This is a genomic window from Cetobacterium somerae ATCC BAA-474 (assembly GCF_000479045.1).
Classification (GTDB): Bacteria; Fusobacteriota; Fusobacteriia; order Fusobacteriales; family Fusobacteriaceae; genus Cetobacterium_A; species Cetobacterium_A somerae.
Genome location: NZ_KI518116.1, coordinates 1 through 57,671, shown reverse-complemented (window position 1 = coordinate 57,671; position 57,671 = coordinate 1). Strand labels below are relative to the sequence as shown.

The 57,671-nt window shown below is 30.0% G+C and carries 53 protein-coding genes (1 of these 53 running past the window's edge); 33 read left to right on the top strand and 20 right to left on the bottom strand.

The genetic code is table 11. The features are described 5' to 3' along the window. The 11 genes in view from secA to pcp are tightly spaced (at most 56 nt apart) and all read left to right on the top strand, a layout consistent with a single transcriptional unit that may run on beyond the window. A protein-coding gene (gene secA / locus HMPREF0202_RS04635; RefSeq protein WP_023052133.1) for a preprotein translocase subunit SecA crosses the window boundary here: on the top strand, positions 1 to 2,168 show its 3' portion. 454 nt of this gene lie to the left of the window's left edge; only the last 2,168 of its 2,622 coding nucleotides appear in the window; its start codon lies off the left edge, out of view; its stop codon occupies positions 2,166 to 2,168. 9 nt (positions 2,169 to 2,177) lie between these two features. Next, complete coding sequence (locus HMPREF0202_RS04630) at positions 2,178 to 2,915, top strand: hypothetical protein (RefSeq protein WP_023052132.1); 738 nt, start codon at positions 2,178 to 2,180, stop codon at positions 2,913 to 2,915. A gap of 56 nt (positions 2,916 to 2,971) precedes the next feature. Next, positions 2,972 to 3,829: a PHP domain-containing protein gene (locus tag HMPREF0202_RS04625; protein ID WP_023052131.1), complete on the top strand. Its 858-nt coding sequence runs from the start codon at positions 2,972 to 2,974 to the stop codon at positions 3,827 to 3,829. Next, positions 3,826 to 4,821, top strand: a complete 996-nt coding sequence (gene rfaD, locus HMPREF0202_RS04620) for an ADP-glyceromanno-heptose 6-epimerase (protein ID WP_023052130.1) — start codon at positions 3,826 to 3,828, stop codon at positions 4,819 to 4,821. The genes HMPREF0202_RS04625 and rfaD overlap by 4 nt, the downstream gene beginning before the upstream one ends. A gap of 11 nt (positions 4,822 to 4,832) precedes the next feature. Beyond that, positions 4,833 to 5,636 (top strand): undecaprenyl-diphosphate phosphatase, encoded by an 804-nt coding sequence (locus HMPREF0202_RS04615; RefSeq protein ID WP_023052129.1) that lies wholly within the window; start codon positions 4,833 to 4,835, stop codon positions 5,634 to 5,636. Positions 5,637 to 5,652: 16 nt separating this feature from the next. Next, a complete protein-coding gene (locus HMPREF0202_RS04610) occupies positions 5,653 to 7,053 on the top strand; it encodes a coproporphyrinogen III oxidase (protein ID WP_023052128.1) in 1,401 nt (466 codons plus the stop codon). Position 7,054: 1 nt separating this feature from the next. Next, complete coding sequence (locus HMPREF0202_RS04605) at positions 7,055 to 7,552, top strand: ComEA family DNA-binding protein (protein WP_023052127.1); 498 nt, start codon at positions 7,055 to 7,057, stop codon at positions 7,550 to 7,552. A gap of 11 nt (positions 7,553 to 7,563) precedes the next feature. Beyond that, positions 7,564 to 8,445 carry an Hsp33 family molecular chaperone HslO gene (gene hslO / locus HMPREF0202_RS04600; protein ID WP_040406370.1) on the top strand — a complete coding sequence of 294 codons (882 nt, stop codon included), beginning with the start codon at positions 7,564 to 7,566 and terminating at the stop codon, positions 8,443 to 8,445. Beyond that, entirely contained in the window at positions 8,442 to 9,104 is a 663-nt protein-coding gene (locus HMPREF0202_RS04595) for a DUF969 domain-containing protein (RefSeq protein WP_023052125.1), read from the top strand. Before hslO ends, HMPREF0202_RS04595 begins: the two co-directional genes overlap by 4 nt. A 12-nt stretch (positions 9,105 to 9,116) precedes the next feature. Continuing rightward, the gene (locus HMPREF0202_RS04590; protein WP_023052124.1) at positions 9,117 to 10,034 is read left to right on the top strand and encodes a DUF979 domain-containing protein; all 918 of its coding nucleotides are present in this window, start codon (positions 9,117 to 9,119) and stop codon (positions 10,032 to 10,034) included. A gap of 18 nt (positions 10,035 to 10,052) precedes the next feature. Further along, positions 10,053 to 10,694, top strand: a complete 642-nt coding sequence (gene pcp / locus HMPREF0202_RS04585) for a pyroglutamyl-peptidase I (protein WP_023052123.1) — start codon at positions 10,053 to 10,055, stop codon at positions 10,692 to 10,694. A gap of 34 nt (positions 10,695 to 10,728) precedes the next feature. On the opposite strand, the gene HMPREF0202_RS04580 is transcribed toward pcp, so the two are convergent. After that, a complete protein-coding gene (locus HMPREF0202_RS04580) occupies positions 10,729 to 11,004 on the bottom strand; it encodes a chaperonin GroS (protein ID WP_023052122.1) in 276 nt (91 codons plus the stop codon). A 313-nt stretch (positions 11,005 to 11,317) separates the two neighbouring features. Between HMPREF0202_RS04580 and HMPREF0202_RS04575 the strand changes: the two genes are divergently transcribed. Together HMPREF0202_RS04575 and HMPREF0202_RS04570 are read left to right on the top strand one after the other, a co-directional pair. After that, positions 11,318 to 12,499 carry an ROK family transcriptional regulator gene (locus HMPREF0202_RS04575; protein WP_023052121.1) on the top strand — a complete coding sequence of 394 codons (1,182 nt, stop codon included), beginning with the start codon at positions 11,318 to 11,320 and terminating at the stop codon, positions 12,497 to 12,499. Between the two features lie 261 nt (positions 12,500 to 12,760). Next, complete coding sequence (locus HMPREF0202_RS04570) at positions 12,761 to 13,864, top strand: FomA family porin-like outer membrane protein (RefSeq protein ID WP_040406368.1); 1,104 nt, start codon at positions 12,761 to 12,763, stop codon at positions 13,862 to 13,864. Between the two features lie 62 nt (positions 13,865 to 13,926). Here HMPREF0202_RS04570 and HMPREF0202_RS04565 read toward each other — a convergent pair whose 3' ends face one another. Continuing rightward, a complete protein-coding gene (locus HMPREF0202_RS04565; RefSeq protein WP_023052119.1) occupies positions 13,927 to 15,003 on the bottom strand; it encodes a glycerol dehydrogenase in 1,077 nt (358 codons plus the stop codon). A 114-nt stretch (positions 15,004 to 15,117) separates the two neighbouring features. On the opposite strand from HMPREF0202_RS04565, the gene ligA reads away from it, so the two are divergent. Next, positions 15,118 to 17,166 carry an NAD-dependent DNA ligase LigA gene (gene ligA, locus HMPREF0202_RS04560; protein ID WP_023052118.1) on the top strand — a complete coding sequence of 683 codons (2,049 nt, stop codon included), beginning with the start codon at positions 15,118 to 15,120 and terminating at the stop codon, positions 17,164 to 17,166. 70 nt (positions 17,167 to 17,236) lie between these two features. On the opposite strand, the gene celB is transcribed toward ligA, so the two are convergent. From celB to HMPREF0202_RS04545, 3 genes are all read right to left on the bottom strand, one after another. Continuing rightward, positions 17,237 to 18,571: a PTS cellobiose transporter subunit IIC gene (celB, locus tag HMPREF0202_RS04555; protein WP_040406366.1), complete on the bottom strand. Its 1,335-nt coding sequence runs from the start codon at positions 18,569 to 18,571 to the stop codon at positions 17,237 to 17,239. Positions 18,572 to 18,679: 108 nt separating this feature from the next. Beyond that, positions 18,680 to 19,798: a hypothetical protein gene (locus HMPREF0202_RS04550; protein ID WP_023052116.1), complete on the bottom strand. Its 1,119-nt coding sequence runs from the start codon at positions 19,796 to 19,798 to the stop codon at positions 18,680 to 18,682. Between the two features lie 52 nt (positions 19,799 to 19,850). Further along, the gene (locus HMPREF0202_RS04545; protein WP_023052115.1) at positions 19,851 to 20,156 is read right to left on the bottom strand and encodes a PTS sugar transporter subunit IIB; all 306 of its coding nucleotides are present in this window, start codon (positions 20,154 to 20,156) and stop codon (positions 19,851 to 19,853) included. 318 nt (positions 20,157 to 20,474) lie between these two features. Between HMPREF0202_RS04545 and HMPREF0202_RS04540 the strand changes: the two genes are divergently transcribed. The 3 genes from HMPREF0202_RS04540 to HMPREF0202_RS04530 all read left to right on the top strand — a co-directional run bounded on the left by HMPREF0202_RS04540 (position 20,475) and on the right by HMPREF0202_RS04530 (position 23,234). Then, the gene (locus HMPREF0202_RS04540) at positions 20,475 to 21,620 is read left to right on the top strand and encodes a replication initiation protein (RefSeq protein WP_023052114.1); all 1,146 of its coding nucleotides are present in this window, start codon (positions 20,475 to 20,477) and stop codon (positions 21,618 to 21,620) included. Positions 21,621 to 21,783: 163 nt separating this feature from the next. After that, positions 21,784 to 22,869, top strand: coding sequence for a DUF871 domain-containing protein (locus tag HMPREF0202_RS04535; protein WP_023052113.1), 1,086 nt, complete (start codon positions 21,784 to 21,786; stop codon positions 22,867 to 22,869). Positions 22,870 to 22,895: 26 nt separating this feature from the next. Continuing rightward, complete coding sequence (locus tag HMPREF0202_RS04530; protein ID WP_023052112.1) at positions 22,896 to 23,234, top strand: PTS lactose/cellobiose transporter subunit IIA; 339 nt, start codon at positions 22,896 to 22,898, stop codon at positions 23,232 to 23,234. 53 nt (positions 23,235 to 23,287) lie between these two features. Here the strand turns inward: HMPREF0202_RS04530 and HMPREF0202_RS04525 are convergent, their stop codons facing one another. From HMPREF0202_RS04525 to HMPREF0202_RS04515, 3 genes are all read right to left on the bottom strand, one after another. Beyond that, positions 23,288 to 23,731 (bottom strand): Dps family protein, encoded by a 444-nt coding sequence (locus HMPREF0202_RS04525; RefSeq protein WP_023052111.1) that lies wholly within the window; start codon positions 23,729 to 23,731, stop codon positions 23,288 to 23,290. A gap of 104 nt (positions 23,732 to 23,835) precedes the next feature. After that, on the bottom strand, positions 23,836 to 24,588 hold the full coding sequence (locus tag HMPREF0202_RS04520; protein ID WP_023052110.1) for an IclR family transcriptional regulator: 753 nt from the start codon (positions 24,586 to 24,588) through the stop codon (positions 23,836 to 23,838). Positions 24,589 to 24,591: 3 nt separating this feature from the next. Continuing rightward, the gene (locus HMPREF0202_RS04515) at positions 24,592 to 25,101 is read right to left on the bottom strand and encodes a hypothetical protein (protein WP_023052109.1); all 510 of its coding nucleotides are present in this window, start codon (positions 25,099 to 25,101) and stop codon (positions 24,592 to 24,594) included. A 166-nt stretch (positions 25,102 to 25,267) separates the two neighbouring features. Between HMPREF0202_RS04515 and hcp the strand changes: the two genes are divergently transcribed. Then, positions 25,268 to 26,935 (top strand): hydroxylamine reductase, encoded by a 1,668-nt coding sequence (hcp, locus tag HMPREF0202_RS04510; protein ID WP_023052108.1) that lies wholly within the window; start codon positions 25,268 to 25,270, stop codon positions 26,933 to 26,935. A gap of 52 nt (positions 26,936 to 26,987) precedes the next feature. On the opposite strand, the gene HMPREF0202_RS04505 is transcribed toward hcp, so the two are convergent. Together HMPREF0202_RS04505 and HMPREF0202_RS04500 are read right to left on the bottom strand one after the other, a co-directional pair. Then, positions 26,988 to 27,977 (bottom strand): sugar kinase, encoded by a 990-nt coding sequence (locus HMPREF0202_RS04505; RefSeq protein WP_023052107.1) that lies wholly within the window; start codon positions 27,975 to 27,977, stop codon positions 26,988 to 26,990. A gap of 2 nt (positions 27,978 to 27,979) precedes the next feature. Continuing rightward, positions 27,980 to 28,618: a bifunctional 2-keto-4-hydroxyglutarate aldolase/2-keto-3-deoxy-6-phosphogluconate aldolase gene (locus HMPREF0202_RS04500; protein WP_040406364.1), complete on the bottom strand. Its 639-nt coding sequence runs from the start codon at positions 28,616 to 28,618 to the stop codon at positions 27,980 to 27,982. 190 nt (positions 28,619 to 28,808) lie between these two features. Here HMPREF0202_RS04500 and HMPREF0202_RS04495 point away from each other — a divergent pair, with 190 nt between their 5' ends. Both HMPREF0202_RS04495 and HMPREF0202_RS04490 read left to right on the top strand, forming a co-directional pair. Beyond that, on the top strand, positions 28,809 to 29,447 hold the full coding sequence (locus tag HMPREF0202_RS04495) for a carbonic anhydrase (RefSeq protein WP_023052105.1): 639 nt from the start codon (positions 28,809 to 28,811) through the stop codon (positions 29,445 to 29,447). A 133-nt stretch (positions 29,448 to 29,580) separates the two neighbouring features. Further along, entirely contained in the window at positions 29,581 to 30,444 is an 864-nt protein-coding gene (locus HMPREF0202_RS04490) for a mechanosensitive ion channel family protein (RefSeq protein WP_023052104.1), read from the top strand. Positions 30,445 to 30,470: 26 nt separating this feature from the next. On the opposite strand, the gene HMPREF0202_RS04485 is transcribed toward HMPREF0202_RS04490, so the two are convergent. Next, the gene (locus tag HMPREF0202_RS04485; RefSeq protein ID WP_051364127.1) at positions 30,471 to 31,355 is read right to left on the bottom strand and encodes a hypothetical protein; all 885 of its coding nucleotides are present in this window, start codon (positions 31,353 to 31,355) and stop codon (positions 30,471 to 30,473) included. 164 nt (positions 31,356 to 31,519) lie between these two features. On the opposite strand from HMPREF0202_RS04485, the gene HMPREF0202_RS04480 reads away from it, so the two are divergent. Together HMPREF0202_RS04480 and HMPREF0202_RS04475 are read left to right on the top strand one after the other, a co-directional pair. Then, complete coding sequence (locus tag HMPREF0202_RS04480) at positions 31,520 to 31,960, top strand: DUF2147 domain-containing protein (protein WP_023052102.1); 441 nt, start codon at positions 31,520 to 31,522, stop codon at positions 31,958 to 31,960. Beyond that, complete coding sequence (locus tag HMPREF0202_RS04475) at positions 31,957 to 34,803, top strand: non-ribosomal peptide synthetase (protein WP_023052101.1); 2,847 nt, start codon at positions 31,957 to 31,959, stop codon at positions 34,801 to 34,803. Before HMPREF0202_RS04480 ends, HMPREF0202_RS04475 begins: the two co-directional genes overlap by 4 nt. A gap of 33 nt (positions 34,804 to 34,836) precedes the next feature. Here the strand turns inward: HMPREF0202_RS04475 and HMPREF0202_RS04470 are convergent, their stop codons facing one another. The 9 genes from HMPREF0202_RS04470 to glgB all read right to left on the bottom strand — a co-directional run bounded on the left by HMPREF0202_RS04470 (position 34,837) and on the right by glgB (position 47,296). Next, positions 34,837 to 35,556 (bottom strand): basic amino acid ABC transporter substrate-binding protein, encoded by a 720-nt coding sequence (locus HMPREF0202_RS04470; RefSeq protein ID WP_023052100.1) that lies wholly within the window; start codon positions 35,554 to 35,556, stop codon positions 34,837 to 34,839. A 34-nt stretch (positions 35,557 to 35,590) separates the two neighbouring features. Continuing rightward, positions 35,591 to 36,319, bottom strand: a complete 729-nt coding sequence (locus HMPREF0202_RS04465) for an amino acid ABC transporter ATP-binding protein (protein WP_023052099.1) — start codon at positions 36,317 to 36,319, stop codon at positions 35,591 to 35,593. Continuing rightward, a complete protein-coding gene (locus HMPREF0202_RS04460) occupies positions 36,316 to 36,981 on the bottom strand; it encodes an amino acid ABC transporter permease (RefSeq protein ID WP_023052098.1) in 666 nt (221 codons plus the stop codon). The genes HMPREF0202_RS04465 and HMPREF0202_RS04460 overlap by 4 nt, the downstream gene beginning before the upstream one ends. Before the next feature lie 399 nt (positions 36,982 to 37,380). Further along, entirely contained in the window at positions 37,381 to 39,318 is a 1,938-nt protein-coding gene (locus HMPREF0202_RS04455) for a glycoside hydrolase family 13 protein (RefSeq protein ID WP_023052097.1), read from the bottom strand. Continuing rightward, complete coding sequence (locus HMPREF0202_RS04450; RefSeq protein ID WP_023052096.1) at positions 39,311 to 41,743, bottom strand: glycogen/starch/alpha-glucan phosphorylase; 2,433 nt, start codon at positions 41,741 to 41,743, stop codon at positions 39,311 to 39,313. Before HMPREF0202_RS04450 ends, HMPREF0202_RS04455 begins: the two co-directional genes overlap by 8 nt. Then, positions 41,740 to 43,182 carry a glycogen synthase GlgA gene (gene glgA, locus HMPREF0202_RS04445; RefSeq protein ID WP_023052095.1) on the bottom strand — a complete coding sequence of 481 codons (1,443 nt, stop codon included), beginning with the start codon at positions 43,180 to 43,182 and terminating at the stop codon, positions 41,740 to 41,742. The genes HMPREF0202_RS04450 and glgA overlap by 4 nt, the downstream gene beginning before the upstream one ends. A gap of 21 nt (positions 43,183 to 43,203) precedes the next feature. Continuing rightward, positions 43,204 to 44,295, bottom strand: a complete 1,092-nt coding sequence (gene glgD, locus HMPREF0202_RS04440) for a glucose-1-phosphate adenylyltransferase subunit GlgD (protein WP_023052094.1) — start codon at positions 44,293 to 44,295, stop codon at positions 43,204 to 43,206. Next, positions 44,295 to 45,413, bottom strand: coding sequence for a glucose-1-phosphate adenylyltransferase (locus HMPREF0202_RS04435; RefSeq protein WP_040406362.1), 1,119 nt, complete (start codon positions 45,411 to 45,413; stop codon positions 44,295 to 44,297). Before HMPREF0202_RS04435 ends, glgD begins: the two co-directional genes overlap by 1 nt. Positions 45,414 to 45,415: 2 nt before the next feature. Further along, a complete protein-coding gene (glgB, locus tag HMPREF0202_RS04430) occupies positions 45,416 to 47,296 on the bottom strand; it encodes a 1,4-alpha-glucan branching protein GlgB (RefSeq protein ID WP_023052092.1) in 1,881 nt (626 codons plus the stop codon). Positions 47,297 to 47,521: 225 nt separating this feature from the next. Between glgB and HMPREF0202_RS04425 the strand changes: the two genes are divergently transcribed. The 11 genes from HMPREF0202_RS04425 to HMPREF0202_RS04375 all read left to right on the top strand — a co-directional run. After that, positions 47,522 to 48,151, top strand: a complete 630-nt coding sequence (locus HMPREF0202_RS04425) for a polysaccharide deacetylase family protein (RefSeq protein ID WP_051364126.1) — start codon at positions 47,522 to 47,524, stop codon at positions 48,149 to 48,151. 179 nt (positions 48,152 to 48,330) lie between these two features. Further along, entirely contained in the window at positions 48,331 to 48,531 is a 201-nt protein-coding gene (locus tag HMPREF0202_RS04420) for a cold-shock protein (RefSeq protein WP_023052090.1), read from the top strand. Between the two features lie 243 nt (positions 48,532 to 48,774). After that, positions 48,775 to 50,127: a magnesium transporter gene (mgtE, locus tag HMPREF0202_RS04415; RefSeq protein ID WP_023052089.1), complete on the top strand. Its 1,353-nt coding sequence runs from the start codon at positions 48,775 to 48,777 to the stop codon at positions 50,125 to 50,127. Positions 50,128 to 50,273: 146 nt separating this feature from the next. After that, positions 50,274 to 51,467: a methionine gamma-lyase gene (gene megL / locus HMPREF0202_RS04410; protein ID WP_023052088.1), complete on the top strand. Its 1,194-nt coding sequence runs from the start codon at positions 50,274 to 50,276 to the stop codon at positions 51,465 to 51,467. Between the two features lie 245 nt (positions 51,468 to 51,712). After that, on the top strand, positions 51,713 to 53,053 hold the full coding sequence (locus HMPREF0202_RS04405; RefSeq protein WP_051364125.1) for a YjiH family protein: 1,341 nt from the start codon (positions 51,713 to 51,715) through the stop codon (positions 53,051 to 53,053). Positions 53,054 to 53,181: 128 nt separating this feature from the next. Continuing rightward, the gene (locus HMPREF0202_RS04400) at positions 53,182 to 53,826 is read left to right on the top strand and encodes a helix-turn-helix transcriptional regulator (RefSeq protein WP_023052086.1); all 645 of its coding nucleotides are present in this window, start codon (positions 53,182 to 53,184) and stop codon (positions 53,824 to 53,826) included. A 16-nt stretch (positions 53,827 to 53,842) separates the two neighbouring features. Next, entirely contained in the window at positions 53,843 to 54,418 is a 576-nt protein-coding gene (locus tag HMPREF0202_RS04395; protein ID WP_023052085.1) for a 2-oxoacid:acceptor oxidoreductase subunit gamma family protein, read from the top strand. Beyond that, positions 54,418 to 54,720, top strand: coding sequence for a 4Fe-4S dicluster domain-containing protein (locus HMPREF0202_RS04390; RefSeq protein ID WP_023052084.1), 303 nt, complete (start codon positions 54,418 to 54,420; stop codon positions 54,718 to 54,720). The genes HMPREF0202_RS04395 and HMPREF0202_RS04390 overlap by 1 nt, the downstream gene beginning before the upstream one ends. 14 nt (positions 54,721 to 54,734) lie before the next feature. Continuing rightward, on the top strand, positions 54,735 to 55,985 hold the full coding sequence (porA, locus tag HMPREF0202_RS04385) for a pyruvate flavodoxin/ferredoxin oxidoreductase, thiamine diP-binding domain protein (protein ID WP_023052083.1): 1,251 nt from the start codon (positions 54,735 to 54,737) through the stop codon (positions 55,983 to 55,985). A 4-nt stretch (positions 55,986 to 55,989) separates the two neighbouring features. Further along, positions 55,990 to 56,928: a thiamine pyrophosphate-dependent enzyme gene (locus tag HMPREF0202_RS04380; RefSeq protein ID WP_023052082.1), complete on the top strand. Its 939-nt coding sequence runs from the start codon at positions 55,990 to 55,992 to the stop codon at positions 56,926 to 56,928. A 296-nt stretch (positions 56,929 to 57,224) separates the two neighbouring features. Then, the coding region (locus HMPREF0202_RS04375; RefSeq protein ID WP_023052081.1) for a hypothetical protein at positions 57,225 to 57,671 on the top strand (447 nt) is incomplete at its 3' end.

The following is a 57,671-nucleotide window of genomic DNA, read 5'->3' as shown; positions in this document are numbered from 1 at the left end:
TAACTTCAGGGGTAATTGTAAATGGAATGGAAAATGCAGCAAGAAAAGCTGCTTATGAAGCTGATATTACATATGGTACAAACTCTGAATTTGGATTTGACTATTTAAGAGATAATATGGTTAACAAAGTTGAAGATAAGGTTCAAAGACCTTTAAATTTCTGTATAGTGGATGAGGTTGACTCGATACTAATCGATGAAGCTAGAACGCCGTTAATCATATCAGGAGCAGCTTCAGAAACAACAAAGTGGTACTCTATATTCTGTCAGGTAGCTTTCAGATTAGATAGAAGTTTTGAAACAGAAAAAATAAAAGATGCTAAAACAAAAAAAGAGATGAATATTCCTGACGAGCAATGGGGAGACTATGAAGTAGATGAAAAAGCTAGAAACATAGTTTTAACAGATAAGGGAATTAAAAAAGTTGAACAATTATTAAATATAGACAACTTATACTCACCAGAGCATGTTGAGTTAACTCACTATTTAAATCAAGCCTTAAAAGCAAAGGAACTATTTATAAAAGATAGAGACTATTTAATTAGAGAGGGAGAAGTAGTTATAATTGATGAATTTACTGGAAGAGCTATGGAAGGTAGAAGATACTCTGATGGTCTTCATCAAGCTATTGAAGCAAAAGAAGGAGTAAATGTTGCTGGAGAAAATCAAACACTTGCATCAATAACACTTCAAAACTATTTTAGAATGTATGATAAATTAGCTGGTATGACAGGAACAGCTGAAACAGAAGCAGCAGAATTTATGCATACTTATGGTTTAGAGGTAATTGTAATACCAACAAATAAACCTGTACAAAGAGTTGATTTTCCTGATTTAGTTTATAAAACAAAAAAAGAGAAAACAGATGCTATTATAAGAAGAATAGAAGAACTTTATGCAAAGGGACAACCAGTTTTAGTTGGTACTGTATCAATAAAAAGTTCAGAAGAACTTTCAGAGTTATTAAAAGAAAAAGGTATACCTCACAATGTTCTTAATGCTAAATTACATGCTAAAGAGGCTGAGATTGTAGCTCAAGCTGGAAGATATCAGGCTGTAACAATAGCTACTAATATGGCAGGTAGAGGAACTGACATCATGCTAGGAGGAAATCCAGAGTTCAGAGCTATTGCAGAGATTGGAAGTAGAGACGCTGGAAATTATCCAGTAATTTTAGATAAATATAAAGTTGAATGTGAAGAGGAGAAGCAAAAAGTAATTTCAGCTGGTGGATTATTTATTTTAGGTACAGAGAGACATGAGTCTAGAAGAATAGATAATCAGCTAAGAGGTAGAGCAGGAAGACAGGGAGACCCAGGAGCATCTGAATTCTATCTATGTTTAGAGGACGACCTTATGAGATTGTTTGGATCTGAAAGAATTCAAGGAGTTATGGAAAAGCTTGGACTACCTGAAGGAGAATCAATTCAACATAGAATGATAAATAAAGCTATCGAAAATGCTCAGAAGAAAGTTGAATCAAGAAACTTCGGAATTAGAAAAAATCTTCTTGAATTTGATGATGTAATGAATAAGCAAAGAGAAGCTATCTATGCAAGTAGAAATGAAGCTTTAGAGAAAGAAGACTTAAAAGAAACAATTTTAGGAATGTTAAAATCAAGTATTTCTGATATAGTTGTAGAAAGATTTGTAGGAGAATTTAAAGATGAGTGGGATATTGTTGGAGTTAAAGATGCTCTTCTTGAGAAGTACGGATATGAAATAACAGATATGGAAGAATATAAAGCTTTAACAGTTGAAGAGTATGCTGATAAAATATATAGAGATATAGAGAAAGATTATGAGAAAAAAGAGGAAGAAATAACTCCTGAAATCATGAGAAAAGTAGAGAAATATGTTTTATTTGAAGTTGTGGATGCTAGATGGAGAGAACACTTAAAAGCTTTAGATGCTTTAAGAGAGGGAATCTATTTAAGATCTTATGGACAAAAAGATCCATTAGTAGAATATAAAATTATATCTGGAGATATGTACTCTAGAATGTTATCAACAATAAAAACAGAGGCAACATCATATATGTTTAAAGTTGTTGTTAAAAATCCTGAAGAGGAAGTTGTAGAGCCTGGGGTAGAAGAGGAATTAGATTTTGATTCAGCTTGTAAGTGTGGAAGTGGAAAAATATACGGAAAATGTTGTGGAAGAGTGTAGGGAGGAAAAATGAAAAAAACTATAGTTCTAGTTGCAATGTTAGCTGCATTAACAGCATGTAGCTCACTAAATAAAAACAATGTTAATTTACAAGAAAAGTATAAGGTTGATACAGTGGCTATGAAAAACTGGGAAGAAACATTCAGTACAGTAATAATAGGAGAATCTGAATTAGAAGATTGGTATGGAGCAGATCAACCAATAAGTTATTTAGCAAGAAATCAAAAGCTAGATCAAAAACAAGTAAAGTTTTTAGATTCTTTAAAGACAAAGGGAGAGATAACAGAAGCAGATCAAGAGCAATTTAACTCTATATTAGAAAAAACTGTAAAAAAACTTCCAAGAGAATACTATTTAAAAGATGAAAACTTTAAAGACCCTGCAGGATTAGCTAAATATATGGTAACTCAATCATATGTTAGAATGGCAAACCCATCTAATCATATAGCTAATGAAGTTGCTACAAAAGAGGAATGGGCTGAAATAGTTGAATTCTCTAAAAAGAGCGACTTATCAGAAAAAGAGATCAAAAGATTTAGAAAACTTCTAAATAAATTTATAAAAAGAGGAGAATTCTTTGATTCAAAATCATGGTATTTTGTAGAAGTATCTCCTAGAGTTGTACAAGTAAATGATATTTACAAGAAAAAAGAGAAGACAAAGTTAGAGAAGAATAATATAAATGCAAAGGCTTTATACCTTGCTTATTCAGAGTATTTTTCAAAATTAGAAAAGTGGGATGACTAAAAAACTGTGGCGCCTTTAGAGATAAAGGTGCCATTTTTACTTAAGGGAGGAGTCTTATGAAGGATTTAAGTGAAAGGTATGATTTACATACTCATACAACATATTCAGATGGAACATTTACTGTGGAAGAGCTTTTAAAAAGAGCTAAATATATTGGTTTAAAAGGAATAGCAATAACAGACCATGATACAATGGAAGGTATTTCTGAGGGGAAAGAGATAGCCCATGAACTAGATTTAAAATTTATACCTGGAATAGAGTTTTCATGCTCTTATCAAGGATATGAAATTCATATTTTAGGATATTTTTTAAACGACAAATCAGAAAAATTAGCGTCAAAACTAATAGAACTAAAAAAAGCCAGAAAAGAAAGAAATGAAAAAATTATTAAAAAACTAAATAATTTAGGCCTTAAAATAACAATGGAAGAGATAGAAAAAGAAGCTACAGGAACTATCGTGAGCAGAGCTCATATATGTAATGTTATGATGAACAAAGGATTTGTTTATTCAAAAGGTGAAGCTTTCAAGCAGTACTTAGGAAGAAATGGTGTAGCTTATGTAGAGAAAGGTAGCTCAGATCCTATTGAGATTATAAAACTTATAAAGGAATGCAAGGGAATCTCAGCTCTAGCTCATCCTAGTTTAATTTGTGATTCAAGAGAAAGAACAGAAAAGATAATAGATATTCTTTTAGAGGCTGGATTAGATGGATTAGAGGTAGAGTATAGTTCATATACACCTAAAGAGATTAAATATTATAGAAAGTTGGCCACAGAAAAAGGTTTGTTGAAAGTTGGAGGATCAGATTTTCATGGTGGAAATAGAGTGGGAGTAGATATTGCTCATGCTTCTATTACTGAAGAGGATATAAAAGATTTATTAGAAAGAGAAAGCAAGGAGGAAGTAAAATGATTATAGTAACAGGAGCAGCTGGATTTATAGGAAGTGCTTATATTTGGAAATTAAATGAGATGGGAATAAATGATATATTAGCTGTTGATAAATTAAGAACTGAGGAAAAATGGTTAAATTTAAGAAAGAGAGATTATGCTGACTGGTGTGATAGAGATGAGCTTTTTGCATGGCTTGAAAATGAAGAAAATGCAAGTAAAGTAACAGCAGTTTTACACATGGGAGCTATATCAGCAACAACTGAGAAAGATGGAGATCTTTTAATGAAGAATAACTATGAGTATTCAAAAAAATTATGGGATTTCTGTGCTGATAGAAATATTGTGTATGTATATGCCTCTTCAGCAGCAACTTATGGAGGAGGAGAGCAAGGATATAGTGATGAGGGGACTCCAGAAGAATTAAAAAAATTAATGCCATTAAACAAATATGGATATTCTAAAAAATTCTTTGATGATTGGGCATTTAAGCAGGAAAAAGCTCCGAAACAATGGATAGGAGCTAAATTCTTTAATGTTTATGGACCACAAGAGTATCATAAAGGAAGAATGGCTTCAATGGTATTCCACACATTTAACCAATTTAATGAAAATGGAGGAGTAAAACTATTTAAATCTCATAAAGAGGGATACAGAGATGGAGAGCAATTAAGAGACTTTATCTATATTAAAGATGTTGTTGATATGTTATATTTCTGTATGTTTAATGAAGTTCCATCAGGGGTTTATAATATAGGAACAGGAGAAGCAAGAAGCTTCCATGACTTATCAATGGAAACTATGAAAAATGCTAGTGAAAACTTTGAATTAAAAACAGAAGAAGTAATAGAGTTTGTTCCAATGCCAGAGGATTTAAGAGGAAGATATCAATACTTTACACAAGCTTCTATGAGAAAATTAAGAGAAGCAGGTTATACTAAAGAGTTCTGTTCTTTAGAGGACGGAGTAGCTGACTATGTAAAATATCTTAAAAAAGAGGATAGCTACCTATAGGAGGAGATGAAATGAATCCATTTTTACTAGTTATTATACTGGGAATTGTAGAAGGGATGACAGAGTTTGTTCCTGTAAGTAGTACGGGTCATATGATATTAGTGGAGAGATTTATAAACTCTCCTCTTGTGTCTAAAAGTTTTATGGATAACTTTTTAGTAATCATTCAGTTTGGAGCTATTTTATCAGTTGTAGCTTACTTTTGGAAAGATTTAACTCCTTTTGTAAAAACAAAAGAGGAGTTTAAAGAGAAGTTTTCTTTGTGGACAAAGATAATTGTAGGGGTTTTACCTGCAGGAGTTATTGGGTTATTAGCAGATGATTATATATCTGAATTCTTTATGGATAACACAACAGTAGTTGCAAGTATGCTTATACTTTATGGTATTATTTTTATTTTAGTTGAAAGAAAAAACTTAAAGGGTAAAGTAACTTCAATAAAGCAGATGTCATATAAATTGGCTTTTACAATTGGATTTTTCCAATGTTTAGCTATGATTCCAGGAACATCGCGTTCAGGAGCAACAATAGTAGGATCTTTACTTTTAGGTGTGTCTAGAGCAGCAGCAGCAGAGTATTCATTTTTCCTAGCTATTCCAACAATGGCAGGGGCAACTCTACTGAAGCTCTTAAAAAATGGACTTAATTTTACAACGTTAGAATGGCAGCTTTTAATAGTAGGATCTGTAGTTTCTTTTGTTGTAGCATATGTTGTTATTAATTGGTTTATGGGATATATAAAAAAGAGAACTTTTGTGGCTTTTGGAGTATATAGAATCATAATTGGAATTTTAGTTTTATTATTAATGAAATAGGAAGTGGTGTATTTAAGTGTCAATAGTTACTAACTTTCCTTTAAGTGAAAAAAGTTTAGAGGAGTTTGTAAGAATTATGTTACCTAAAGAAGTAGGTAAAGATATAAAAGGTGAAGTAAGTTATAAAGGGAATAAGATAATTGTAAAAGCTGAAATAGATGGAAAAGAAGCTATAATGGAAGAGGAGAATTTAGAGCATACAATTGAAGATCAAAATTTAATAATGTTAAAAGGTGGTTTATTAAAAGCACTTAATAAAAATTATCCATGGGGAAGTTTAATTGGTGTAAGACCTACTAAAATGACTAGAAGACTTATGCAAATGGGATTTTCAAAAGAAAGAGTTAAGAATCTTTTAAATAATATGTACCTTGCTAATTTTGATAAAATAGATCTTTTAATGAGAGTAATTGAAACAGAGGAAAGATTATTAAATAAAGATGCAATGAATATGTATATAGGAATTCCTTTTTGTCCATCAAAATGTAGATACTGCTCTTTTGCATCTTACGAAATAAATAGCAGTTTAGGGCGTTTTTATCCAAAATTTGTAGAAACACTTTTAGAAGAGATTGAGCTTGTAGGAGAACTTTCAAAAAATAAAGGTTATAAATATGAATCATTGTATATAGGTGGTGGAACACCAAGTATTTTAACAGAAGAGGATACTGAAAAAGTTTTAAAAGCAGTTCATAAAAATATAGATCTTTCAAACTTAAAAGAGTTTACTTTTGAAGCTGGAAGAGAGGATGCTATAACAAAAAGAAAATTAGAGATTCTTAAAGAATACGGAGTAGATAGAGTAAGTTTAAATCCTCAAACATTTAAAGAGCAAACTTTAAAAGATTTAAACAGAACTTTTAATAGAAAACATTTTGATGAAGTCTATAGAGATATAAAAGAGATTGGATTTATCTTGAATATGGATTTAATATTGGGGTTACCTGGTGAAAGTGTTGAAGATATATTAAGTACTTTAAATGAGCTTGAGAAATATGACATAGAAAACTTAACAGTTCACGCTCTAGCTAAAAAGAAAGGTTCACCTCTATATCATGAAGATTTTGAGGAGTCTGAAGTTGAAAGAATGTTAGTTGAAAATGCAATAGGTGAACTTGTAAAAAGAAAAGGAATGGAACCTTACTATATGTATCGTCAAAAAAATAGTTTAGATTGGGGAGAAAATGTAGGATACTCTATTCCTGGAGCTGAATCTAGATTTAATATAGAGATGATAGAAGAAAATCAACAAACTATGGGTCTTGGTGGTGGAGCTATAAGTAAAGCCATTCATAAAGAAACAGAATATATTGATCAAATAGAAAGATTAGTTAATCCTAAAGATCCAGCATTATATATTGCAGAGATGAGGATGAGACACAATAAGAAAATAGAACTTTTTTCTAAGGAGATATAGTATGAAAAAGTTAATTTTTTCAATTTTAATTTTATTAATATCAACTTTCTCTTATGGAATAATAGAAAGTGAGTTTAAAGTTATTGAGAGTAAAAATACACTAGATACTCAAAATTTACTTTTAGATATTAATAAAGCAAGCAAAAGTGATATGTTAAAAAATGGAATATCTCAAAGTTATGTTGATAAGATAATAGAGTATAGAGATATAACTGGTGGATATAAAAAATTAAACGAAATGACTAGAATATCTGGAATTGGAAAAAAGACTTATGAAAAGCTAAAAGTAAAGTTTAAAGAGCCACAAAATATTAAACTAAATAGATTTAATATCAATAAGGCAGATGATAAAACTTTAATATATTATGGATTTAGTAAAAAAGAGATACAAAGTATTAGAAAATACCATGAAAATAGTATTATTAGGAATAATTTAGAATTAAAAAAAATTATTTCCAGTAAAAAATATGAAGATTTAAAAGATTATATTGATTATTAGAGGTGAAAAAAATGAGTAGATTAATTAGAGGTGTAAGTAAAAATGCAAGATTTGTTCTTGTAGATACAAAAGATATTGTACAGGAAGCTTTAGATATTCATAAGTGTAGTCCAACTGCTATATCAGCTTTTGGAAGACTTCTTTCAGCAGGAGTAATGATGGGAGCAACCTTAAAAGGAAATGATATACTAACACTTAGAACAATGACAGATGGACCTTTATCAAGTATGGTAGTAACAGTTGATAAGGATGGTGTAAAAGGTTATGTTTCAAATCCAGAAGCAGATCTACCAGCAAAAGAAAATGGACAACCAGATGTACAAGCTTTAGTAGGAAGAGGAACTTTAAATGTTATTAAAGATTTAGGATTAAAGGATCCTTATGTTGGAGTATCAACAATAGAAAGTGGAGAGATTGCATATGATATTGCATATTATTATGTAACTTCAGAACAAACGCCTACAGTAATTGCTTTAGGTGTAGATTTAGAAAATGAAACAACAGTTAGATCAGCTGGTGGATACATGATTCAGCTTTTACCAGATGCAGAAGAAGGTTTTATAGTAGAGTTAGAGAAGAAAATAGGAGCTATTAGAAGCGTAACAGAACTATTTAAAGGTGGAATGGATATTGAAAGAATTTTACACCTTTTATATGAAGATATGAATGATGAAACTCATGAAAAATTAGTAGAGCCATATGAAATTTTAGACTCAAAAGAGATAAAATATAATTGTAATTGTGATAAAGAGAAATTCTATAAAGGAATTATAACTTTAGGAAAAGAGCAGTTAGAAGAGATATTAGCTGAAAGAGGAGAGGTAGAAGCTGAGTGTCATTTCTGTGGAAAAAGATACTCGTTTAAAAGAGAGGATTTAGGTGAGATACTGTGATTAAATTAATAGGGGTATTAATTATTCTAATTGGATTTATAATCAAATTAGATACTATAGCTGTTGTTTTAATAGCTGGAATAGCAACAGGACTTGTTGCAGGAATTGACTTTGTTGAGGTTTTAAATATTTTAGGAACAGCTTTTGTTCAAACTAGATATATGACACTTTTATTATTAACGCTTTCTGTAGTTGGAATACTAGAAAGAAATGGTTTGAGAGAAAGAGCATCAATTTGTATATCAAAGTTGAAAGGTGCAACAGCTGGAAAAGTTTTATCAATATATGTAACTGTAAGAATGTTAGCAGCAGTTTTATCTATGAGATTAGGTGGACATGTTCAGTTTATTAGACCATTAATTTATCCTATGGCAAAAGGTGCTATTGAGAAGGATGGAGTAGTATCAGAAGAGTTAGATGAAGATTTAAAAGGAATAACTAATGCTTCAGAAAACTACGCTAACTTCTTTGGGCAAAATGTTTTCGTAGCATCTTCTGGAGTTCTTTTAATTGTTGGAACTTTACAAGAGTTAGGTGTAAAGGTAGAAGCGTATGATGTGGCTAAAGCTTCTATACCAGTGGCATTAATAACTTTAGTATTAGCATATTTCCAATACTATCGTTTAGATAGAAAAATTAAAAAGTTAAGAGCAAAGTAGGAGGCAAAATTAATGGATGTAAAGATGTTATTAGAATTTATGTATATACTTTGCGGAATTATTTTATTGATAAGCGGTGTATATTCATTTTTAGATAAGAAGAATCCTAAGAGAATAGGATCAGCAGCATTTTGGATTATATTTGGATTCTTATTTATAGGTGGACCTCATGTAAATCCATCAATAGTAGGAGGATTACTTTTAGTAATGGGAGTTTTAAGTGCTACAAAATCTGTTTCACTTGCTTCATTTACAACAAGTACAGAGGAGTTTAGAGAGAAACAAGCTCATAAAATTGGAAATATGTTATTTGTTCCAGCTGGATTAATAGGAGTTGTAGCATTTTCAATAGCTCAATTTACAAAATTAGGTGGATTAATAGGACTAGGAATTGGGGCAATAGTTGCACTAGTTGTTACTATGATAGTAACAAAAGAAAAGTTTGATAAAATTCCTTATGATTCAAGTAGAATTTTACAACAAATGGGTCCAACAGTTATTTTACCACAACTTTTAGGATCTTTAGGTTCTGTATTTGCTAAAGCTGGAGTTGGAACTGTAATTGCCGGAATAATGGGAAGTGTAGTTCCAGAAGGAAATATTTTAGCTGGAGTAACTGTTTATTGTTTAGCAATGGCTATATTCACAATGATTATGGGAAATGGATTTGCGGCTTTTGCAGTTATAACAGCAGGAATAGGTTATCCATTTGTTATAGCTCAAGGTGGTAATCCGGCAGTAGTTGGAGCTCTTGGATTAACAGCAGGATTCTGCGGAACTTTATTAACACCAATGGGAGCTAATTTCAATATAGTTCCAGCATCGATACTAGAGATGAAAAATAAAAATGGTGTAATATTAAAGCAAGTAGGTGTAGCGGTACCTCTTCTTGCAATACATGTTGTATTAATGTATTTCTTAGCATTTTAATTTTTAGGAGGTAGTGTAATGAAAGTTTTAATTACAGGTTTTGATCCATTTGGAGGAGAAAGTATAAATCCAGCATGGGAAGCAGTGAAGGCAATGAAAGATAGTATTGACGGTATAGAGGTAATAAAATTACAAATACCAACAGTTTTCAAAAAATCAGCTGAAAAACTATTTGCAGGAATAGAAGAGCATAAACCAGATGCTGTTATATGTATTGGACAAGCTGGAGGAAGATATGATATGTCAGTTGAAAGAGTAGCTATTAATATGGATGATGGTAGAATTCCAGATAATGAAGGATATCAACCAATAGATACTCCAGTTTACGAAGATGGAGAGAATGCTTATTTTGCAACGCTTCCTATTAAAGGGATTGTTGAAGAGATTAAGTTAGCAAAAATACCAGCTTCAGTTTCAAATACAGCTGGAACATATGTATGTAATCATATAATGTACTCATTACTTTATTATATATCAAAGAATAATTTAAATATAAAAGGTGGATTTATTCATGTTCCTTACATAACAGAGCAAGTTGTTGATAAGAAAAATATGCCTTATATGGAAGTTACAACTATAACAAAAGCTTTAGAGTGTGCAGTTCAAGCATTAAATAAATATAAAGTAGATGTTAAAGTTTCAGGTGGTAAAGAGTTTTAATAAAAAAAGCCCGTCATAAAGATGGGCTTTTCTTTTACTCTTCAATAATACCAAAGATTTCTTCTAAATTTAATAAAATTTGTTCCTTAGAAGAATCATTAATTTTAACTCCAGATTTTTTAGAAAAAATAACTTTATCATTAATACTAAATAAAGAGTTTACCTCAGAATCAGTACTTAAAGAGATTATTTCCCCAATTCTATAATTTTTTTCCTCATTATTTTGAATTAATATAATCCCTGTTGATGTTTTTTCTTCTAAATTTATAGTTTTAACAAGAACTCTTTTACCAATAGGTTTAATTTTCATTTTTACCTCCTAAAATATTTTAAGATAATAAAATTGTAACAAAAAAAAATAAAAAAGCAATAAAAATAAAAGAAGAGATGACGGGAACATCTCTTCTTAAAACGGGTTTCTAACCAATCAACTGGAGGGTTGCTGGCTATTTATATAATAAGTTTAGCACCTTATTATTGATTTATGATATAATTAAATAAAGATATACTATTTTTATTTAATTTGGTAAAAAAAATATCTCGAAAAAACGACGTGTGTTTTACAAGGTAAAATATACATTAAAAAAAAGGGTTTGTCAATAAAAAAAATAAAGGAGTCGGGGATGGATTTTAAAAGTCAAAATAAAAACATTACAAATTTATTAAAATTTATTAATCAATGTGGTGGGTCTAATAAGTTAGAGATTGCTGAAAATATAATGGTTTCGCCAGCAGCTTTAACAAAAATTTCTAAAAAATTACTTGGGGATAATATACTTGTTGAAAAAAAATATATAGATGAAAATAATAGAAAAAAAAATCTATTGGTTATAAATTATGAAAGATTCTATTCTATGGGTGTATTAATAGAGGAGAATTTTACAAAGGTTATATTAACAAATTTAAAAAATGATATTTTAGGGGAGCTGAAATTTAAAAATAACTATAATGGTGATTTTGACGAATATTTAAAAGCTTTGCTTGAATTTATTGAAAAACTTGCAAAAGAAAATAAAGTTTTACCTGAGAAAATACTAGGCGTTGGTGTTGTAGTAACCAATGAGTTTATTGTAAAAAAATCATTAGATTTATTTAAAGAGGATAGATTTTTAACTTTAAAAAAATCAATCATGGATAAATTTTCAGGATATGTATTTGTAGAAACTGAAATTAGAGCAGAAGCTTTATACGAAGCTTTCTTAGCTCCAGAATATAAAGATTTTTTCTTAGTTAAATATGGAGAAAAAAGAGGAAGTGCTATTATTATAGATAATAAGCTTGTAAATCCAGCTATTTCTCATTATAGATCAATGGGAACTAGACATTTTATAGTGGAACCTAACTCAGATGTATATTGTGAAATTTGTAAGAAAAAAGGATGTTTTGATACAATGGTTTCACCTAAAAATATATTTGAAGAAATTTTAAAGGAAAATAATTACTCAACTCGTATAGTAGATATGTATAAAAATATGAGTTTTGAAGAGTTCATAAAAAGGGCAGAAAGTGGAGAGATAACTGAATGTAAAGCACTGAGAAAAGTAGCAAGATATATTGCAATTCTTATGATTAATCACAATAATTTACTACCTTTAGATACTTTTTTGCTTTCTGGAAGAGTATTTAAAAGTTCACTTTTCTTAAGTTATTTAAAGATGTATTTACAAGAGTTTCAACTAGGAGAAGTTCATGAAAAACTTATAGTTTTAGATAAACATGTGTTTAGAGAAGAGCTAGTAGCTTCATTTTTACCAATAAATTATATTTTTTATAATTATCATTTTCAAGATAATTTAGAAGAGTAAATTTTAAGAGATAGAAATCTATCTCTTTTTTTAATGGATAAATTTCATATAGTAAAATAAAAATAAAAATATAAAAGTGAACTTTTCTTTTAAAAATAAGGGTTTATAGATAAAAAGTAAACAAAAAAATAATTTACTAAGAAAAATTATATTTACAAATTTAAAAAAATATTGTATAAAGAATACAGTGGAAAAGAAATATTTTTTTACTATAAAAAATTATTTCTCAAAATAACACAATTAAAAATCGGAGGGGATTTTATGAAAAAATTAGCACTTTTTTTAGGATCTTTACTTGTTGTAGGAACTGCAGTTCAAGCTAAAGAGGTTGTTGTAGCTCCAGTTGAAGTATCGAAAGAGATTATAGTTGTAGCTGAGCCTGTAGTTGAAGAGGTTGTAGCACCTGTATTTAAACCAACAGGATATGTAGGAGTACAGTATAGAGCTTACGGTGAAACAGAAGGTCATGGAGATGACATTAGATGGAATACAGCTACAAATGCTGCAGATGATAACCAAGATACATGGAATAGAGGAGCTAATAAATACTCTAGACTTGAAACAACTTTTGGTGTTCAAGCAACTGAGAACTTCAAATTAGAAGGAAGAATCAGAGATTATAACAACTTAGAGAGCAACGGAGATAGAAATAAAAACTCTAAAAACGGGACTGAAACAAGATTAAGAGCTTACTATCAACATAACGATTGGTTTACTTCAAGAGTACAATATAGAGATGAAGAGGATGACTCTCAAAACTTAGAGTACCAAGCAAGATTTACAGTATATAAAAATGAAGGAGCATTATTAAGCAAATTATTACTTGCTCCAAAAGTATATCACTCATTCCCAGAAGATGGTGGATCTAACTATATGAACACTATCGGTATGGATATCGAGTACGCAGGTAACTTACCATTAGGATTTACTTGGGATGGTACAATCTATTTAAATCAAAATTTCTATGGACAAGACTTCCATACAAATGCTGATTTAACAGATAATAAAGATAAAGATTTCGTAGCAGAGTGGGAAATCTACTTATACAGAACATTTGCATTATATTCAACAGATAACTATGCAATTGATTTCAACTTTGAAGGTGGATATGATCCATATAAATTTGGACAATATGATAAGTATACTAAAAATGAAACTACAGGAAAAGTTTCTAAGTCAGCTAAAACAACTTATAGCTTATACACATTATTAACATTAGATGCAGAGTATAAAGTAACTGAAAACTTTGCAGTAAATGCTGGAGTTGGAGCAGAGTACAGAAACTGGAATATAACAGCTCAAGATGCTGCTTCTCACTGGAGATGGCAACCACTTGCATATGTAGGAATGAAAGCTACATTCTAATAGATATGCAATTAAAAACCCTTGGATTAATCCAAGGGTTTTCTTTTTTATAATCAATTTTTTTAATATCCACCATAGTTATCAGCAGCTAAAATAGCAGCTAAAACTTTTTCAGGAGTAACTTTAAAAGGCATATTATGAATTGTTTCTCCTGGTGCACAAGCTAGCTTAGCTACTTCTAAAAGTTTTTCTCGTTCAATAGAATTAACTCCTAAATCTTCTAAAGAGGTTGGGAGTCCAATATTTTTACAGAAAAATAAAACTTCGTCAATCTCTTCCATTGGTGCATTTTCAAGGAATAGTTGAACCAAAGTTCCAAAAGCTACTTTTTCACCATGATATAAGTCATGGCACTCTTCAAGAGCTGTTAATCCATTGTGAATAGCATGAGCAGCAGCTAATCCACCACTTTCAAAACCAATACCGCTCAAATATGTATTAGCTTCAATAATATTTTCAACAGCTTTAGTACAAACACATTTTTGTGCAGCAAACATAGCTTTTTCTCCATCTGCTATAAGTGTATCAAAGCATAGTTTAGCAAGAGCCATAGCAGCTTTAGTAGGAAGTCCACCACCCATATTTAGAGCTCCTGATTGCTCACATGCTCTAGCTTCAAAGTATGTAGCTAAGGCATCGCCCATTCCGCTAGCTAAAAGTCTAGCAGGAGCTTTAGCAATAATCTCTGTATCCATTAAAACTATATTTGGATTACTTGGTAAAATAAGATATTCATCAAAAACACCGTCATCAGTATAAAGAACTGATAAAGCACTACATGGAGCATCAGTTGATGCAATAGTAGGAACAATTATAACGGGAAGATTTGAGTAGTGTGCAAGAGCTTTAGCAGTATCTAAAGTTTTACCACCTCCAACTCCAATAATAATTTCAGATTTTTTTTCTTTTAAAATCTCTTTTAATCTATTAACCTCATTTTTTGAGCACTCGCCGTTAAAAATTTCAAAAGTTGCTATTAAATTTTCTTTTTTAAAACTTTCTTTTATAATATCTTCAGTTATACTCATAACAAAGTTATCAGCAATAATAAAAGCATTTTTTTTAGCATATTTAGCAATATTGCTTAAAGAGTTAGCTCCCTGAATATATTTACTTGGTGATAAAATGATGTTTTCCATTTAATACCTCCATAACCTTTAATAAAAAAGAACTTTCATATCTATTTATTACCACTAAACTCTTAATTTGTAAATAGAAAAGTGGTATAATTTAATAAAAAAGGATGGTGGAGAATGCTAAAACTTTTTGATTTAGTTGAAGAGAGCGAACCGAAAAAAAGAATAGATGAATTGAGAAAAGAGATAGAGCGTTATAACTATTATTATTATACTAAAAATGAATCTATAATCTCTGACTTTGAATTTGATAAACTTTTAAAAGAGTTAGAAAAATTAGAAAAAGATTATCCTGAATTTAAAGAGGAGATATCTCCAACAAAACATGTGGGAGCAATTGATTTAAAAGAATCTAAGTTTAAAAAAGTTATTCATAAAAAGCCTATGTTAAGCTTAAGTAACTCATACAATATTGAGGATGTAATTGCTTTTACAGAGAGAATAGAAAAAAATCTTGAGTATAAGCATGAAAGATTAGAGTATGTTCTTGAGTTAAAGTTAGATGGAGCTAGTATAAGTATAACTTACGAAAAAGGTCAACTTGTAAGAGCAGTAACAAGAGGGGATGGAATAGAGGGAGAGGATGTTACAGAAAATATCTTAGCTATTAATACAATTCCTAATTATTTAAAAGAGGATGTTGATTTAGAGGTTAGAGGAGAGATTGTACTTCCTTTAAGTCAATTTGAAAAATTAAATGAAGAAAGATTAAAAAATGGTGAAGAGATATTTGCCAACCCAAGAAACGCAGCTAGTGGAACTTTAAGACAGTTAGATTCAGAAATAGTTAAAGAAAGAGGATTGGATGCTTATTTCTATTATGTAGTGGAACCTTTAAAATATGGTTTTAAAACTCATAAAGAAAGTTTAGATTATTTAGATAAAGTAGGAATAAAAACAACTGGAGTAGCTGAGGTTATTGATGACTTAACTATTATGGAAAAAAGAATAGCTTACTGGGAGATTGAAAGAGAGAAGTTAGACTTTGAAACAGATGGATTAGTAATAAAATTAGATAATATAGATTTATGGGAAGAGGTAGGATATACAACAAAAAGTCCAAGATGGGCAATAGCTTACAAATTTCCAGCAAAACAGGTAACAACTAAACTTTTGGGTATAACTTGGCAAGTTGGAAGAACTGGAAAAGTTACTCCTGTAGCAGAGTTAGAAGAGGTTGAACTATCTGGAAGCAGAGTTAAAAGAGCTAGTTTACATAATATGGATGAGATTTTAAGAAAAGACATTAGAGTTGGAGATAGAGTATTTATAGAAAAAGCAGCTGAAATTATTCCACAAGTTGTAAGTTCTATAAAAGAGGTTAGAACAGGAGAGGAAAAAGAAGTTACTCCTCCAACAAACTGCCCAGTGTGCGAATCAGTTTTAGAAAAGGAGGAGGGGTTAGTTGATTTAAAGTGTGTAAATCCTAACTGCCCAGCAATTATTCAAGGAAGTATAGAGTATTTTGTATCTCGTGATGGGATGAATATAAGTGGATTTGGAAGTAAGATTGTAGAAAGAATGCTAGAGTTAAATTATATAAAAGATATTACTGATATATATAATTTAGGAGAACATAAAGAAGAACTTATGCAATTGGATAAGATGGGAGAAAAAAGTGTAGAAAAACTTTTAGCTTCAATAGAGAAAAGCAAAGAGAGACCATACTCTAAAACACTATATGCTTTAGGAATACCTTTTGTTGGAAAATTTTTAGGAAATGTTTTAGCAAAGAAAAGTAAAAATATAGATAGATTATCTCAAATGTCTAAAGAGGAACTTTTAGAGATTGATGGTGTTGGTGATAAAGTTGCAGAATCTGTTTATAACTTTTTTAGAGATGAAAAATCAATGGCAATAGTGAAAAAGTTAAAGTATTATGGAGTAAACTTTGGAAAATCAGATGAAGAAGTTGAAGAGAAAATTGTTGAAAATGGTAAGTTTTCAGGAAAGACATTCCTATTTACAGGAAAACTACAAAGATTTAAAAGAGAAGAGATTAAAGACTTAATAGAATCTTTAGGTGGAACAAATTTATCATCTGTGAGCAAAAAGCTTGATTACTTAATTGTTGGAGAGGATGCAGGTAGTAAATTAACAAAGGCAAAAGAGATTGGAACAATAAATATTTTAACAGAGGATGAATTTATAGAGTTAACAAAATAATAAAAACCTCCCTAGGCTTAAGCCTAGGGAGGTTTTTATATATATTAGCACTTTATTTATAAATTATTTATTAAGCAGCTTCAGTTTCATTTAAAGACTTCTCATATACTCTTAAGAAAGGAATGTATAAGAAGAATGAAACAGCAACCAATCCACAACTTAGGATAAACGCAGTAATACTGAAGTTAGTAGCAAGTAATGCTCCGATTGGCCCTGGAGTTGTCCAAGGAACAAGAGTTATAATTTTTCCTACTAAATCAAACTTTGTAGCAAACCATGCTATACAAGCATTTAATACTGGGATTCCAACGAATGGAATGAATAGTAATGGGTTCATTACAATAGGTGCTCCAAACATTATTGGTTCATTGATATTGAATACTGCTGGAATAACTGAAAGTTTTCCAATTGATTTAATATGTGCATTCTTACTTACAGACATAGCAAGTGCAAGTCCTAAAGTAGCTCCAGCTCCTCCGATATAAACATAAGCATCAAGGAATCCTCCTGCAAATATCTTAGGTAAAGCTTCACCAGCTTGAAGAGCAGCTTGGTTAGCAGCAAGGTTAGATAGTGTTATAGAGTTAATAATAGCTATAACGATATTTGTTCCGTGTAATCCAGCAAACCATAAAAGGTGAGTGATTATGATAATAAAGATTACAGAGATTAATGAATCAGACATATTTAATAATGGTGCAAAAGCTTTTAAAATAATCTCAGGAACCATAATGTTTAAGCTCTTCATTGCAAATATATTCATTGCGTGGAAGATGATTGTAACAAATACGATTGGGATTAATAACTCAAAAGATTTAGCAATTGCAGGTGGTACAGAATCAGGTAGTTTTATAACAAACTTCTTTTGTACTAATAGTCTGAATATTTCAATAGCTATTATTGCTCCTAGGATAGCTGTAAATAATCCTTTAGCGTCAAGGTATCTAGCATCCATAATTGGCATCCATCCACCATCAGGGATAAGGAATAGAGCTCCAGCTCCCTCAGCTTGACCAACAGGTAACCAATCTAGTTTCGCTGAAACTAGTAAAAATGCATACATTGATAAGAATCCACCAGTTGTACCATTAAGACCGTAGCTATTAGATAAAGACATTCCAATTCCATAAGAAACGAATAGAGACATAATTCCCATACTTACATAGAAAGGTTGTACTAAATCTCCTTTAAAAGATCCCATTAAATTAGCGTACCATTCCATGTAAAGTACGTTATTAGGATCAGTAAATGGTAGGTTTACCATTAAAAGGATAAATGAACCAATAATTAAGAACGGCATTGTGTAAACGAAACCGTCTTTGATTGCATTTAAATATCTGTTTTGTCCAACTTTGGCAGCAACAGGCATAAGTTTTTCTTCAATAAGATTCATAAAGTTACTCATAAATTTTTCCTCCGTTTTTTAGTTTTATTATATCAAATTTTATAGAAAGGGGTGGAGGAAAAAACTTCCCCTCCCCATAATTTTTATAATACTTTTATATAGTTGATATTAGTTAAACTTGTAGTTTAAACCAACGTATGTCCACCACATATCAAGATCTTTTTTACCTTCGTTACCACCGATTTTATCAGCGTTTTTGTAATCTCTAGTATTATCATCATATGCAACTCCTAAGAAAGTTGAGAATTGCTCATTGATTACATAGTTAGCCATTAATTCATATCTAACTCTTGATCCAGCTTTGTTCTCATAATCTCTTATGTAATCTCCATTAACTTTAGCATCTTGAGTTCTCTCTAAAGTGAATCTGATTCTAGGCATGATAGTTAATTTTTCAGTAGCTTGATATGGCATCATAACTCTTAATTGAGTTTCAACCATTTCATAAGAATCATACATCTCTCCAGTAGTATAGATAGTAGGATTTAATGATAACTTTTCAGTTAATTTAAATGAAGGTCCAAAATCTCCTTCCCAGTACCATCCATTATCTCTTTCAGAAGAAATTGTATGTGTACCTGGAGCATCTTTTAATTCATTTAAACCTGTTGATTTATCTTTATCATATCCTACAACTAACCATCCAGCTAACATTCCGTTAAAATGATTAAAGTCAGTTCCTAATTCATATCTATCTCTAGTCCAGTTAGATTGGTAAGCATTTTTAGAATAATCTCTAGTTCTTTCTTCATTTCTATATTTTAAATGGAATGCTTGGTTAGCAAATAATTGATATCTAACTTTCCAGTCTACTCTTAGTGCTTCCCACTCAGCATCAGGTCTATTGAATCCTAAATCTCCACCAAATCTTTTCTCAACATTTAAATCTAAAGTTAATTTTCCTTTTGAAGCAGATACTCCAGTTCCAATGAAAGTTCCATCTTCATCGTCACCAATATTTTCTCCAGGTCCTTGCCATCTTAAAGATGATCCCCCATCAAAATCCTCTGTCTCTAAGTACATTCTACCATTAAAAGTCCATTTATCTTCTGGAACTTCAACCATAGTCATAACTTGAGTTTCTTCGTTTACATTCTCTTCTCTAATTTCCCCAGCAACAGGTGCAACTGTTTCAGTAGTAGTTGTAGGACTTGCTACAACCTCTTTAGCAAAAACGTTTGTACCTAATAATGATAAAGCAGCTAATAAATAAAGTGATTTTTTCATTTGTTACCCTCCCGTTTTTTAAATAAAAGTGTTATTATTATTTTTATTTTAATTACTTAGCTAAGCTTAAAGCAAAGTCTAAAATTTTCTTACCGTTTAAAGTTCCATATGCCATAGTATCAATTACATCTAAAGGCTTTCCAGCTTCAGCAGCGATAGCAGCTAATTCAGCTTTCTTAAATCTAACTTGTGGACCTAAAAGGAATACATCATATTTAGGTAATAATTCGTGGAATTGCTCTAAACCTACAGCATCAATTTTAACTTCTATATTTTCAGCAGCAGCAGCAGCTTCCATTTTTTTAACAACCATACTTGTTGACATTCCTGCAGAACAAAGTAATAATATTTTTTTCATAATTGTTTCTCCTTTTGATTTACATATTTGAATTTTTAATTTAAAATTTTTAATTTATGTTGAGTGAACCATTCACCTGACACTAGAATTATAAAATATGTTTTAAAAAAAGTCAAATTTCACAAAAATCAGACTTTTTTCGTCAAATAACAATATATATAATAAAAAAAAACTTGAAAATAAGAGAGAAATATTGTATTCTTTAATAGGAACGAAAAAAAAAACAAAAAAAATCGTCTAATTTTCATGGAAAACTGTTAAAAAAAAACAAAAAAATTTAAAAAAAATTAATAATTATACAAAAAAGGTGGTGGAAGTATGAGAAAAATGGCTTTTGATTTTTCTAAAAATGATATTTTTATAGATACAGATAAAAAGTTAAACAAAAAAGAAAGAGATTTTTTAGAGGTAATCAGAGAAAGATATAAAGGAAAAAATGAAAAATATATAGTTTTTACAGAAAAAGAGTTGAAATCAATTGTAAAAGAAAGAGGATTAATAGAAGATTTTTTAGATAAATTTTCTAAAAGAAGAATTCATTTGAAATTAGTTGAAAAAGATGAAGAGATATTTTTCTCGTCATTTCCCATATTTGATTTTTATATGAGAAATAGAGAGGAGTATAGGCTTTATATATCAAAATCTTTAAAATCATTAAAAGAGAGTGGAATATTTGATGATATAGATTTACTTCTAATACTTTTATTTAAAGATAAAAAAAGTTTTCAACTATATTTAGCTATGATAAAAAATAGAAATCAAGGTGGATTTTTGATAAGTAGAGATCAACTAAAGGAACTTTTAGGTGTAGGACAAGAAAACTATGAAAGATTTTATGATTTTGAAAAAACAATTTTAAAACCAGCCTTAGAAGATATAAATCAATTAACAAAATATAATATAGATTATAAAAAAATAAAAAATAGCGATGGTTTTACAAGTAAAATAATGGAGATAGAATTTATATTTAATCATAAATTATCTCCAATATTAGCTGAAGAGATTGATAGATTACTACTTCCTCTTAGAGATAGAGTAGATTCTATATCAAAAGTAAGTAAAGTAATAGAGGAAGCATTATTAAAAGAGGGAGTAGAGTTTGTAAGAAATAATCTTTATCATTTAGATAAAGGTATCTCTGGTTCTTTAGATGATGCTATATGTTTGGCTTTAAAAGAAAATCAGAATATAGATCATCAAGAGAAATATATTTTAGTTAGTAAAACAGTAGATATATTTTCAAATAGATTTATCTTTGAGTCAAGACTTTATAAAGAACTTTTAAAATGTAAGTTTTATTATAATTACAATTTTTTAAAAGCTTTAAGAAATATGAAAGTTGGAGAGACTCTAGAATATAAAGATGAAAGACATAAAATCAATATTCTTTATTTAGATAAAGGTAGAGAGAGTACTATAGAGATATATAAAACATCAGAAGATGCTACAGGAGAAAAAAAATAAATTTACCCGTTAATATGTGAAAAAAAGTAAAAAGTAATTGAAATTATTGTAGATATTAGACGAAAAAAAAGAATATATTTTTCTTGAAGTTTTAACTCTTGACTTATGCTGAAAAATCTAGTAAAAACTAAGTAAAATAAAGGTTTTCAGGAGGGAGTAGAGAATGAAACAATTAGGAATATCTATATATCCATTTCATGCTACATTGGAAGAAAATAAAAACTATATTGAGCTAGCAGCAAAATATGGATATAAGAGAGTTTTTACTTGCTTATTATCAGTTGATGGGGATAAAGAAGTTATATTAAAAGAGTTTAAAGATACAATTGAGCATGCAAATAACTTTGGAATGGAAGTTATGGTAGACGTGGCTCCATCTATATTCAGTAAATTAAATATAAGTTATGAAGATCTTTCATTTTTTAAAGAGATTGGAGCTACAGGAGTAAGATTAGACCTAGGTTTTTCTGGAAACGAAGAGAGTATCATGACATTTAATGAGTATGGATTATTAGTTGAGATAAATATGAGTCAAGATACAAACTATGTAAATACAATAATGGATTTTATGCCAAATAAAGAGAAATTAGTTGGATGTCATAATTTCTATCCACATAGATATACAGGGCTTTCAAGAGAGCATTTTAGAAGTTGTAATAAGAGATTTAAAGGTTTTGCTTTAACAACAGCAGCATTTGTAACATCACAAACAGGAACTTTTGGACCATGGCCAGTAAATGATGGACTTTGTACATTAGAAGAGCATAGAGATTTACCAATTGAAGTTCAAGGTAGAGAGTTATTTAATGAAGGAATAGATGTTGTAATTATATCAAACTGTTTTCCAACAGAAGAGGAACTTAAGAGACTAGCAGATGTAAATAAAGAGATGCTAGAGCTTGAGTGTGAAGTTTATGATGGTGTAGGGTCAGTTGAAAAAGATATAATTGAAAAAGAACTACATTACCAAAGAGGGGATGTAGGAGAGTATGTTGTTAGATCGACACAGTCAAGAGTAAAATATAAAGGAACTCATTTTGAGTTATTTAACCCAGTTGATATTAAAAAAGGAGATGTATTAATCGAATCATCACTTTATGGTCAATATGCTGGAGAGTTACATATTGCAAGAAAAGATATGAAAAATTCAGGAAAAACAAGTGTAGTTGGGAAAATAGATCCAAACTACATGGGATTATTAGATAGTATTAAACCTTGGCAAAAATTCAAGATTAAAATAAAAAAGTAATAAAAATCGGTTTAGGAGGATATAAAATGGTAGATTTTACAGAAGAGGAATTAGAAGAGATAATATTTTCAATAGTAGCATATGCAGGAGAAGCTAAAGGATGTGCACATCAAGCACTAGCATTTGCTGAAGAGGGGAAATTTGAAGAAGCTGAAGAGTGTATGAAAGAGTGTGACGCAGCAGTTTTAAAAGCTCACCACGTACAAACAGATATGATTCAAAAAGAAGCGGGAGGACAAAAAATACCTTTATCAATAGTTTTCGTTCACGCTCAAGATCACTTAATGACAGCTTTATCAGAGAGAGAGTTAATTAAGAAAATGATTAAATTAAACAAAAGATTATTTGCTTTAGAAAGTAAGTAATAAAAAGTGAAACAAAAAACCCCTTGAAATTTCAAGGGGTTTTAATTTTATACTTATGCTAACCAAGCACCAAACATCCAGATATGTTTTTGATATAAAGCAGCTATATCAGTAACTAGAGTAAGAGTTTCTTGATCATCCTCTTTTTCAGCGATTCCCATAATAATGTTAGCTTCAGCTAAAAGAAGTTTGAAATCTTCTAACATTAATTTAACAGCTTCTTTAGCTGGATATGCTTTAGTTTCAGCTTCAGCTAAAACAGTATGTTTTAAATAGATTTCTAAAGATCCAAAAGGTCTGTGTCCGATCATTAAAATTCTCTCAGCAACAGAATCGATTTGTGCATCAATTTCACCCATTATACCATCAAGCATAGGATGTATAACGAAGAAGTGCTCTCCAGTTAAATTCCAGTGGAAGTTATGTACTTTAGTTTTAAATACATGTAAGTCTCCTACAAATTTGTTCATTTGAAATACTAGATCTTTATTTTCCATAAAAAATCCTCCTCTTGTTTAAAAAACCTTTAGTTTTTATTTTCTGACTTCACTTTCATTATTCGAGGATTTTATAAATTTCCTTTTAAGAAAATAAAAAAAAATTAAAAAGACATATTAATAAGAGTTGTACTTATCTTTTCAGAGATATCTTTCATAGCGATTATGATTTCATTTATATGAGATTCATTAGTATTGTTGCTAAAAAAAGGACAACTTAAAGCAGCTATAATTTTATTATTTTTATCATAAATAGGAATAGCTACGGCACTAATTGTATTTGAATGCTCCATGTTGTCAAATGCAATTTTTTTTATATTAACTTTAAAAAGTTCTTTTTTTAGAATATCTCTACTAGTTATTGTATTTTCAGTATATTTTGGCAAAGTTTCAGGAAGTAAAGAGTTCAATTTTTTTTCTGTTAGTTGACAGATTAAAATTTTACTTGCTGCACCTGCATGTAGAGGAAAGATTGCATTTTCTGGAACTGTAATTTTATAATAATCATTACTTTCAACAGAAGCAATGACTCTAATTTTGTTTTTATCAAAAACACTAACTTTAAATGTTTCCTTAAATTTTAAAGATAGTTCTTCTAAATATGGATATGAAATATTTTTTATTAAGTTATAATTTTTATTTTTATTTGAAAAGTAATCAAACTTATTTCCTAAAGTATAATCTTTTCCATTTTGATAGATATATCCCATTGTGACTAAAGTATAGATTAATCTATTTGTAGTAGCTTTAGGTATATTTAAATCTTTAGAGATTTCAGCTTGAGAAGCTTTCTCTTTTAAATAAAGATAGTTGAAAATTTTATCAATTTTTTCCATAGCTGGAACTAATTTTTTCATATTCTAATTCACCATTGTTGTAGTTTTTTGTACTTTTCCAAATCCTTTTTGATAAGTAGTTCTTTCTGTTGTTCCACTAGGATATCTTTTTTCTACAGTAACTTCAGGTCCAGATTCAGCATCTATAAATTCAACTATTTCATATATATTTTCACCAGATTTCCAAGTTTTTCCAACTGTAAATGGTGCCTTTAAAACAACTTCACCTTTAGTTAAATTTAGATCATCTATATTTACATGAGTATCCTCACCAACATAGATTAGAGAGATTGAATCTCTATTAACTAGGTATACTCTTTCAACTCTTGTAGCTGTATCAGTAGTTTCCTCAATAATAAATCTTAAGCCATTTTTTCGAACTGTTTTACTAGTAGTTTTCGAACCAGCATTTTCAAATCCACCTTTATAAGTAAAATCTCCTGCTACAAAAAAATCAGAGACAACATATTCTTCTGTGTTGCTACATCCCATTAAAAAAAGTAAAAAACCAAAAACAAATAGATATTTTTTCATAAAATCTCCTCCTATAAAAAGAATATTTTCATTAGTATAAACTGATTATACCTTAAATATAAAAAATCTACTAGAAAAAAAGTTGAGTTTGTAACATATGTTACAGAAAAAAAATAACTATACTGATATAATCCACTTATGAATTAAAAAAGAGGGAGAGATATTAATGGAAAAAATACCGATGTTTTGTTTTCAATGTCAAGAAACAGCAGGAAATAAAGGCTGCTCAGTAGTGGGAGTTTGTGGAAAGAAACCAACTACATCAAATCTTCAAGATTTACTTATTTATACAGCAAAAGGTATATCTATTTTGAGAGAGAATTTATCTTTAGAAAGTAGATTAGAAAATAAAGAGTTGAATTCAGAGATTGACTATTATATAACAAACTCTTTATTTATAACGATAACAAATGCAAATTTTGATGATGAGATGATATCTAAAGAGATTTTAAAAGGATTAGAAATTAGAGATAAAGTAAAAACTCAATTGGATAATTTTGGATTAGATATAAAAAGATTAAAAAATCATGATGCAACAACATTTACAGTAAAAACAATAGAGGATATGAATAAAAAAGCTTTAACTATTGGGGTACTTTCAACTGAAAATGAAGATGTAAGATCTTTAAGAGAGGTTATAACTTATGGTTTAAAAGGTATGGCAGCATATTATGAGCACTCTGTAAATTTAGGATATGAGAAATCAGAAATAGTTATGTTTATAGAAAAAGCTTTAGTTTCAACTTTAGATGATTCAATCGAGTTAGGAGGTTTAGTAGGATTAACTTTAGAAACAGGAAAATTTGGAGTAGATGTAATGGCGTTGCTAGATTCTGCTAATACAGGAAAATTTGGAAATCCAGAGATAACAGAGGTAAATATTGGAGTTAGAAATAATCCTGGAATTTTAATATCAGGTCATGACTTGAATGATATAGTTCAACTTTTAGAGCAAACAGAAGGAACAGGAGTAGATGTATATACTCACTCAGAGATGTTACCAGCTCACTATTATCCAGAGTTAAAAAAATATAAACATTTAGCTGGAAACTATGGAAATGCATGGTGGAAACAAAAAGAGGAGTTTGAAACATTTAATGGTCCTGTTGTATTTACAACAAACTGTATAGTACCTCCAAAAGCTGGGGCTTCATATGAAGGAAAAGTATTTACAACAAATGCAACTGGATTCCCAGGATGGAAAAGAGTTGAAGAAAAAGATGGAAAAAAAGATTTCTCAGAAGTTATAGCATTAGCTAAAACATGTAAAGCACCAACAGAGATTGAAACAGGAAAAATTATAGGTGGTTTTGCACATAATCAAGTATTTGCACTAGCTGATAAAGTTGTAGATGCAGTAAAATCTGGAGCTATTAGAAGATTCTATGTAATGGCAGGATGCGACGGAAGAATGAAATCAAGAGATTATTATACAGAGTTTGCAGCTAATTTACCAAAAGATACAGTTATTTTAACAGCAGGTTGTGCAAAGTATAAATATAATAAATTAAATTTAGGGGATATTGGTGGAATTCCAAGAGTTTTAGATGCAGGACAATGTAATGATTCATACTCATTAGCATTAATAGCTTTAAAATTGAAAGAGGTATTCCAATTAAATGATATAAATGAGTTACCAATTGCTTATAATATAGCTTGGTATGAGCAAAAAGCTGTAATAGTTTTACTAGCATTATTACACTTAGGAGTTAAAAATATCCATTTAGGACCAACAATTCCAGCATTTTTATCAGGAAATGTTTTAAAAGTTTTAATAGATAACTTTAATATTGGAACTATTTCAACAGTAGAAGAGGATTTAAAGAATTTCTAAAAAATGAAAATAAAAATGGTAAGAGATGAGTTTCTTACCATTTTTTTATATATTATCTTGAAACAGTTGAAATACCATTATTGATGATGTTATAAATTTCATCTTTTGAAACTAAGTTTGCATCACCTCTTACAGTGTGCTTATAAACAGATGCTGCAGTTGCAAAATCTACAATATCTTTAGGTGAATGGTTATTATAGATTCCAAAAAGAGCTCCAGCAGCGAAAGCATCTCCTCCACCAACTCTATCAACAATTTGGAAAGTATATCTAGGTGAAGCTATAAGTTCCCCCTCTTTAAAGATGAAACCAGTTAAAGAGTTTTCATTAACTGAGTGAGTTTCACGTTTTGTAGAAAGTAGATATTTTATATTTGGATATTTTTTTGTAATCTCTTTATAATATTCATTTAAATCAGAATGATCTCCTAACTTCATAATGTTTTTAGCATCTAGAATACCAGCAAAACAGATATCTATATATGGAAGATAACTTGTTAAAACAGGAGAAGCTTCATCTAAAGTCCAAAGTTTTCCTCTGTAGTTAAAATCAAAACTAATTAAAACTCCCATCTCTTTGGCTTTTTCCATAATTTTAATAGTAAGCTCTTTACAATTTTCAGAAAGAGCAGGTGTAATTCCAGAAAGGTGTAGTATTTTACAATCTTTTAGAATAGATTCTATTTGTAATTCGTTATAGTTTAAAGTAGAAAATGATGAGTATTTTCTATCATAAATAACTGATGATGCTCTAACACTTGTTCCAACTTCTAGGTAGTAAGTTCCAAGTCTTTCTCCACCAAGAACTATATTTTTTGTTTCAACTCCGTTAGCTTTTAAGTATCTAAAGATAGAATCAGAAAGTGGATTGTTAGGTAGTTTAGTAACATATTCAGATTCTATTCCAAAGTTTGCAAGAGAAACAGCTACGTTAGCTTCTCCACCACCATAGTCAGCTCTAAATGTATTACTTTGAATAAATCTATTATTATTTTCAGTGGAAAGACGTAACATAATCTCTCCAAGAGTTACGATTTTACTCATAATTAGATCTCCTCTCTAACCTTTTTAACTTTAGCTATGAAAGCTTTTGCAGTAGCAGTAATCTCTTCGCTAGGTCCAGTAGCTAACTTTCCACCAACACCAACAGCTACAACTCCGTTTTTAATCCATTGATCAACGTTTTCGATAGAAACTCCACCTGTAGGCATAATATTAGCTTGAGGTAAAGGTGCTTTAACAGCTTTAATAAAGTCAGGTCCAAAAGCGCTTCCTGGGAAAAGTTTAATGATGTCACAACCTAATTCCATAGCTTTAATCATTTCAGTAATAGTCATACATCCTGGCATGTATGGAATAGCATATCTGTTACAAAGTTTAGCAGTTTCAGCATCAAATCCAGGAGAAACGATATATTTTGCTCCAGCTAAAATAGCAAGTCTAGCAGTTTCTGTATCTAAAACAGTTCCTGCACCAATTATAAAATCGTCTCCAGGGAACTCCTTAGAAAGTTCTCTAATAACCTCAGTTGCTCCAGGTACAGTATAAGTTACTTCAATTGCATTAACTCCACCAGCGATACAAGCATTAGAAACACGCTTAGCTTCCTCTAAATTCTCAGCTCTAACAACTGCAACAACACCAGTGTTTATAATTCTATCTATAATTTCATGTTTTTTTAACATTTGTAAACCCCCTATATTTCTTTTATTAGTTGACTTAATTTTATAAAAATAGTGGTTTATAAACAATGTCAATTTCATAAAAAAATTCCATATATGAAACTAAAGGAAATAAGCCACTAAAAAGGTAGAAATATTTTGTGAAATATAGTAAAATGTAGGTAATACTCTATATAGGTTTTAAGGAGGAGAAATGCAAAATTATAATGAATTATTAGAAGCAAATTTAGAATGGGTTGAAAAAAGATTGGATTTAGACAAAGATTATTTTAAAAATCTTTCGAAGGGACAAAATCCACCATTTCTATATATAGGATGCTCAGATAGTAGAATGCCTATTGACACATTTACTCAAAGTGAACCTGGAAGTTTTTTTATTCATAGAAATATAGCTAATCAAGTATTTTCTAATGATATGAATTTTTTAGCAACTTTGGAGTATGCAGTTGAACAGTTAGAAGTGGAGCATATAATAGTTTCTGGTCACTACGAGTGCGGAGGAATTAAAACAGCTCATGATAAGTGCAGACACTCTTCAATAATATCAAGTTGGTTAATGCCAATAAAAAAGATAGAGGTAGAGCATAAAGAGGAGTTAGAAAATCTAGCAACTGAACAGGAAAGGTTAGATAGATTAACAGAGTTAAACGTATTAGAGCAACTTAAACATATATTTGAATTATCAGTTATAAGAAATAGAATTGAAAATGGAAAATATCCAAGAGTTCATGGATGGGTTTTAGATATTAGAAGTGGAAAGATAGTTGAAATAGAGATTCCAATAGAAGATTGGAAATCAAAAGGAATAATACCTAAAGAGTATCAAGTTTAATAACTAATCCTTTGTCTTTTAAAAATTTAAAAGATAGAGGATTTTATTATGTAGTAATAAATAAAATTTGTTTCATCTGTAGAATTTATTTAGTTTAAAAAATTTAAAAGATATAATATTTAGGAGGAAAAAAGTGGAAGTTAAGTCACAAAGTTTTGTGGAAGAAGTTTTAAATCACTTAGTTGATAAAAATATTTTTGTCAATTTTACAGTGGAGTTTTTATTTTTCATAATAAAACTATTTATCTGTATAGGGATATACTATTTTGTTTTAAAGTTAGTAAAAAAAATAGCGCCAATTTATAATAAAGCTAAAAAAGAGAATGTAATAGATCCATCTCTTAGAAGTTTTATTAGATCAATTTTATATGTGGGATTACACGCTACATTAATAACAATTTGCCTTTTGATTATGGGAGTAAAAGAGAGTAGTTTACTTGCATTCTTTGGAACATTGGGAATAGGTGTTGGTTTAGCATTAAAGGATAACCTATCAAACTTTGCAGGTGGAATAATTGTTTTGATATTTAAAACATATAAAGTTGGAGATGAAGTAAATATAGCTGGAGAGATGGGATATGTATACGATATTGATATTTTTTCTACTACAGTTAGAACTCATAATAATGATTTAGTAATAGTTCCAAATGGTTCTATTGTCTCAAATAAAGTAATAAACTATACAAAAACACCAATTAGAAGATTAAAATTTATAATAGGAGTATCTTACGATGCAGATTTAGATGTAGCTAGAGAGGCTTTAGAAAAACTTTTAAGAAGTAATCCTTTAGTTTTAACAGATCCTCCTGTATATAGCCATGTAGATGCCTATGCAGACAGTTCTATAAATATAGCTTTAAAAGGTTGGACAACAAATGAGCACTACTGGACAGTTTATAAGGAAACATTAAATGGAATTAAAGGTGCTTTAGATAGAGAGAATATAAGCATACCATTCCCACAAATGGATGTTCATTTAAATAATGTTGATAAATAAAAAAGCTGAAGAGATTCAGCTTTTTTTTAAAATCTATATCCTAAAGAGAGAGTTACACTCTTTCTCTTTCCAAAACCAACTTCAGTTGTAAATTCAACTGATTTATTTATTTCACTTCTAAAACCAATAACATTGTTCCAAGGAGATGAAGTACTCTCTTTTACTTCAAATTTTCCATTTTTAACATTGATTCCAGGTGGAAGAATTCCAAGTGTATTGATATCTCCTTTTAAAGTTTGGGTAATATTTTGATACATAGTTCCAATCCAAATAGAGTTTTTAGTGTTATAAAAGTCAAAGTTATAACCAACTTTTGGAGAAACAACAAAAGCCGAGATATCTCCCTCAATAATATTTAAAGTAGTGTTAGTATAGTTGAAATCAACAAGAGAGAAGAAATTTTTATACCCTCCAGCTAAAACAGTTCCAACTCCATAAGTAGTTCCTTCATATCTTAAAGTAAAATCAACATCTTTAATAGGTATAGGAATAGGTTTTCCAGTTGGAAAGATAGATGGTAAAAAGAAAGTTCCATTGACATTAGCTGTAGAATGTCCTTTTGTTTTTCCTAAAATTCCATAAACATTTAAAAAAGGGAAAACCCAAATGTCAGCTTTAACCAGTTTATTTGTATTAACTGTTTTAGCTTTATCTGCATTAAGATTTAAACTTTTTCCAATATCTAATTTTCCAATGGTTCCTGTTAAGTTAATCTCTTTAATATCAACATCTTGTTTCATATCTACATATATAACATTTATTCCATAAGGATTTGGAAGTTCATACCCCATTTTACGAGCTTCGTCTCCAAGTAAAGGAAACATAGATTTATTATGTAAAGAATTATCAGAAGAGATAAGTAAAATACTATTAAAAATAAAAGTGATTAGCAATACTAAAGTTTTTTTCAAAAGAACCTCCTAAAATATATTTTAACGGAAAATTATATCATAAAAAGATAGATAAAGCTATTAGAAAAATAATAGAAAAGAAAAGCGTAAAGTATTTCTAATATTACTATATGTAACTATAAGTTATAATATTAAGTTATTAAAAATAAAAGGAGTTTGTGAAAATGAGAATTATAATACTTTTTATGATTGTAGGAAATATGTTATTTGCTAATTCAATTTTAGGATATTGGATGACTCAAGAGGGAAAAAATGGAAAGGAAGCCATTGTTTTAATAGAAAAGGAAAAAAATACATATATAGGAAAAATAAAGTATATAGCGACAGTTGATAAAAATTTTAATATAATAAGTTATACAAATAAAGATGAGATAATAGATTTTGAGTTAGTAAAAGATTTTCAAAAAGTTGATGATGTAACATACAAAAAGGGGCGAATAATAGATCCAAAAAGTTCAAGAGAATATTATGCCTCTGTAAAACTTGAAGGTAATAAATTTATATTAAAAGGTTCACTTGATCCTCATGGAATATTGGGAGCTAAGAGAGTTTGGAAAAAAATAGATAAAGAGTACATAAAAAAATATGGTGATGAAAAATTATGATGAATAAAAGAAAGTTATCTCCTAATGAGAGAATGTATCTAGCATTTGAAAAAAACTATAACTCTTTTGTAATAAATAGGATTGTAGAGGGAAGAGGGGATATAAAAATAGATGTTTTTCAAAAAGCAGTTAATAAAGTTAGTGAGATATATCCTGAAAGTAGATTTAAATTAAAAAATGGATTTTGGGTAGATTCAAAACTCTGTCCAAAAGTTATCAAGATTCAAAGAAAAGATGTGGGAAAAGATTTTAAAGAGTTAATGAAAAGAAAGATCGATTTAACTAAAGATGTAGCCTGTGAAATATACTATCTTAATGAATTTGATAAAATAACAATTATATTTCGAACTCACCATGGAGTGATGGATGGAAAAGGACAAGGAATTTGGATTGAAGCAATTTTTAAAGAGCTTAATAATTTAGAGGTTGAAAAGTTTTCTTCTAAAGTGAGAGACATAGATTTACTAAAAGATAGTGGAATTAAGAAAAATAGCGACATAGTAACAGTTGGAAAATATTCACCACTAAAAGATAGAGTATCTTATAAAATTACAGATCCAATCTCTAAAAAAATTGAGCTTGATGAAAAAATAAATAGTATAACAGCTAAATTAATAGGTGGTATTCAGAGTTTAAGTGAAGATTCTAAAAGTAGATTTATAATAACAAGAGATATAAGAGAAAAGTTTCCAGAAGAAAAATTAAATACTGGAAATCTATCACTACCCATGTATTTAGAAACTACAAGTGAAAATTGGCAAGAGATAAATAAAGATTTAATAAATACAATATTAAAAAATGAAGATATAGAATATTCACCAAAGGAGTATTTTATATTTGAGAATATTCCAATGGATATTTTAAGATTGGGATTAAAATATACAATTTTTAATTATAATAGGCAAGAAAAAACTGCAACAACAGCGGTAATATCAAATTTAGGTAGAATTGATTTACAAAATTATAAAACAAAATATTTTATACCAGAAAAAGTTTATGCACTACCAGTAATAACACCACTAGTTCCATTATCTTTTGTAATAACTGAGTTAGAGAATAAAACTATAATAACAGTTGGGTATTATGAAGATAACTATGAAGAGGAGAAATTAGAGGAGTATTTAGAAAAGTTAAAAGATACTCTTTTAAATAGAGTGAAAGTTGAGATTAAAGGTAATAAAGAGGTAAAAAAAGTTGATGTATTTAAAGATATTTTTAAAAAATCTGATCAAGAAGATATTTTAACTTTAGAGAATAATAAAGAAATAAGTTATAGAGATATATTTATTGGTGCTTCAAAAGTAGCTAATTATTTGAAAAAAATAGGAGTTAACAAGGGAGACAGAGTTTCTATATCAACAAAAAGAGACTCAAGTTATTTAATCTCTATATTAGCATGTATAAAAGTAGGAGCTGTATTTATACCAATAGATCCAGAGTACCCAAAAGAAAGAGTAGATTATATAAAGGAGAGCTCAGCAAGTAAGATATTGTTAGAATCTTTAGAGTTTATTTTAGAAGAAGATACTCTAAATAATCTAAATTTTAAAGAGTTTACAGAATATAAAAATGAAGATGTTATTTATACTATTTACACTTCAGGAAGCACAGGAAAGCCTAAAGGTGTAGAAATAACATATGGTACACTTTGTAACTATATATCTAACTGCATTGAAAAATATGGGATAACAGAGAAAAGTATATTTGGTTTTTTCACATCAATATCCTTTGATTTATCTATAACAGCGATTTTTACAACATTACTAGCAGGTGGGAAAATAGAGTTTTTTAATGAGAAAATTACACCAATAACTTTAAAAAATATTTTTGAAAATAGTAAAATGAATAGTGTAAAAATGACACCAACTCACTTGGAAATTATTTCAAAATATAATATAAAAAAGGATAGGTTTAAGTTAGTAATTGTAGGTGGAGAACAGTTAAAGGTAAGTACAGCTAAAAAAGCTCAAGATATTTTAGGTGATAGTTGTAAAATAGTTAATGAATATGGACCAACAGAAGCTACAGTGGGGTGTATATACCATATTTTTGATAAAAATAAAACTTATATAGGAGAGGGATTGCCAATAGGAAAACCTTTAGATAATATTGATCTTTATTTAGAGATTGATACTAATGAAAATATGGGAGAACTATTTATAGGTGGAGACTGTTTAGCAAAAGGATATTATAATAACTTAAAAGAGACTACAGATAAATTTATATACTTAGAAAATAAAAGATTTTATAAATCAGGAGATCTATGTAGAATAAATAAAGATAATGATTTGGAGTTTTTAGAAAGAAAAGATTTCCAAGTTAAAATTAGAGGTTATCGTATAGAGTTAGAAGAGATTGAAAAAAAGATAGAGGAATATCCATCAGTAGTAGGGTGTAGAGTTGTTCCTAACTCATCTAAAAATGCTTTGTTAGCATATTATATTGGAAAAATAGATCAAAAAGAACTTTTAAAAAATCTTAAAGAAAAGTTACCAGAATATATGATACCATATGCTTTCTTTGAAATTGATGAGTTTCCACTAAATTCTAATGGAAAATTAGATTTAAAAAAACTTAAAGAGTTAGGACAAAAAGATTTTAAAGATAATATAGATGAGGTGTCATTATCAAGTTTTGAAAAAAAGATTATCAAAATTTGGGAAGAGATATTAGAGATAAAAATAGATAAAAATAAAGTGAATTGGAATTTTTATGAATTAGGTGCAGACTCTTTGAGTATAGTTAGATTTATAAATGAGATAGAACCTTTTATAAATAAAGAGGGAGTAGAAAAAATTCTATTAAATCCAAACTTAGAAACAATAAGTAAGTATAAAAAATAAAATCCCCCTAGCTAGGGGGATTTTTATATATATTTACATATATTTTTTCAAAAGAGCTTCATAAGTTCCATCTTTTTTCAATTCATCTAAAGCTGTGTTGATTTTATTTAAAAGCTCACTATTTTTTTTAGAGATAGCAATAGCATATTCTTCAGGTTCTCCAGATGTTTCTGCTAATTTTAAACCTTTGTTATTTTTCACATAGTTTAAAGCAGTTTCAGAATCTAAAACAACAGCATCGATTTTATTGTTTTGCAGTTCCATGATAGCAGCGTAAGAAGCATTATATTTTTTTGACTTAACATCCTTCATCTCACTAACTACAACATCCCCAGTAAATCCTAGCATAACTCCAACAAGTTTTCCTTTTAAATCATCGAATGTTTTAATATCACTATTATTATCATTTAAAATTATAACTTGGTTAGCTGTGTAATATGGATTTGAAAAATTAACAGCCATTTTTCTCTCATCACTAGCTGTCATTCCAGCTATAACAATATCTATTTTATTAGTTTCAAGAGCTGGAATTAGCCCATCAAAAGCCATATCTTTAATAACTATTTCCATACCTAATTTTTCCCCAATAGCTTTAACTAAATCTATATCAAATCCAACTACCTCCCCTTTATCAAGGTATTCGAAGGGTGGAAATTCAGCATTAGTACCAACATAAAGTTTTCCTTTTGCAAAAGTTAAAGTACTCATAATTAACATTAAAAATAAAACCAAATTTTTAAAAATCTTTTTCATAATATCCTCCTCAATGTTTTTAAAATATTTTATATTAATGATTTAAAACCTTTTCAATGAAATCTTTTGCTCTAGAGTGGTTAGACCCGTCAAAAAGTTCGTCAGGTGTTGTATCTTCTAAAATAGATCCTTGATCCATAAATAAAACTCTATCTGCAACTTTTCTAGCAAATCCCATTTCATGTGTAACTACAACCATAGTCATTCCCTCTTTAGCAAGATCTCTCATAACATCTAAAACTTCACGTATCATTTCAGGGTCTAGAGCAGATGTAGGTTCATCAAAGAGTATAACTTCAGGATCCATACAAAGAGCTCTAGCAATAGCTATTCTTTGTTTTTGACCTCCAGATAGTTGATCTGGATATGCTAAAGCTTTATCTTTTAAACCAACTTTTTTTAATAAAATAAGAGCTTTTTCTTCAACATCCTCCTTTTTCATACTTTTAACTTTCATAGGAGCTAAAGTAAGATTTTCAAGAACTGTTTTATGGGGAAAAAGGTTGAAGTGTTGAAAAACCATTCCAACTTTAGCTCTCATATGATTTATATCTGTTTTAGAACTCATAATATCTTCTCCACTGATATAGATATGCCCAAGAGTAGGTTCTTCTAAACGATTTATACATCTTAAAAATGTGGATTTTCCACTTCCAGAAGGTCCAATTACTGCAACAACTTCTCCTTTCATTATATGAGTAGAAACTCCTTTTAAAACTTCAAGTTCCCCATAATTTTTAAATAAATTATCAACTTTTATCATTTATTACTCAACCCCTTTTCAACGCCTCTCATGATTTTTGTAAAGATTCCAACTAAAACTAGGTATATTAAACCAACTAAAAGTAGTGGCTCAACTCCTCTATAAGTTTGAGATGTAATTATGTTTGCAGATCTTAAAAGGTCTACTCCACCGATAAATCCAACTATAGATGTCTCTTTTAAAAGAGTAATAAATTCACTAACTAATGCTGGAAGTATTTTTCTAATAGCTTGTGGAATTATAACCTCTTTCATAGCCATTGGATAACTCATTCCAAGAGCTCTAGAAGCTTCCATTTGTCCTTTATCTAACCCTTCAATACCAGCTCTGATAATCTCAGCAACATAAGCACTAGAGTTTATTCCAAAGGCAATACCAGCAACTAAAAATATAGGCATGTCACGGAATCCAGCAAAAATAATATTAGCTAGAACTAGAAGTTGAACAACTGCTGGAGTCCCTCTAATAAGATCAATATAGCAAATAGCTATCCATTTGAATCTAGGTGAAAGTCTTAAAAGTGCGATAAAAATACCAAAAATAACACCAAAGATAGCTGAAAAAGCTGTAACACCAACTGAAAAAGCTAAACCTTGAAGAACGTATTGATATCTGTAACCATCAATAAAAATTGTTTTTAGTGTACTTAAGTAATCTCCCATAAAAATCTCCTTTATATTAGTATTTGGTATAAAAAAAGAAGGTCTAAGAGTATAGACTTATACTCTTAGACCTTCCAAAATTAAAAGGGTAAATAATTTTGCGAAAGTAATCCATAGTTATAAAAATAAAAATGGATGGCCAGCATCAAAAATTACTAAGAATATAATAGAATATAGAGTTTTTATTATTTTGTACCCTATTCCTATCATTTCTAAATAACATGACCTGACCTCCTTTAAAAAATTCTTAAACTACTAAAGTTTGATTGATTATAAACTATGAAAATAAAATTGTCAAATACTTTTTTATAAAAATATTTTTCCTAAAAGTGCTTATGAGAAAACACTCACAAGTACCCTTAGGAAAAAAGCTGAGCAGGGGGGAGTGCTCAGCTTTTCTTAGACACTTTTACTACTAAATAAAAGGGTCTTTAGTGGGGGGATTTTTATTGGGAAATTAGTAGATGAATCTATTGGAATGATTAGGGGGTCATTCCAACGATATATGTCAGTCGCTATATTATTACTAAATTGCCCTAGAAATTCCTTCAAATTAATTTTAAAAATTTTTGATTTATTTGGATTTCTATTTGTAAGAACTCCTATAAAGTCTCTCTCGTTGGGGAAGAATCTAATGTAAGCAAACACGTCAGGATGTGGTGAAAAAAATTTAATTTCACCTTTTTTTAACACTTTAGAACTAGATCTTAAAAAAGAAATTTTTTTATACCAACTTAAAAGATCTTGGTCCTCTTTTCCCCAAGGATATGTTCTTCGGTTATCTGGATCTTTGCCTCCCTCTACTCCTACTTCATCTCCATAATAGATAACAGGAACTCCAGGAAGAGTAAATTGAATTAAACTCAAAGATTTTAGAATTCTAGTTGTAGCAGGCTCTAAATATTGAGGTTCAAGATTATAATCTTTTACGATATCTTTAACAGAGGTTTTTATTCTCTTTACATCATGACTTCCTAAAAGATTAAAGGATGCAAAATAATTTTCTTTAGGATAGTTTTCTTTTAAAGAGTTCATATATTTACAAAGAGTTTCACTATCGATAGAACCATTGTAGAAGTTTAAAAGATATGTTCTAAGAGGATAGTTCATAGCTGAATCTAGTTGCTTACCATTAAAATACTCTCTTCTTTGACCATAACTTATCTTATTACTAGCATCTTCCCAAACTTCCCCAATAATAACTGATTCAGAGTCAATATTTTTACATTTATATTTTAAGCTCTCAATAAAGAAGCTTGGAAGTTCATCAGCTACATCAAGTCTCCAACCTTTAATGCCAGTTTTCATCCAATGATTAATAACACTATTTTCCCCTTCAACAATATATTTAAAAAAGCTAGGTTCTAGTTCATTTACACAAGGTAAATCTTTAATTCCCCACCAACAATCGTAGTCATAGGGATAGTTTTGGAATCTATACCATGGATAAAATGGTGAGGATGTAGATGTAGATGCTTCTTTAAAATATATACTGTCTTTTCCGGTATGATTAAAAACACCATCTAAAATTGTGTATATTCCTCTTTTTTTACACTCTTTAACCATATCTTTAAAATCTTTATATGTTCCTAAAACAGGATCAATATTATGATAGTTATTAGTATCATAACGATGGTTACTAGTCGCTTCAAAAATAGGATTTAAATATAGGGTTCCAACATTTAAACCTTTAAGATAGTTGATTTTTTCAGTAATCCCTTTTAAGTTACCTCCAAAAAAATCCCAACGAGCTATTTCATTTTTATTATTTTTTATATACATTGGAATATCAGACCATCTTCCATATAAAAAACTATTAGCTTTAGGTTCATTAACCTTACCATCTTTATTTCCATTTTTAAATCTATCTGGAAAGATTTGATAGGCAATACTCTCTTTAAACCAGTTAGGAGTAGGATTATTTTTATAGTATAGGGTAATTTGATAGTCAATTGGAAAATTTTCATAGATATCTCCTCTCCCACCAAGAGCTAGAGAGTTATTTCCATAGTAAAAAATAGTATTTTCATTTCCAATGGATATTTTAAAGTGATAAAAAATAGTTTTAGCTAAAGATGGAGTTGTAAAATTAAGAGACCAGACAATATAGTCATGGTCTCCAATTTTTTTTTCAGCTTCAGGAAGCATTTTAAACTCCAATATTTTTCCATTTTTAATTATTAAGTTAATACCTAAACAGTTAATATTTTTTTGAGTTAATATATTAAATTTTATATTTTCTCCACAAGGAGTAGCTCCAAAAGGTGTTTTAAATTGTTCATTTTGAGAATCAAATAAAATAGAATCTTTAGGCAACGAGTAAGAAAGACTATTCACCTCTTTTCACCTCCTTAATATGCCAAATATCTTCAGCATATTTTCGAATACTATTATCAGAAGAGAATTTTCCAGAGTGTGCAATATTAACTAAACACATTTGTAACCAGCCTCTTCTATTTTCGTATAGAGTATTAATTTTATTTTGAGCTTCAACATAAGCAGAGAAATCCTTTAAGACAAAATAAGGGTCTCCTTCTCCATATATATGATTTAGGATATCTTTAAACTCCTCCTTATTTTCAGAAAAAGTTCCATCACTAAGTTGAGTAAGAATCTTTTGTAAATCAGGGTTAGAATTTAAAATATCTCTAAAGTTATATGTTCTATTCTTTTCTAAATCCATAACTTCTTGAGAAGTAAGTCCAAAGATAACGATATTATTATCTCCAACTTCGTCATAAATCTCAACGTTAGCTCCATCAAGAGTAGCAAGGGTAACAGCTCCGTTCATCATAAACTTCATATTTCCAGTTCCAGAGGCCTCTTTAGAAGCTGTTGAAATCTGCTCACTTACATCTCCTGCTGGAATTATAAGCTCAGCTATAGAAACACCGTAATTTTCAAGAAATACGACCTTAATTTTATTTCTAATATCAGGATCATTATTTATAACATTAGCTACAGAGTTTATAAGCTTTATAATATTTTTGGCTAAATAGTAAGATGGTGCAGCTTTAGCACCAAAAAAGAATGTTCGTGGAACTATATCAAGCTCTGGATTTTGTTTTAGCTGATTGTATAGATAAATTATATTAAATACATTAAGCAGCTGTCTTTTGTATCCATGAAGCCTTTTAACTTGTACATCAAAAATTGAAAATGGATTTATATCTATATTATATTTATTTTTAACAAAGGCAACAACCTTCTCTTTGTTTTTAAATTTGATTTTATCTAGTGTCTGTAAAACATTGTCATCATTTATATATTTTAAAAAGTTAATAAATTTATTTGTGTCATTTAAACACTCAGGACCACTTTTCTCTATAACTAATTTGTAAAGTTCAGGGTTTGCATTTTTTAACCATCTTCTATGGGTAATACCATTAGTTTTATTGTTAAATCTTTCAGGATAAAGAAGATAGAAGTCATGGAGCTCTCTATTTTTTAGAATTTCAGTGTGAATTTTAGCAACTCCATTAATTGAATGAGAACCTATTATAGCTAGATTAGCCATTCTAACCTCACCATTATAGATTATTCTCATTGAATCAATTTTACTATAATCCTCTTCATATTTTTTACTAACCTCTTCACAGAATCTTCTATCAATCTCTTCGATAATCATAAGAATTCGAGGAACAGTTTTTTTAAACATATCATAAGGCCATTTTTCCATAGCTTCAGCTAATATAGTATGATTAGTATAAGCTAAAGTTTTAACTGTTATATCCCAAGCGCTATCCCAGTCTAGTCCCTCTTCATCTAAAAGTAACCTCATAAGTTCACCAACAGCTATAGCAGGGTGAGTATCGTTAATGTGAATTCCTACAAAATCAGAGAATTTATGGATAGATTCTTTGAGTTTTTTATATCTTTTTAAAATAGTTTGAAGTCCAGCACTAACAAAAAAATACTCCTGTTTTAGACGTAAAAGCTTTCCTTGAAAACTAGAATCATCAGGATATAAAATCTGTGAAATAGCTTCAACAGCAAACTTTTTATCAATAAATTTTTGATAATCACCTTTTTGAAGACCATTTAAATCAATCTCCTCTTCAGGGAGTTCAGCACTAAAAAGTCTAAGGGTATTAACAGTTTCCATATTAGAACCTAAGATAGGGATATCATAAGGAACAGCGTCAATCTCTTCACAACCAGAGTATACGGGCTCAATTCCATTTGGAGTATTAACTAAATTTACAACTCCACCAAATCTAACAGTTACAGTTTTTTCAGGTTTTTTAATCTCCCATAGAAAATCCTCTTTTAACCAGTTATTTAAAAGTTCTTTTTGATATCCATTTATAATTTTTTGATTAAAAAGGCCATGTTTAAATCTTATACCACATCCATGACCAGGAAAACCAAGGGATGCAAGTGAATCCATAAAACATGCTGCAAGTCTTCCAAGACCACCATTTCCAAGAGCAGGATCAGGTTCTAATTCTAAAAGAGTATCTAAATCAATTCCTAAATCTCTAAGCCCATCTTTAACAACATCTCGAATATTAAGATTTAAAAGATATGAGTTTAATAATCTCCCAAGTAGAAATTCCATAGAGAAATAATATATCTGTTTACATTTTTTCTTAGTGTAGTAGTTGTTAGTTTCTGCCCAAGATTCAGATATATAATCTCTTATAAGTTTTCCAAGAGCTAAATATTTATGCTCTAGGGAAGCTTCTGTAGTAGTTTGTGCAAAAGTTAGAGTAAGTCTTTTAACATAATCTTCTTTAAATTGATTTTTAGTTAGATTCATAAAAGACCTCCGTATAACGATTTATATTTTTTAGCTGACTCTTTCCAATCAGAGTTATATTTCATACAAGATCTCATAAGAGCGGTCCAAGCTTTTTTATCTTCATAGAAAACTTTAGCAGCATATTCAAGTTTGAAAAGCATATCATGAGCATTATAATTTTGGAAAACAAAACCAGTTCCTCCCAAGGTATCGGGATTAAAGTTAGAAACAGTATCTTTTAAACCTCCAGTCTCTCTAACTAAAGGAATAGTACCGTATCTCATAGCAATAAGTTGACCTATACCACATGGTTCGAATAGAGATGGCATTAAAAACAGATCACATGCTCCATATATTTTTCTAGCTAACTCATCACTAAATGTTATGTTAGCTGAGAGTTTCCCAGGATTAATATATGAATAATAGTTAAACAGATCTTGGTACTGCACATCTCCAGTTCCTAAAACAACAAATTGAAGGTTAATATTCAAGATATCATCCATAACCCATTTTATAAGATCAAGGCCCTTTTGACTAACTAAACGAGAAACTAATCCTACCATTAAAATATTTTCGTCTACAGGAAGTCCCAGTCTTTTTTGTAATTCCACTTTATTTATAGCTTTTTTCTTTAAGTTAGTTAATCCAAAATTAGCGTAAAGTTTATCATCTTTTCTAGGATCGTATAAAGTGTAATCGATTCCATTTACAATTCCATGAACTTTATCTCCAAGTTCAATAATTAATCCATTTAATTTTTCCCCATAGAAAGGATATGTAATCTCTTTAGCATAAGTTTCACTAACAGTTGTAACTAAATCAGAGTATATAAGACCACCTTTCATAAAAGATACACCATCATAAAATTTAAGTTTATCTTCTGAATAATATGATGAATCAAGACATAGAAGTTCTCCCAAAATATCTTTAGAAAATACACCTTGATATTTTAGATTATGTATTGTGAAAACAGTTTTTGTATTTTTTAAAAGTGGATCCTCTTTGTAAAAAGCTTTTAAAAGTACAGGAATCATACCTGTGTGCCAATCATTACAGTGAATGATATCAGGAGAAAAATCAGGTATATGCTTAACAGCTTCTAAAACTCCTCTACAAAAGAAAGAAAAAATCTCTCCATCATCATAATGACCGTAAGGTATATGTCTTTTAAAATAGTATTCATTATCTATGAAATAGAAATCCACACCATCATACTCTAAATGAAATAATCCAGCATATTGATTTCTCCATCCAACAGGTACAGTAAAAGAACCTAAAAAATTCATTTTTTCTACAAATTTTTTAGGAATATTTCCGTTTTTTGGAAGTATAACTTTAGCATTAACACCAACTTTTTTTAATGCCTTTGGAAGAGCGTGAGATACATCCCCAAGACCTCCAACTTTTAAAAATGGATCAGCTTCTGAAGTGGCAAAAAGCAGATTGATATTTTTCATCTTCTTTCCTCCTTGTAAAAGTTAAAATTTATATTTTTTCTGAATAACAAGAGGATATGAAGGGTTTCCTTCTAACTCTGTTTCTTCTAAAACAACATTTTTATCAACAATAATATTCTTTAAATGTGTACCAGCTTTTATAGTACAATTTTGAAGAATAATACAATTTTCTACCCTAGCACCTTTTTCTACATTAACATATCTTGAAAGTACGCTATTAATAACAGTTCCTTCAATAAAACACTCATTAGAAATAATAGAGTTTTTTACAACCTCTTCACTTAAATAGTGAGTAGGAATTGAATCTTTAACCTTGCTAAAAATAGGTCTATTTTCATTAAAGAAAATCTCTTTTAAAGTTTTAGAATTTATTAAATCCATATTAGTTCTAAAGTAGTTCGCTAGTGAATTTAAACAAGAAAGATACTCTTTATGCTCAAATCCCATGATTTTTAGATTGTTTTTACTTCTATAGATAATATCTTTTAAAGAGATTTGATTAAGGGGTCTAGACATAACTAAGGCCATTAAAAGAGATCTTTTTATCAAAAATATTTCTAAAGATATATTTTGATTTTTCTTTGGTAAAAAATTAGCACAAGCTCTTGTTAGATGATTTTTTTCATTAAATTCTAAAATATCACAACCAAGAAAATTTTCTGATGGTTCAGGAATATTTTTATATATAACTGTAACATCAGCTTCTGAAAGCTCATGAAATTCAATAGCCTTATCTAAGTCTATATTTGCAATCATGTAAGTTGGAGCGATGACAATCATCTCATCTTTGGATTTTAGAAGATCATCAAAGTTTTCAACTAAAAGTTCAGTGTCACTTTCAACATCACCACTGTGAATTGTAAGACCTCCATTTTTTCTATTTAACCCCCAAGATTTAGCTACATCTAAGTGATTTCTAAGAGAGCGACAATTTTTACTAGTAAGAACATGAATATTTCTAATTCCAGCATTTTTCATATATGATAAAGGGAAATCAATAGCTCTATATTTTCCTGCAATAGGAACTGTAGCGATTCCTCTGTGGGCTGTTAAAGTTTTTAAAAGATCTCTACTTTCAAAAGATGTGATAACTCCAGTATATTTTGCTAACATTATTCATCCCCCCCACTGATAAATAGAATTTCATCTTTTCTTCCAAAATGCTCATTTTTTTCAACAACAACATTTTCACCTAAAATTATTCTATTAACAAAACTACCCTCTTTTAAAACTGCTCCAGCTAAAATGACACTGTTATGTACTTTAGCTCCCTCTTCAACAAAAACCTCAGAAGAGATAATAGAGTTAATAACCTCACCTTTAATAATACATCCCTCTGAAATAATAGAGTTTTTAATAACTGCGGTTTCTTCAAGAAGGTGACCAGGTTTATTTGTAGCTTGAGAGTAGATTCTCCAATTTTTATCAAAGAGATCAATGGGATTTGAGCTATCTAACAAATCCATATTAGCAGCCCAAAGACTCTCTATAGTTCCTACATCTTTCCAGTAACCAGCAAAAGGATAAGCCATTAATTTTTGACCTTCTCTTAAAAATTTTGGAATAATATTTTTTCCAAAATCTTTATCTGAATACTTATCTTGTTGATCCTCTTTTAGCGCTTTTTTAAGAGCAGCCCAATTGAAAATATATATACCCATACTTGCTAAAGTACTCTTAGGCTCTTTAGGTTTTTCTTCAAACTCATAAATTTCATTATTTTTATTTGTATTCATAATTCCAAAACGAGAAGCTTCCTCAAGAGGAACATCAATAACAGCTACAGTTGCTGCAGCTCCTGTTTCAATATGAAAATCTAGCATTTTATCGTAATCCATTTTATAGATATGGTCTCCAGAAAGAATAAGAACATATTCAGGATTATACATATCAATATAGTTTTCATTTTGAAATATAGCATCGGCAGTCCCCTTATACCAACGATTTTCACTTTCTGTAGAGTATGGAGGTAAAATACTAACTCCAGCTCCTTCAACATCTAAATCCCATGGACTTCCAACTCCAATATGTTTATTTAACAGAAATGGCTTGTATTGAACTAAAACTCCAACAGTGTCAATTCCAGAGTTAACACAGTTGCTTAATGGGAAGTCTATAATTCTGTACTTACCTCCAAAAGGAACAGCAGGTTTTGCAACATCTTTTGTGAGTTTTTTAAGTCTACTTCCTTGACCGCCAGCTAAAATCATAGCTATCATTTTCTTTTTCATAGTTAAATTCCCCCTTTTTTTAATATTGGCTTTAAAAACAGTGTACAAAGTGGAGCTATATTTATTGAAATAGAGAAAGGTTGATCATCTAGCTCTCTATTCATAGGTTTGATAATTTCACTATTAACTTGGTTACTACCACCAAAAATATCTTTATCACTATTAAAAACTTCCATATACTCAAACATTCTTGGAACACCAATAGAGTGATTTATATATTCATTTTTAGTAAAGTTACAAACAACTAAAATAAAATCCTCTAAATTATCTCCTTTTCTTATAAATGTTATAAGTTTTTGAGAGTGATTTTTATGGTTAACCCACTGGAATCCATCAGAAGTTGAATCTTTTCCCCAAAGAGCTGGTTCTGATTTATAAAATTCATTAAGTTTGCTAATATAAGTTTTTAAAGAGTCATGTTGTGGATATTTTAAAAGTTTCCATTCTAACTCCTCATAATATCTCCATTCAATAAATTGACCAAATTCCCCTCCCATAAAAATAAGTTTTTTTCCAGGATGTCCAAACATGAATCCATAAAACATTCTAAGGGAATCAAATTTTTGAATATAATCTCCACTCATTTTATCAAGAAGTGATTTTTTTCCATGTACCACTTCATCGTGAGATAAGGCTAGTATAAAGTTTTCGCTAAAAGCATACATAATAGAGAATGTTAAAAGATTATGATTTTTATCTCTTTCACAAGGGGTATAGGACATGTATTTCAACATATCATTCATCCATCCCATATTCCATTTGTAGTTAAATCCAAGGCCTCCTTTATATGTAGGAGCTGTTACTAAAGGCCAAGATGTGGCTTCTTCAGCAATCATAAGTGGGTTTTTGTAAAGTTTAAAAATTGTTTCGTTGAGTGTTCTTAGAAAATCAATAGCTTCTAACTTAGCATCTCCACCAAGTGAGTTTTTAAGACCTGTTTTTTCACGTCCATACTCAAGGTATAAAAGGTTTGAGACTGCATCAGCACGAATTCCATCAATATGAAAATGTTCAAATAAAAATGTTGCACTTGATAATAAAAAGTTTTTGACAAAGGGTTTAGTAAAATCAAAGTTAGCAGTTCCCCAAGTTGGGTTTTCCCCTAAAATTTCGTTTTCGTATTCAAAAAGAGGTGTTCCATCAAATCTATATAGACCATGGGCATCTTTACAAAAATGTCCAGGGACCCAGTCTAAAATGACTCCAATTCCAGCTTTATGGCATTCATTAACAAGATATTTAAAATCTTCAGGTGAGCCATAACGACTTGTGATAGAGAAATATCCAACTCCTTGATATCCCCAAGATGTATCTAAAGGATGTTCAGTGAGAGGAAGGATTTCAATATGAGTAAAACCTGTTTCTAAAATATATGGAACAAGCTTTTTAGCAATTTCTCGGTAGTTGAGAAACTCTCTTCCATCTTCAGGGCCATCTCCACGGTTATAGTTTCTTTTCCAAGAACCTAAATGTAGTTCATAAATACTGATAGGTTTACTGTAAAGATTTTCTGAAGCTCTTTTTTCTAACCATTTTTTATCTTCCCACGGAAAAGATTTAAAAGGGTTATAAACAATAGAAGCAGTATTAGGTCGAACTTCAGAATAAAAGGCAAAGGGATCACTTTTCATAAATATTTTTTGATTTTTATCAGCAATCATATATTTATAAATTGTTCCCTCTTTTAAATTAGGAATAAAAAGAGTCCAAACTCCAGTTTGAATATCTTTATTCATATAGTTTCTTTTTCCATCCCAGTCATTGAAATCTCCAACGACTGAAACTTTCATAGCATTAGGTGCCCAAAGAGTAAATAGAACTCCATCAACACCATCATTTTTTTTCAGATGAGAACCGAAAGTTTTATAAAGAGTATAATTCATAGAAATCCCCCCTTTTTCCCAAAATTTTAATTATTATAATATATTATTTTGAAAAAAGATACATCTTTCCTTTATAAAAATAAAAAATAATTTCCAAATTAAAAAAAGAAAGTGAAGGAATATTTTGTATTAAATTTATTTAGTATAAAATAAAAAGAAAATATCTATACCAAAGGTATGATATTGTGTTATATTTTAATTGAAAAAATAAGGAGAGGGGAAAAGATGAAAATATTAAAGTATTTATTAGTGGCATGTATGATGACTATGTCTATTTTTGCTCAGGAAACAAAGAGAATAGCTCTGACTTTTGATGATGGTCCAAAAGCTAAAATAACAGAGGAAATTTTAGAAGTTTTAAATGAAAACAATGCAAAGGCAACATTTTTTATTTTAGGAACAAATGGAAAAAGATATCCAAAAATTTTAGAAAAAATATATGATGGTGGACATCAAATTGCAAACCACTCGTATAATCATCCAAATTTAAAAAAATTACCAATGAATGATGTAAAAAAAGAACTTGAAAGTACAAATAAAATTATTACAAGTGTAACAAATAAAAAAGTTGTATACTTTAGACCTCCATATGGTGCTTTAGGAAAAACTCAAAAAGAGGAGTTAAAAAAGAGTTTAGGTATGGAGTCAGTTATGTGGAACATCTGTCCTAAAGATTGGGAAAAACCATCTGATGCAGATTATATAGCTAAGTTTTTAGTAGAAAATGCAAAGGATAATGGAATAGTATTACTACATGACTATGGGAAAACTGCTCAGGCTCTAAAAGTAGCTATTCCAGAGTTAAAAGCTAAAGGTTTTGAGTTTGTAACAGTTGAAGAGCTAAATAAGAAATAAAAAAAAATAATAAAAAAGCTTTACTTTTTAATAAAAAACATGTATAATAATTCTAGATTAATAATATGAGTTTTAAAATTTTTAGAAGAGAAACCTATAGGTAACTTGAGTTTGTTTAACCTCTGATTTAAAGATTAAGATTTGTAGAGTTATAAAAAATAATTTTATGGAGGTATCAAATGAAAGGTACTGTTAAATGGTTTAACGAAGAAAAAGGATTTGGATTTATCACTGGTGAGGACGGGAAAGATGTATTCGCACACTTCTCTCAAATCAAGAAAGATGGATTCAAGAAGTTAGTAGAAGGAGAAGAAGTAACTTTTGACGTAGTTCAAGGTGAAAGAGGACCTCAAGCATCTAACATCGTAACTGTAAAGTAATGATATTTTAAAGCCTTAGAAGATTTTCTAAGGCTTTTTTTTATGTAAAAATATAAAATATTTACTTTTTTTTATAAAAAAGGTATAATTTAAAGGTTGAAAAACAAAAATAAATTAAAGGAGAGAAAAGATGGATAGTTACCCCAAACGGACTAAAAATAAAAACAATTTAATATATAGTTTGTAGGGGAAAGGTCTAGAAATTTTTCTTCAGTTTTCCTCTGCAAAATTCAAGGAGGAAAAATGTTTGAAACAAAAGTAAAAGAGCTTCTATTAAAAAAGGATTTAAAAGGTCTAAAGGAGGTTCTAAACTTAGAAACTCCAGTAAATATAGCTGAATTTATTGAAGCTAACAGTGAAAATGAAAAGGATATAATTATTCTTTTTAGACTTTTACACAAAGAGTTAGCGGCGGAAGTTTTTGCAAATTTAGATGCTGATGAGCAGATAAAAATTGTAGGTTCAATAAATGATGATAAACTTCAATCTCTATTGGAGGAGCTATATTTTGATGATATGATTGACTTTTTAGAAGAGATGCCTTCAAATGTTGTGAAAAGAGTGCTTGAAAATTACAAGCATGAAAACAGATCTCTAATAAATCAATTTTTATCTTATGAAGAGGATTCAGCAGGAAGTTTAATGACAATAGAGTATCTTTCTCTAAGAAGTAACCAAACTGTAAAAGAGAGTCTTGAGCATATAAGAAAATATGCAGAGGAACTTGAAACTATAGATGTTGCTTATGTTATAGATAAGAATAAAAAGCTTGAGGGAGAGATAACATTAAAGAAACTTTTAGCATCTTCTGATGATGAGGTTATAGAAAATATTATGGATAAGAATATACTTTCTGTAAAAACATCAACAAATCAAGAGGAAGCTGTAAAGTTATTTAAAAAGTATGATTTAACAGTTTTACCAGTAATTGATAAGGAAAATATTTTAGTGGGAATTATTACTATAGATGATATGGTAGATGTTATTGAAGAGGAAAATACAGAGGACTTCCAGAAGATGGCTGCTATGGCACCAAGTAAGGAGGAGTATTTAGAAACTTCAGTTTTACACTTAGCTAAAAATCGTTTAACATGGCTTTTAGTACTAATGGTTTCAGCTACTTTTACAGGATCAATTATTAGTAAATATGAAGAGATAATAGAACAGATGGTAGTTTTAGCTGCAGCTATTCCAATGCTTATGGATACAGGAGGAAATGCAGGTTCACAATCGTCAACTCTTATAATAAGAGGAATGGCTTTAGGTGAGATTAAAATGAGTGATTATTTAAAAGTTGTATGGAAAGAGTTAAGAGTAAGTTTAATCGTAGGATTGGGATTAGGAGCTGTAAACTTTTTACGTATGAATTATATATTAAAGCAAGATTTTAAAATGTCAATGCTAGTATCGTTTACTTTAGGTATAACAGTAGTAATAGCAAAATTAGTTGGAGGATTACTTCCAATTGGAGCTAAAAAATTAAAGTTAGACCCAGCTATAATGGCAGGGCCATTAGTTACAACTATTGTTGATGCACTAGCCTTAGTAATTTACTTTTACTTAGCAATGTTTTTATATAGTGATGTATTGAGATAGAGAGTCAGATCGAAAGATCTGACTTTTATTTTTCTAAATATTTTTATAAAAAACTGTTATATAACAGTTTTTCCTTTGAAACCTTGCTTTAAGAGTTAAAAGAGGTATAATTGTGTTAAAAATAGGTTTCATAGGGAGGAGTTATTATGGATAAAAATATGAAAAATGGTTTTGGAACAATAGCGATTCATGGTGGAAGTGAGAAAAATCCGTTTGGAACTTTAGCTACACCAATCTATCAGACATCAACATTTATATTTGATTCAGCTGAGCAAGGGGGGAAAAGATTTGCTTTAGAGGAAGAGGGATATATCTATTCAAGATTGGGGAACCCTACAGTAACAGTTGTAGAGAAAAAGTTGGCTCTTTTAGAAGAGGGAGAAGCAGCACTGGCCACAGCTTCAGGAATGGGAGCAATAGCTTCAGTAATGTGGACAGTTTTAAAAGCTGGAGACCATGTTTTAGCAGACAAAACACTTTATGGATGTACATTTGCACTGCTTAGTCATGGATTAACAAAATTTGGAATAGATGTAGAATTTATAGATACTTCAGATTTAGAAGCTGTAAAGAGATCTTTAAAAGCTAATACAAAAGTTGTTTATTTAGAAACACCAGCAAATCCAAATCTGAAAATTGTTGATATAGAAGCAGTTTCAAAAATAGCTCACACACACAATGATAATATATTAGTTGTAGTGGACAATACATTTGCAACACCGTATTGTCAAAAACCTTTAACACTGGGAGCAGATGTTGTTGTTCACTCGGCTACAAAATATTTAAATGGACATGGAGATGTAATAGCAGGTTTTGTTGTAGGTAAAATGGATTTAGTAACTCAAGTTAGACTTGTTGGAGTAAAAGATATGACTGGAGCAGTTTTAAGTCCAATGGACGCTTACTACATAATTAGAGGAATGAAAACTTTAGAGATTAGAATGGAAAGACACTGTTCTAATGCTAGAAAAGTAGCGGAGTTTTTAAATACTCATCCTAAAGTTGAAACAGTGTTTTACCCAGGATTAAAAACACATCCAGGACACGAAATTGCATGTAAACAGATGAAAGACTTTGGAGGAATTTTTGCCTTTGAACTAAAAGGTGGAATGGATGCAGGAAAAACTCTATTAAATAATCTAAAACTTTGTTCTCTAGCAGTTTCTTTAGGAGATACAGAGACACTTATTCAACACCCAGCTTCAATGACTCACTCACCATATACAAGAGAGGAGAGATTAACTGCAGGAATCACTGATGGATTAGTTAGAATCTCTGTAGGACTTGAGGATGTAGAGGATATAATTACAGATTTAAGAAATGGTTTAGAGTTAGTTTAAAAGCAGTATAAAAATAAAAAATAATATATTGACAAAATAACGAAAATGCATCATAATGCATTATAAAATTTTAATATTAGTTCACCTTTATAAACTGAGCCTAAGGCCGATGGCAAAGACGTTATAACCCTGTGAACATAAATATTGTGACGCTGCCATAACAATATTCGAGAATTTTGTTATTTGTTATCTTTGAGAGCGTACTTTGTGCGCTCTTTTTTTGACTAAAAAATAGGGAGGCGATAGTGGTAATCAATACTTTTAAATTCGGATTTTATTCTTTTATGGGAATCTGGCTGTTTCTAGTTCCAATTGTAATTGGAGGAGAATCAGCAATGCTTTTAGGACACATAAAAAGTTATATAGTTAATGGATATGTGGGAGTAGTTAAGTCCTTTATGATAGGATTTGCTGTGGTCACCATATTTGGAACTATTTTTGGAATAAAAAAGAAAACTTTTAATGATAGAGTTTTGGACGAATTTTTTATAAGTAGTAAATTTGTATCAATAGTTAGAATAATTGGAGCACTGTCTTTAATTTTAATAGCATATAATTTTTTACCCAATGTAATAGGTGATGTAGTAGCAGATGAAGGAACTGGTTTAATGATGATAAATGAACTACTTCCAACTATTTTAGTAACTTTTTTACTTGAAGTTATGCTAATTCCACTTCTTACATCTTTTGGATTAGTTGAGTTTATTGGAACTTTAATCGCTCCATATATGAGAAAGTTATTTAGAGTACCTGGGTATGCAGCAATAGATGCTCTAGCATCTTTTGTAGGAGATGGAACTATTGGAATTGTAGTTACAGATCAACAATATGAAAAAGGGTATTATACTCAAAAAGAAGCGGCGATAATAGCTACATCGTTCTCTTTAGTTGGGATATCATTTGCTATAATGATGGCAGATTTATTAAGGTTATCACATATATTTGGATATTTTTATGGCTCTATTGTAGTTTGTACAATTTTAACAGGAGTTGTGATTTCAAGACTTCCTTTAAAAAAGTTTAAAGATAATTACTATAAAGAGGGTGAAGCTCCAAATGAAAGAGATACGAGTATGAGTTACGCTTTAAGATTGGCTTCAGATGTAGCTGGAAGAACAAAGGCTACAAAGGTTTTAAAGGATTCATTTTTAAAGGTTTTAACAATATACGTAACGTTTACTCCTGTTATAATGTTAATAGGAACAATAGGGTTAGTTCTTGCAGAGAAAACAATAGTTTTTCAAGTAATAACAGCACCTATGGTACCATTTTTAGAATTTGTAGGTTTTGAAAGAGAGATAGCTCAGTATATGGCTCCATCTATGATAATAGGAATTACAGATATGTGGTTACCAGCTGTATTTATTAAAGATTGTCCAAGTGAATTGGCTAGATTTGTAATTGGAGGACTAACTTTTTCTCAATTGATATATTTTAGTGAGACTGGAATTATTCTTATGAATTCAAAAATAGGGTTTAATTTTTTTGATGTAATGAAAATATTTTTCTTAAGAAGTATAGTGGCTTTTCCAATGATATATGGAGTTGGACTGTTCATGTTAAAAATAGGATTATTAGCAAATTAAGGGAGGAAACTCCCTTTTTTTATTGAATATGGAAAATGAGAAAAAAATTCTTATTGTAAGAAAATTTTTTTTGACTTTTTGAAGAGCGTGGGGTATATACCTATATTGGAAAAAGGAGGGGGATTAATTTGAAAGGAGACTTAGAGATCTTAGAAGAGTACAGAAAAGTAGCAAGATTTATGTCTAAATGTTATGGAGAAAATGTAGAGGTAGTTCTTCATGATTTAACAGATATAAGTAGTTCTAGTATCGAGATATTCAACAACCATGTGAGTGGAAGAGAGATAGGTTCTCCTATGAGTGAATTTGGATTAAAAATTTTGAAAGAGAGACTCTATGATGATAGAGAGTTTATAACAAACTCAAAAGGTGTTGTGGGAGGAAAAATTCTTAGATCCTCAACATTTTTTATAAAAAATATAGATGGGAATATTATTGGAATGATATGTGTAAATGTAGATGTGAGTAGTTATTTAAACATAGCCTATCAAATGGAGAGTATGGCAAATTTTGGTCTAAATTTAAAAGATGAAAAAGAGTTAGTAACAGAAGTGGATTTTCCAAACTCTATAAAAGAGATGATAAACAAGGCTTTACTAGAGATTTTAAAAGGTAGAGTATCTTGGAAAGAGATAGAGGGGGAGGAGAAACTTAATGTTATAAAAAAACTTCACCAAAAGGGGATATTTGATTTAAGAGGTGGAGTTTTAGAGGTCTCAGAAGCTTTAAATGTTTCTGAATCAACAATATATCGTTATTTAAGCAAAATTTAAAAAAGGATGGTAGATCATGAGTAAAATGGTAGAAATCAGATGGCATGGTAGAGGTGGACAAGGTGCAAAAACAGCTTCTCTTCTATTAGCAGATGTAGCATTTAGTAGTGGGATGTATGTTCAAGGTTTTCCTGAGTATGGACCAGAGAGAATGGGAGCACCAATAACAGCTTATAATCGTATAGGAAATGAACCAATTAGAGTTCATTCAAATATTTATGAACCAAACTTTGTAGTTGTAGTGGATGAAACTTTAATAAAAGCAATTGAAGTGGAAAAAGGTCTTAAAGAGGGCGGAGCTATAATTGTAAATAGTGAGAGAAGTCCTGAGGAGTTAAGAGCTGAATTAAGAGGTTATACAGGAAGACTTTATACATGCAATGCTAGAAAGATATCTGAAGAGTGTTTAGGAAAATATTTCCCAAATACACCGATGCTTGGAGCAGTTGTAAAAGTTAGTGAACTTATACCAGAAGCTGAATTTATAAAAAATATGGAAGAGTCATTTAAACATAAATTTAGTACTAAACCTCAAGTTTTAGAGGGGAATATGTGTGCGTTAAAGCGTTCAATGGATGAGGTGGAAGGATAATGAAAAATAAAAACGGTAGAATAATAGATGAAACTATAACTTGGCAAGAGATAACTCCTGGTGGAGTAGTATATGAAGCTGGAAGTGCTGAAAACTTTAAAACTGGTGACTGGAGAACAATGAAAGTTGATTTTATTGATGAGAATTGTAAGCAATGTTTACTATGTATCCCAGTATGCCCAGATTCAGCTATTCCAGTTAAAGATGGAAAAAGACTAGATTTTGATCAGGATCACTGCAAAGGGTGTGGAGTTTGTTTTGCAGTATGCCCATTTAAAGCGATAGAGTTTACAAAGGCTTAGGAGGAGAGAGGAAAATGAGTATAAGAGAGAGAATGTCAGGAAACGAAGCTGTAGCCACAGCCATGAGACAGATAAATCCAGATGTAATGCCAGCATTTCCAATTACACCATCAACTGAGGTACCGCAATACTTCTCTAAGTATGTAGCAGATGGAAATGTAAATACAGAGTTTATTCCAGTGGAATCAGAGCATAGTGCAATGTCAGCAGCTATAGGAGCTCAAGCAGCAGGAGCTAGAACAATGACAGCTACTTCGTCATGCGGACTTGCTTTAATGTGGGAGATGTTATATGTAGCTTCTTCAATGAGATTACCTATAACTATGGCACTTATAAACAGAGCTTTAACTGGACCAATTAATATAAATGCAGACCACAGTGATTCAATGGGGGCTAGAGACACTGGTTGGATTCAAATATATAGTGAAACAAATCAAGAGGCGTATGACAACTATATTCAAGCAGTAAAAATAGCCGAAGATCCAAGAGTTATGCTTCCTGCAATGGTTTGCCAAGATGGATTTATAACATCTCACGCTGTTGAAAATATAGAGCTTTTAGAAGATGATAAGGTAAAGGCTTTTGTGGGAGAGTATAATCCAGAGGATTATCTATTAAACTCAGCTAGACCAATAGCTCATGGACCATACGATACAGCTAACTTCTATATGGAGCATAAAGTTCAGCAAGCTCATGCTATGATAAACGCAAGACATGTTATAAAAGAGGTAGCAAAAGATTATGAAAAATTAACAGGAAGAAAATACTCATTCTTTGAGGAGTATAAGATGCAAGATGCAGATGTAGCTATAGTACTTATAAACTCAACTGCTGGAACAGCTAAAGAAGCTGTTGATGAGTTAAGAGCAGAGGGGAAAAAAGTTGGACTTATTAAAATTAGAGTATTTAGACCATTCCCATTTGATGAATTAAAATACAGCTTAACAGGAATAAAAGTTGTTGGTGTAATGGATAAATGTGAGGGATTCTCTGGAGCTGGAGGACCGCTTTTTGCTGAGGTTAGATCAGCACTTTATGATTCACACGATAGACCAGAGATGTTTAACTATGTGTATGGATTAGGTGGAAGAGATGTAACTGTAGATACTATAAAAGGAGTATTTAACGAACTTCTTTATGAAGCACACGCAAAACAACTTATAGAGGATCAAGTGGAAATAGCTTACAACCCAGAATTGCTTTTAGCACATACAGCTGATTTTGAAGTTGGTAGAGTTTACAGACACTTAGGAGTAAGGGGGTAGTAAGATGGCATACAATTTTAAAGAGGAAATGAATAAACCAGAGAGATTAACTGGAGGACATAGACTTTGTGCTGGATGTGGAGCAGGAGTTGCAGTAAGAGGAGTTTTAAGAGCTTTAAAAGTTGAGGATAAGGCAGTAATTGCAAATGCCACTGGATGTTTAGAGGTTTCAACATTTATGTATCCATATACAGCTTGGAAGGATTCATTTATTCATAGTGCTTTTGAAAATGCAGGAGCAACTTTAAGTGGAGTAGAGGGAGCTTACAATGCTTTAAAAAGACGTGGAAAAATAGATGATACATATAAATTCATAGCTTTTGGAGGAGATGGAGGAACTTATGATATAGGATTCCAATCACTTTCTGGAGCGATGGAAAGAGGACACGATATGGTTTATGTATGCTATGATAATGGAGCATATATGAATACAGGTATCCAAAGATCGTCAGCTACACCGAGATATGCTGATACAACAACTTCACCTATTGGTAAGGATAGTAATGGAAAGGTTCAAAGTAGAAAGGATTTAACAGCTATTATTGCTGATCATAATATTCCGTATGTTGCTCAAACAACGTTTTTAGGAAATATGAAAGATTTACACGAAAAATCAGAAAAAGCTATTTATACAGAGGGAGCAGCATTTTTAAATGTATTAGCTCCATGTCCAAGAGGATGGAGATATTCAACAGAAAAACTTATGGAGATGTGTAAGTTAGCTGTTGAAACTTGCTACTGGCCACTATTTGAAGTTATAAATGGAGAGTGGAAATTATCTTATAAACCTAAAAATAAACTTCCAATTACAGAGTTTATAAAAGATCAAGGAAGATTTGCTCATCTATTTAAACCTGGAAATGAGCATTTAATAGAAGAGATGCAAAATGAAGTGGATAGAAGATGGGAAGCTCTTTTAAAAAGATGTGGAGAGGAGATTTAAATCCTAGAGAAATGTTCGTAGAAATTGAATAATTGTGTGTGAAAACGCTCTTAATGTTCTAAAGGACTTTAAAAAAATCTAAAAACATGTATAATTTAAGACGTAAGGAAACTTACCCTTGAAACATTTAACGTTGTGTTAAAGTTTGAAGTGCCCCGACGTCTAGAAATAGATAAAACCCCCCTCAGTTTCTGAGGGGGGTTTTATTTTAGTGAAGATATTAATTAATAAAGGATAAAATGATATAATAAAACAAGTTATAAATAATTAAATGTTTAAAATTATGAGGAGGGGGAATGGATATAAAAAAAAGGATGGGAATATATACTTTAATATTTCTAACAATTCTATCATTTTTAACATATTTATCAAAAGATAGTGATAATTATATAAAAATATCTAACAATAGAGAAAGTATAGATTTTTTTAATAAAAATCAAGAGGAGATTTTTTTATATAAAAATGAGGATAAAAACTTAGAAAAAATTAAATTAGACAGCTATTTAGATGGCTATGCTAGTTTTAATACTAAAGGAAAAAATTATATTTTAGAGGTTCAAGAAAAAAAATTTTTGACTGAAAAATATCATTTGAAAAAAGAGAAAGAGCCTATTGAATTATTTCTAAATTATTTACCAAAGAGCAATTTACGACAAAATAATATTTTTCTAAATTCGTTGACTGTAATATTTTTAATATATAATTTTATGTTATTTTATAATTTTAAAAAAGAAATCTTATCA

Coding starts and splice junctions, on each gene's coding strand:
- HMPREF0202_RS04570 (WP_040406368.1), top strand. CDS start 12,761: ATGAAAAAATTAGCACTTTTTTTAGGATCTTTACTTGTTGTAGGAACT.
- glgD (WP_023052094.1), bottom strand. CDS start 44,295: ATGTTAGCAAAATATACTGGAGTTATCACATCTTTTGAAAGTAGAGAT.
- HMPREF0202_RS04625 (WP_023052131.1), top strand. CDS start 2,972: ATGAAGGATTTAAGTGAAAGGTATGATTTACATACTCATACAACATAT.
- HMPREF0202_RS04425 (WP_051364126.1), top strand. CDS start 47,522: ATGAAAATATTAAAGTATTTATTAGTGGCATGTATGATGACTATGTCT.
- HMPREF0202_RS04470 (WP_023052100.1), bottom strand. CDS start 35,556: ATGAAAAAGATTTTTAAAAATTTGGTTTTATTTTTAATGTTAATTATG.
- HMPREF0202_RS04475 (WP_023052101.1), top strand. CDS start 31,957: ATGATGAATAAAAGAAAGTTATCTCCTAATGAGAGAATGTATCTAGCA.
- rfaD (WP_023052130.1), top strand. CDS start 3,826: ATGATTATAGTAACAGGAGCAGCTGGATTTATAGGAAGTGCTTATATT.
- HMPREF0202_RS04540 (WP_023052114.1), top strand. CDS start 20,475: ATGAGAAAAATGGCTTTTGATTTTTCTAAAAATGATATTTTTATAGAT.
- HMPREF0202_RS04615 (WP_023052129.1), top strand. CDS start 4,833: ATGAATCCATTTTTACTAGTTATTATACTGGGAATTGTAGAAGGGATG.
- HMPREF0202_RS04495 (WP_023052105.1), top strand. CDS start 28,809: ATGCAAAATTATAATGAATTATTAGAAGCAAATTTAGAATGGGTTGAA.
- HMPREF0202_RS04390 (WP_023052084.1), top strand. CDS start 54,418: ATGAAAAATAAAAACGGTAGAATAATAGATGAAACTATAACTTGGCAA.
- HMPREF0202_RS04500 (WP_040406364.1), bottom strand. CDS start 28,618: ATGTTAAAAAAACATGAAATTATAGATAGAATTATAAACACTGGTGTT.
- ligA (WP_023052118.1), top strand. CDS start 15,118: ATGCTAAAACTTTTTGATTTAGTTGAAGAGAGCGAACCGAAAAAAAGA.
- celB (WP_040406366.1), bottom strand. CDS start 18,571: ATGAGTAACTTTATGAATCTTATTGAAGAAAAACTTATGCCTGTTGCT.
- porA (WP_023052083.1), top strand. CDS start 54,735: ATGAGTATAAGAGAGAGAATGTCAGGAAACGAAGCTGTAGCCACAGCC.
- HMPREF0202_RS04480 (WP_023052102.1), top strand. CDS start 31,520: ATGAGAATTATAATACTTTTTATGATTGTAGGAAATATGTTATTTGCT.
- HMPREF0202_RS04550 (WP_023052116.1), bottom strand. CDS start 19,798: ATGAAAAAATCACTTTATTTATTAGCTGCTTTATCATTATTAGGTACA.
- HMPREF0202_RS04630 (WP_023052132.1), top strand. CDS start 2,178: ATGAAAAAAACTATAGTTCTAGTTGCAATGTTAGCTGCATTAACAGCA.
- glgA (WP_023052095.1), bottom strand. CDS start 43,182: ATGAAAAATATCAATCTGCTTTTTGCCACTTCAGAAGCTGATCCATTT.
- HMPREF0202_RS04460 (WP_023052098.1), bottom strand. CDS start 36,981: ATGGGAGATTACTTAAGTACACTAAAAACAATTTTTATTGATGGTTAC.
- HMPREF0202_RS04420 (WP_023052090.1), top strand. CDS start 48,331: ATGAAAGGTACTGTTAAATGGTTTAACGAAGAAAAAGGATTTGGATTT.
- HMPREF0202_RS04520 (WP_023052110.1), bottom strand. CDS start 24,588: ATGAAAAAATTAGTTCCAGCTATGGAAAAAATTGATAAAATTTTCAAC.
- HMPREF0202_RS04380 (WP_023052082.1), top strand. CDS start 55,990: ATGGCATACAATTTTAAAGAGGAAATGAATAAACCAGAGAGATTAACT.
- mgtE (WP_023052089.1), top strand. CDS start 48,775: ATGTTTGAAACAAAAGTAAAAGAGCTTCTATTAAAAAAGGATTTAAAA.
- glgB (WP_023052092.1), bottom strand. CDS start 47,296: ATGAATTATACTCTTTATAAAACTTTCGGTTCTCATCTGAAAAAAAAT.
- HMPREF0202_RS04605 (WP_023052127.1), top strand. CDS start 7,055: ATGAAAAAGTTAATTTTTTCAATTTTAATTTTATTAATATCAACTTTC.
- HMPREF0202_RS04525 (WP_023052111.1), bottom strand. CDS start 23,731: ATGGAAAATAAAGATCTAGTATTTCAAATGAACAAATTTGTAGGAGAC.
- HMPREF0202_RS04450 (WP_023052096.1), bottom strand. CDS start 41,743: ATGAATCTAACTAAAAATCAATTTAAAGAAGATTATGTTAAAAGACTT.
- pcp (WP_023052123.1), top strand. CDS start 10,053: ATGAAAGTTTTAATTACAGGTTTTGATCCATTTGGAGGAGAAAGTATA.
- HMPREF0202_RS04580 (WP_023052122.1), bottom strand. CDS start 11,004: ATGAAAATTAAACCTATTGGTAAAAGAGTTCTTGTTAAAACTATAAAT.
- HMPREF0202_RS04505 (WP_023052107.1), bottom strand. CDS start 27,977: ATGAGTAAAATCGTAACTCTTGGAGAGATTATGTTACGTCTTTCCACT.
- HMPREF0202_RS04535 (WP_023052113.1), top strand. CDS start 21,784: ATGAAACAATTAGGAATATCTATATATCCATTTCATGCTACATTGGAA.
- HMPREF0202_RS04590 (WP_023052124.1), top strand. CDS start 9,117: ATGGATGTAAAGATGTTATTAGAATTTATGTATATACTTTGCGGAATT.
- HMPREF0202_RS04545 (WP_023052115.1), bottom strand. CDS start 20,156: ATGAAAAAAATATTATTACTTTGTTCTGCAGGAATGTCAACAAGTATG.
- HMPREF0202_RS04515 (WP_023052109.1), bottom strand. CDS start 25,101: ATGAAAAAATATCTATTTGTTTTTGGTTTTTTACTTTTTTTAATGGGA.
- HMPREF0202_RS04530 (WP_023052112.1), top strand. CDS start 22,896: ATGGTAGATTTTACAGAAGAGGAATTAGAAGAGATAATATTTTCAATA.
- HMPREF0202_RS04465 (WP_023052099.1), bottom strand. CDS start 36,319: ATGATAAAAGTTGATAATTTATTTAAAAATTATGGGGAACTTGAAGTT.
- hcp (WP_023052108.1), top strand. CDS start 25,268: ATGGAAAAAATACCGATGTTTTGTTTTCAATGTCAAGAAACAGCAGGA.
- HMPREF0202_RS04575 (WP_023052121.1), top strand. CDS start 11,318: ATGGATTTTAAAAGTCAAAATAAAAACATTACAAATTTATTAAAATTT.
- HMPREF0202_RS04395 (WP_023052085.1), top strand. CDS start 53,843: ATGAGTAAAATGGTAGAAATCAGATGGCATGGTAGAGGTGGACAAGGT.
- hslO (WP_040406370.1), top strand. CDS start 7,564: ATGAGTAGATTAATTAGAGGTGTAAGTAAAAATGCAAGATTTGTTCTT.
- HMPREF0202_RS04565 (WP_023052119.1), bottom strand. CDS start 15,003: ATGGAAAACATCATTTTATCACCAAGTAAATATATTCAGGGAGCTAAC.
- HMPREF0202_RS04435 (WP_040406362.1), bottom strand. CDS start 45,413: ATGAAAAAGAAAATGATAGCTATGATTTTAGCTGGCGGTCAAGGAAGT.
- megL (WP_023052088.1), top strand. CDS start 50,274: ATGGATAAAAATATGAAAAATGGTTTTGGAACAATAGCGATTCATGGT.